59 protein-coding genes and 1 riboswitch (2 of these 60 only partly in view) are annotated in these 57549 nt (G+C 42.2%); of the genes, 14 read left to right on the forward strand and 45 right to left on the reverse strand.

Annotated features, from left to right (window positions below; translation table 11 throughout):
- Both ACOAOT_RS20515 and ACOAOT_RS20520 read right to left on the reverse strand, forming a co-directional pair.
- Positions 1–240: the 5' end (the start) of a DUF4956 domain-containing protein gene (locus ACOAOT_RS20515; RefSeq protein WP_420218658.1), read on the reverse strand. 450 nt of this gene lie to the left of the window's left edge; only the first 240 of its 690 coding nucleotides appear in the window; the start codon lies at positions 238–240; the stop codon falls past the left edge of the window.
- The gene (locus ACOAOT_RS20520) at positions 233–961 is read right to left on the reverse strand and encodes a polyphosphate polymerase domain-containing protein (RefSeq protein ID WP_420218659.1); all 729 of its coding nucleotides are present in this window, start codon (positions 959–961) and stop codon (positions 233–235) included. The genes ACOAOT_RS20515 and ACOAOT_RS20520 overlap by 8 nt, the downstream gene beginning before the upstream one ends.
- Before the next feature lie 182 nt (positions 962–1143).
- Here ACOAOT_RS20520 and ACOAOT_RS20525 point away from each other — a divergent pair, with 182 nt between their 5' ends.
- The 4 genes from ACOAOT_RS20525 to ACOAOT_RS20540 are packed head-to-tail and all read left to right on the forward strand — an operon-like array spanning position 1144 to position 5170.
- Positions 1144–1545 carry an RrF2 family transcriptional regulator gene (locus ACOAOT_RS20525; protein ID WP_420218660.1) on the forward strand — a complete coding sequence of 134 codons (402 nt, stop codon included), beginning with the start codon at positions 1144–1146 and terminating at the stop codon, positions 1543–1545.
- A 54-nt stretch (positions 1546–1599) separates the two neighbouring features.
- A complete protein-coding gene (cooS, locus tag ACOAOT_RS20530) occupies positions 1600–3483 on the forward strand; it encodes an anaerobic carbon-monoxide dehydrogenase catalytic subunit (RefSeq protein WP_420218661.1) in 1884 nt (627 codons plus the stop codon).
- A gap of 11 nt (positions 3484–3494) precedes the next feature.
- Positions 3495–3944 carry a 4Fe-4S dicluster domain-containing protein gene (locus tag ACOAOT_RS20535; RefSeq protein ID WP_349667338.1) on the forward strand — a complete coding sequence of 150 codons (450 nt, stop codon included), beginning with the start codon at positions 3495–3497 and terminating at the stop codon, positions 3942–3944.
- Positions 3944–5170 carry an NAD(P)/FAD-dependent oxidoreductase gene (locus ACOAOT_RS20540; RefSeq protein WP_420219461.1) on the forward strand — a complete coding sequence of 409 codons (1227 nt, stop codon included), beginning with the start codon at positions 3944–3946 and terminating at the stop codon, positions 5168–5170. The genes ACOAOT_RS20535 and ACOAOT_RS20540 overlap by 1 nt, the downstream gene beginning before the upstream one ends.
- Positions 5171–5223: 53 nt before the next feature.
- On the opposite strand, the gene ACOAOT_RS20545 is transcribed toward ACOAOT_RS20540, so the two are convergent.
- Entirely contained in the window at positions 5224–5856 is a 633-nt protein-coding gene (locus tag ACOAOT_RS20545) for a Crp/Fnr family transcriptional regulator (RefSeq protein WP_420218662.1), read from the reverse strand.
- A gap of 123 nt (positions 5857–5979) precedes the next feature.
- On the opposite strand from ACOAOT_RS20545, the gene ACOAOT_RS20550 reads away from it, so the two are divergent.
- From ACOAOT_RS20550 to ACOAOT_RS20565, 4 genes are all read left to right on the forward strand, one after another.
- Complete coding sequence (locus ACOAOT_RS20550; RefSeq protein WP_420218663.1) at positions 5980–6840, forward strand: Nif3-like dinuclear metal center hexameric protein; 861 nt, start codon at positions 5980–5982, stop codon at positions 6838–6840.
- An 86-nt stretch (positions 6841–6926) separates the two neighbouring features.
- A complete protein-coding gene (locus ACOAOT_RS20555; RefSeq protein WP_420218664.1) occupies positions 6927–8102 on the forward strand; it encodes a macrolide family glycosyltransferase in 1176 nt (391 codons plus the stop codon).
- Between the two features lie 16 nt (positions 8103–8118).
- Positions 8119–8658 carry a PadR family transcriptional regulator gene (locus ACOAOT_RS20560; RefSeq protein WP_420218665.1) on the forward strand — a complete coding sequence of 180 codons (540 nt, stop codon included), beginning with the start codon at positions 8119–8121 and terminating at the stop codon, positions 8656–8658.
- A gap of 81 nt (positions 8659–8739) precedes the next feature.
- Positions 8740–9702 carry a hydroxyacid dehydrogenase gene (locus tag ACOAOT_RS20565; protein ID WP_420218666.1) on the forward strand — a complete coding sequence of 321 codons (963 nt, stop codon included), beginning with the start codon at positions 8740–8742 and terminating at the stop codon, positions 9700–9702.
- Here the strand turns inward: ACOAOT_RS20565 and ACOAOT_RS20570 are convergent.
- The 4 genes from ACOAOT_RS20570 to ACOAOT_RS20585 all read right to left on the reverse strand — a co-directional run bounded on the left by ACOAOT_RS20570 (position 9680) and on the right by ACOAOT_RS20585 (position 14922).
- Positions 9680–11527, reverse strand: a complete 1848-nt coding sequence (locus tag ACOAOT_RS20570) for an alpha-amylase (RefSeq protein WP_420218667.1) — start codon at positions 11525–11527, stop codon at positions 9680–9682. The genes ACOAOT_RS20565 and ACOAOT_RS20570 overlap by 23 nt on opposite strands.
- 26 nt (positions 11528–11553) lie before the next feature.
- Positions 11554–13368: an ABC-F family ATP-binding cassette domain-containing protein gene (locus ACOAOT_RS20575; RefSeq protein ID WP_420218668.1), complete on the reverse strand. Its 1815-nt coding sequence runs from the start codon at positions 13366–13368 to the stop codon at positions 11554–11556.
- Between the two features lie 42 nt (positions 13369–13410).
- The gene (locus ACOAOT_RS20580; RefSeq protein WP_420218669.1) at positions 13411–14166 is read right to left on the reverse strand and encodes an exodeoxyribonuclease III; all 756 of its coding nucleotides are present in this window, start codon (positions 14164–14166) and stop codon (positions 13411–13413) included.
- Positions 14167–14286: 120 nt separating this feature from the next.
- Positions 14287–14922, reverse strand: a complete 636-nt coding sequence (locus ACOAOT_RS20585) for an HAD family hydrolase (RefSeq protein WP_420218670.1) — start codon at positions 14920–14922, stop codon at positions 14287–14289.
- A 139-nt stretch (positions 14923–15061) separates the two neighbouring features.
- Here ACOAOT_RS20585 and yeiL point away from each other — a divergent pair, with 139 nt between their 5' ends.
- Positions 15062–15724, forward strand: a complete 663-nt coding sequence (yeiL, locus tag ACOAOT_RS20590) for a transcriptional regulator YeiL (RefSeq protein WP_420218671.1) — start codon at positions 15062–15064, stop codon at positions 15722–15724.
- Positions 15725–15802: 78 nt separating this feature from the next.
- Here yeiL and ACOAOT_RS20595 read toward each other — a convergent pair whose 3' ends face one another.
- The 4 genes from ACOAOT_RS20595 to cbiQ all read right to left on the reverse strand — a co-directional run bounded on the left by ACOAOT_RS20595 (position 15803) and on the right by cbiQ (position 18840).
- Positions 15803–16120, reverse strand: a complete 318-nt coding sequence (locus tag ACOAOT_RS20595; RefSeq protein WP_420218672.1) for an energy-coupling factor ABC transporter substrate-binding protein — start codon at positions 16118–16120, stop codon at positions 15803–15805.
- 1 nt (position 16121) lies between these two features.
- On the reverse strand, positions 16122–16871 hold the full coding sequence (locus tag ACOAOT_RS20600) for an energy-coupling factor ABC transporter permease (protein WP_420218673.1): 750 nt from the start codon (positions 16869–16871) through the stop codon (positions 16122–16124).
- A 126-nt stretch (positions 16872–16997) separates the two neighbouring features.
- A riboswitch (cobalamin riboswitch) is annotated at positions 16998–17184 on the reverse strand.
- A 26-nt stretch (positions 17185–17210) separates the two neighbouring features.
- Positions 17211–18050 carry an energy-coupling factor ABC transporter ATP-binding protein gene (locus ACOAOT_RS20605; RefSeq protein ID WP_420219462.1) on the reverse strand — a complete coding sequence of 280 codons (840 nt, stop codon included), beginning with the start codon at positions 18048–18050 and terminating at the stop codon, positions 17211–17213.
- 19 nt (positions 18051–18069) lie between these two features.
- Positions 18070–18840, reverse strand: coding sequence for a cobalt ECF transporter T component CbiQ (cbiQ, locus tag ACOAOT_RS20610; RefSeq protein ID WP_420218674.1), 771 nt, complete (start codon positions 18838–18840; stop codon positions 18070–18072).
- 171 nt (positions 18841–19011) lie between these two features.
- Between cbiQ and ACOAOT_RS20615 the strand changes: the two genes are divergently transcribed.
- Positions 19012–20472, forward strand: a complete 1461-nt coding sequence (locus ACOAOT_RS20615; protein ID WP_420218675.1) for a glycosyl hydrolase family 18 protein — start codon at positions 19012–19014, stop codon at positions 20470–20472.
- 66 nt (positions 20473–20538) lie between these two features.
- On the opposite strand, the gene ACOAOT_RS20620 is transcribed toward ACOAOT_RS20615, so the two are convergent.
- From ACOAOT_RS20620 to ACOAOT_RS20680, 13 genes are all read right to left on the reverse strand, one after another.
- Positions 20539–22179, reverse strand: coding sequence for an ABC-F family ATP-binding cassette domain-containing protein (locus ACOAOT_RS20620; protein WP_420218676.1), 1641 nt, complete (start codon positions 22177–22179; stop codon positions 20539–20541).
- 197 nt (positions 22180–22376) lie between these two features.
- A complete protein-coding gene (locus ACOAOT_RS20625) occupies positions 22377–23021 on the reverse strand; it encodes a peptidylprolyl isomerase (protein ID WP_420218677.1) in 645 nt (214 codons plus the stop codon).
- 105 nt (positions 23022–23126) lie between these two features.
- Entirely contained in the window at positions 23127–23486 is a 360-nt protein-coding gene (locus ACOAOT_RS20630; protein WP_104433410.1) for a type II toxin-antitoxin system HicB family antitoxin, read from the reverse strand.
- Positions 23473–23727 (reverse strand): type II toxin-antitoxin system HicA family toxin, encoded by a 255-nt coding sequence (locus ACOAOT_RS20635; RefSeq protein WP_420218678.1) that lies wholly within the window; start codon positions 23725–23727, stop codon positions 23473–23475. The genes ACOAOT_RS20630 and ACOAOT_RS20635 overlap by 14 nt, the downstream gene beginning before the upstream one ends.
- Positions 23728–23874: 147 nt before the next feature.
- The gene (locus ACOAOT_RS20640; RefSeq protein WP_420218679.1) at positions 23875–24639 is read right to left on the reverse strand and encodes an amino acid ABC transporter ATP-binding protein; all 765 of its coding nucleotides are present in this window, start codon (positions 24637–24639) and stop codon (positions 23875–23877) included.
- 11 nt (positions 24640–24650) lie between these two features.
- On the reverse strand, positions 24651–25301 hold the full coding sequence (locus tag ACOAOT_RS20645; RefSeq protein WP_104433404.1) for an amino acid ABC transporter permease: 651 nt from the start codon (positions 25299–25301) through the stop codon (positions 24651–24653).
- 23 nt (positions 25302–25324) lie between these two features.
- Positions 25325–26185 (reverse strand): transporter substrate-binding domain-containing protein, encoded by an 861-nt coding sequence (locus ACOAOT_RS20650; RefSeq protein ID WP_420218680.1) that lies wholly within the window; start codon positions 26183–26185, stop codon positions 25325–25327.
- 87 nt (positions 26186–26272) lie between these two features.
- The gene (locus tag ACOAOT_RS20655; RefSeq protein WP_420218681.1) at positions 26273–27871 is read right to left on the reverse strand and encodes a hypothetical protein; all 1599 of its coding nucleotides are present in this window, start codon (positions 27869–27871) and stop codon (positions 26273–26275) included.
- 28 nt (positions 27872–27899) lie between these two features.
- Positions 27900–29189 (reverse strand): dihydroorotase, encoded by a 1290-nt coding sequence (locus tag ACOAOT_RS20660; RefSeq protein WP_420218682.1) that lies wholly within the window; start codon positions 29187–29189, stop codon positions 27900–27902.
- The gene (locus ACOAOT_RS20665) at positions 29186–29659 is read right to left on the reverse strand and encodes a threonine/serine exporter family protein (RefSeq protein ID WP_420218683.1); all 474 of its coding nucleotides are present in this window, start codon (positions 29657–29659) and stop codon (positions 29186–29188) included. The genes ACOAOT_RS20660 and ACOAOT_RS20665 overlap by 4 nt, the downstream gene beginning before the upstream one ends.
- Positions 29656–30444, reverse strand: a complete 789-nt coding sequence (locus ACOAOT_RS20670; protein ID WP_420218684.1) for a threonine/serine exporter family protein — start codon at positions 30442–30444, stop codon at positions 29656–29658. Before ACOAOT_RS20670 ends, ACOAOT_RS20665 begins: the two co-directional genes overlap by 4 nt.
- Entirely contained in the window at positions 30437–31177 is a 741-nt protein-coding gene (locus ACOAOT_RS20675) for an MBL fold metallo-hydrolase (protein ID WP_420218685.1), read from the reverse strand. Before ACOAOT_RS20675 ends, ACOAOT_RS20670 begins: the two co-directional genes overlap by 8 nt.
- A 148-nt stretch (positions 31178–31325) precedes the next feature.
- The gene (locus ACOAOT_RS20680) at positions 31326–31628 is read right to left on the reverse strand and encodes a hypothetical protein (protein WP_420218686.1); all 303 of its coding nucleotides are present in this window, start codon (positions 31626–31628) and stop codon (positions 31326–31328) included.
- 409 nt (positions 31629–32037) lie between these two features.
- Between ACOAOT_RS20680 and ACOAOT_RS20685 the strand changes: the two genes are divergently transcribed.
- On the forward strand, positions 32038–32607 hold the full coding sequence (locus ACOAOT_RS20685) for a nitroreductase family protein (protein WP_420218687.1): 570 nt from the start codon (positions 32038–32040) through the stop codon (positions 32605–32607).
- A gap of 51 nt (positions 32608–32658) precedes the next feature.
- On the opposite strand, the gene ACOAOT_RS20690 is transcribed toward ACOAOT_RS20685, so the two are convergent.
- The 9 genes from ACOAOT_RS20690 to larE all read right to left on the reverse strand — a co-directional run bounded on the left by ACOAOT_RS20690 (position 32659) and on the right by larE (position 42567).
- Positions 32659–33039 (reverse strand): zinc ribbon domain-containing protein, encoded by a 381-nt coding sequence (locus tag ACOAOT_RS20690; RefSeq protein ID WP_420218688.1) that lies wholly within the window; start codon positions 33037–33039, stop codon positions 32659–32661.
- A gap of 167 nt (positions 33040–33206) precedes the next feature.
- A complete protein-coding gene (locus ACOAOT_RS20695) occupies positions 33207–35564 on the reverse strand; it encodes a flagellin N-terminal helical domain-containing protein (RefSeq protein ID WP_420218689.1) in 2358 nt (785 codons plus the stop codon).
- A gap of 119 nt (positions 35565–35683) precedes the next feature.
- Complete coding sequence (locus tag ACOAOT_RS20700) at positions 35684–35887, reverse strand: carbon storage regulator (protein ID WP_277409670.1); 204 nt, start codon at positions 35885–35887, stop codon at positions 35684–35686.
- A gap of 398 nt (positions 35888–36285) precedes the next feature.
- Positions 36286–37119 carry a tyrosine-type recombinase/integrase gene (locus ACOAOT_RS20705; protein ID WP_420218690.1) on the reverse strand — a complete coding sequence of 278 codons (834 nt, stop codon included), beginning with the start codon at positions 37117–37119 and terminating at the stop codon, positions 36286–36288.
- Between the two features lie 114 nt (positions 37120–37233).
- Entirely contained in the window at positions 37234–37446 is a 213-nt protein-coding gene (locus ACOAOT_RS20710; RefSeq protein WP_104433382.1) for a DUF378 domain-containing protein, read from the reverse strand.
- 53 nt (positions 37447–37499) lie between these two features.
- Complete coding sequence (locus ACOAOT_RS20715; protein WP_420218691.1) at positions 37500–39014, reverse strand: ATP-binding protein; 1515 nt, start codon at positions 39012–39014, stop codon at positions 37500–37502.
- Positions 39015–39032: 18 nt separating this feature from the next.
- Positions 39033–40352: a vWA domain-containing protein gene (locus ACOAOT_RS20720; RefSeq protein WP_420218692.1), complete on the reverse strand. Its 1320-nt coding sequence runs from the start codon at positions 40350–40352 to the stop codon at positions 39033–39035.
- 351 nt (positions 40353–40703) lie between these two features.
- On the reverse strand, positions 40704–41675 hold the full coding sequence (locus tag ACOAOT_RS20725) for a leucine-rich repeat protein (protein ID WP_420218693.1): 972 nt from the start codon (positions 41673–41675) through the stop codon (positions 40704–40706).
- A 79-nt stretch (positions 41676–41754) separates the two neighbouring features.
- Positions 41755–42567: an ATP-dependent sacrificial sulfur transferase LarE gene (gene larE / locus ACOAOT_RS20730; RefSeq protein ID WP_420218694.1), complete on the reverse strand. Its 813-nt coding sequence runs from the start codon at positions 42565–42567 to the stop codon at positions 41755–41757.
- A 338-nt stretch (positions 42568–42905) separates the two neighbouring features.
- Here larE and ACOAOT_RS20735 point away from each other — a divergent pair, with 338 nt between their 5' ends.
- Positions 42906–43598: a hypothetical protein gene (locus ACOAOT_RS20735; protein WP_420218695.1), complete on the forward strand. Its 693-nt coding sequence runs from the start codon at positions 42906–42908 to the stop codon at positions 43596–43598.
- 28 nt (positions 43599–43626) lie between these two features.
- Positions 43627–44235, forward strand: a complete 609-nt coding sequence (locus ACOAOT_RS20740; RefSeq protein WP_420218696.1) for a DUF1847 domain-containing protein — start codon at positions 43627–43629, stop codon at positions 44233–44235.
- Between the two features lie 85 nt (positions 44236–44320).
- Here ACOAOT_RS20740 and ACOAOT_RS20745 read toward each other — a convergent pair whose 3' ends face one another.
- From ACOAOT_RS20745 to ACOAOT_RS20800, 12 genes are all read right to left on the reverse strand, one after another.
- Positions 44321–44710 (reverse strand): VOC family protein, encoded by a 390-nt coding sequence (locus ACOAOT_RS20745; protein WP_420218698.1) that lies wholly within the window; start codon positions 44708–44710, stop codon positions 44321–44323.
- Between the two features lie 78 nt (positions 44711–44788).
- Entirely contained in the window at positions 44789–45325 is a 537-nt protein-coding gene (locus ACOAOT_RS20750) for a GNAT family N-acetyltransferase (protein WP_420219463.1), read from the reverse strand.
- A 189-nt stretch (positions 45326–45514) separates the two neighbouring features.
- Complete coding sequence (locus ACOAOT_RS20755) at positions 45515–46666, reverse strand: nitrogenase component 1 (protein WP_420218699.1); 1152 nt, start codon at positions 46664–46666, stop codon at positions 45515–45517.
- Entirely contained in the window at positions 46653–47930 is a 1278-nt protein-coding gene (locus ACOAOT_RS20760; RefSeq protein ID WP_420218700.1) for a nitrogenase component 1, read from the reverse strand. Before ACOAOT_RS20760 ends, ACOAOT_RS20755 begins: the two co-directional genes overlap by 14 nt.
- Before the next feature lie 34 nt (positions 47931–47964).
- A complete protein-coding gene (locus ACOAOT_RS20765; RefSeq protein WP_420218702.1) occupies positions 47965–48705 on the reverse strand; it encodes a nucleotide-binding protein in 741 nt (246 codons plus the stop codon).
- Between the two features lie 21 nt (positions 48706–48726).
- Positions 48727–49554 carry an ABC transporter ATP-binding protein gene (locus ACOAOT_RS20770; RefSeq protein WP_420218703.1) on the reverse strand — a complete coding sequence of 276 codons (828 nt, stop codon included), beginning with the start codon at positions 49552–49554 and terminating at the stop codon, positions 48727–48729.
- 19 nt (positions 49555–49573) lie between these two features.
- Positions 49574–50614, reverse strand: a complete 1041-nt coding sequence (locus tag ACOAOT_RS20775; RefSeq protein WP_420218704.1) for a FecCD family ABC transporter permease — start codon at positions 50612–50614, stop codon at positions 49574–49576.
- Positions 50615–51613, reverse strand: a complete 999-nt coding sequence (locus ACOAOT_RS20780) for a FecCD family ABC transporter permease (RefSeq protein WP_420218705.1) — start codon at positions 51611–51613, stop codon at positions 50615–50617.
- Between the two features lie 2 nt (positions 51614–51615).
- Positions 51616–53361, reverse strand: a complete 1746-nt coding sequence (locus ACOAOT_RS20785; protein WP_420218706.1) for an ABC transporter ATP-binding protein — start codon at positions 53359–53361, stop codon at positions 51616–51618.
- A 99-nt stretch (positions 53362–53460) separates the two neighbouring features.
- Positions 53461–54453, reverse strand: coding sequence for an ABC transporter substrate-binding protein (locus ACOAOT_RS20790; protein WP_420218707.1), 993 nt, complete (start codon positions 54451–54453; stop codon positions 53461–53463).
- 84 nt (positions 54454–54537) lie between these two features.
- Positions 54538–55368 (reverse strand): helix-turn-helix domain-containing protein, encoded by an 831-nt coding sequence (locus ACOAOT_RS20795; RefSeq protein WP_420218708.1) that lies wholly within the window; start codon positions 55366–55368, stop codon positions 54538–54540.
- A gap of 198 nt (positions 55369–55566) precedes the next feature.
- The gene (locus ACOAOT_RS20800; RefSeq protein ID WP_420218709.1) at positions 55567–56712 is read right to left on the reverse strand and encodes a glycosyl hydrolase family 18 protein; all 1146 of its coding nucleotides are present in this window, start codon (positions 56710–56712) and stop codon (positions 55567–55569) included.
- Positions 56713–56861: 149 nt separating this feature from the next.
- Here ACOAOT_RS20800 and ACOAOT_RS20805 point away from each other — a divergent pair, with 149 nt between their 5' ends.
- On the forward strand, positions 56862–57549 hold the 5' portion of the coding sequence (locus ACOAOT_RS20805) for a response regulator transcription factor (RefSeq protein ID WP_104433342.1). 8 nt of this gene lie beyond the right edge of the window; 688 of the gene's 696 nt are visible here — the first part of the coding sequence; the start codon lies at positions 56862–56864; the stop codon falls past the right edge of the window.

Consider the following 57549-nt stretch of genomic DNA (forward strand, 5'->3'; position numbering starts at 1 on the left):
CATTACTGCAACCCCAGTGCCAAGGTTTCCGTTTACCAGTAAAATAACCATCTGCACCATAGCGGGAAGCAATGCAATTGTCACCACAAATCCCCTAGAATATGAATTCCGGTACATGTGAATACCTGCAATGATCAGCCCAAGAACCAGAGAAGCGGTTAAGCATACAAGAAATGATCTTGGTGAAAATGCAACCTCTGATTCTTCTATTAAGATTGATTGAAACCATGTATTAAGCACAGCTGATTCCTCCTTTTTTCTCTGATTTCATTATTTGCTGCTTTTCATACGCCTGACCGTATTTGGAAAAGGAAGCCGGATATATTTTCAGCTCATCCAGTATGTGCCCCAGCCAGAGGGGCATGGACCCTGGAATTTTTATCTCCATAAGGTGCCAGCCGTCTTCTAAAAGAGGGGTTCCCCAGGGACCATTTTCCAGTTTTAAGCAATCGGTTCTCCAAAGAATATTTCCGTCTAACGTCAGCCGCAGGTTCTCATCCTCCAGTCCATACAGGGCAGTTCTTTCATAGGAAATATACATAGCGGGAATGATATCTTCGTAATACTGCATAAACCAGTCAATCTCACGAAGCACCTGGGTTTGTCGCTCCGGCTTTATCCCCCTATATAAATACGCCTCTGCATCAGCTAAATTAAGTGTTTCACGGCGTTTATAGACAATACCCTGGTATTTCTTTTTTAATTCCAGAAAAACAGAACTGGTCTCTTTTGGCTGTCCATAGCTGCGGAGTCTGAATTTTTCCTTATAAACCGGTTTTTCCAAAGAGTTTCTGATCAGCCTTGCATCCGGTGTGTCAAAATAGACATTGCATATTGTGGAATTACCGTATTGATCGGTTTCCATTTTCCCCATCAGTCTCTCTTTAAGTTTTAAGTATTGTACCGGATCTATCAGATATTTCATTTCTGTCCTTTCAAATGTCATTTGATATCCACTCATAAAAACCTCCTTATCCCCTTCTTTGTGTTACTTTACGCAGATTATACAAATCAAACCTGAAATCAACTTGAAAGAATGGCAGGTTCACAGATCTTTCACAGCTTTCTGGAATGTAAAAATCTTATTGATAAAACTTGACCAATTAGGTACAGTATGTTAATCTTATAACGTGGAGGTGCGATATGCTCATAACCAGAGAATGCGATTATGCCATAAGAATCATAAGAGCCTTATCATCAGGCGATATCATGAATGTTCCTACGATCTGTGAGAAAGAATCCCTGACTTCAGCCATCACCTACAAGATGGCACGAAAGCTGGAAAAAGCGGGATTAATCAAAAGCTATCGTGGAAGCGCGGGAGGCTATGCCTTAAACTGTGATCTGGAACGCACAAGTTTATATGATATTCTCACTGTGATTGATTCCAAAATGCTGCTGATCGAATGCATGCAGTCCGGCTATGACTGCCTCGTGAACCAGCCCAAGCAGCCTTGCCTGGCTCACAGGGAGTTCTTAAGAATTCAGCTGAATCTTAATCGGGAACTGAAAGAATGTTCTTTGGCAAAGCTACTGCACGGATAATTTTTTTAATTTAATCTTTACTAAAATGGTATAGATTCAAAAGGAGGAAAAACAATGAATCAATGTTACGGGTGCAACACCTGTCAAAGCGCCGACAAACCTTTAGAAACGTTCATCTCTTCCCTGCCGATGGAGACTTCTCATCACAGAGTAGAAAAACAAAGTACCAAATGCGGATTTGGTCTCCAGGGAGTCTGCTGCAGACTCTGTGCCAACGGCCCCTGCCGTATTACGCCGGATGCGCCCCGTGGAATATGCGGAGCGGATGCAGACACGATTGTTGCCAGAAACTTTTTAAGGGCGGTGGCTTCAGGAAGCGGCTGTTACATACACATTGTTGAAAATACAGCATTAAATCTAAAAAACACAGCAAAAATAAAAGGCGAATTAAAGGGATTAAAATCTCTTGACCACCTGGCAGACATCTTCGGAATCGTAGAATCCGATGTGTACAAAAAGGCAGAGAAAGTCGCTGATGCGGTAATTGCTGATATCTATAAACCGGAATATGTGGAAATGGAGCTGACGGAAAAAGTCGCTTACGCTCCAAGAGTTGCCCGCTGGAAAGAACTTGGAATCATGCCAGGAGGAGCTAAATCCGAAGTATTTAAGGGCGTGGTAAAATGTTCCACCAACTTAAACTCCGATCCCTTAGATATGCTGGTTGACTGCTTAAGACTGGGTGTCTCCACAGGTGTATACGGACTGACTCTTACAAACCTGTTAAATGATGTGCTTCTTGGACAGCCGGAACTTCGTATGGCTCCTGTAGGTCTTCGTGTGATTGACCCGGATTATATCAACATCATGATTACCGGACATCAGCATACTATTTTTGTTGATTTACAGGAACAGCTTATTTCCCCTGAGGCAGTTGCCAAGGCAAAGGCAGTTGGAGCCAAAGGCTTTAAGCTGGTAGGCTGTACCTGCGTAGGTCAGGATCTGCAGTTACGAGGCGCTCATTACCAGGAGGTATTTGACGGCCATGCAGGAAACAACTACACCAGTGAGGCGATTCTTGCAACCGGCGCAATCGATGCTGTTCTTTCTGAATTTAACTGTACTCTTCCTGGAATTGAACCAATTTGTGAAGAGCTTAAGATCAAACAGATCTGTCTTGATGACGTGGCTAAAAAATCAAACGCAGAGTTAATGAAATTTGATTTTGACCACCGCAGAGAGCAGAGTGAAAAGATCATCGATAAAGTGGTGAAATCCTATCAGGAACGCCGTGGCACGGTACCCCTTAATCTTATGCCTGATCACGGATATGAGAACACTCTGACCGGTGTCAGCGAAGGTTCCTTAAAGGACTTCCTGGGCGGAAGCTGGAAGCCTCTTATTGATTTAATCGTATCCGGAGATATTAAAGGTATCGCAGGAGTGGTAGGCTGTTCCAACTTAACTGCAGGAGGACACGATGTTCTTACTGTGGAACTGACAAAGGAACTGATTGCCAAAGATATCATCGTACTGACTGCAGGCTGTTCATCAGGCGGCATCGAAAACTGCGGACTTATGACACCGGAAGCTGCTGAATTTGCCGGCCCTAAATTAAGAGAAGTCTGCAAAAAGCTGGGAATTCCGCCAGTTCTCAATTTCGGTCCCTGCCTTGCTATTGGACGTCTTGAAATTGTTGCTACTGAAATTGCACAGGAGCTTGGTGTGGATCTTCCCAAACTTCCACTTGTACTCTCTGCAGCTCAGTGGCTGGAAGAGCAGGCTCTTGCAGATGGCTGCTTTGGTCTTGCCCTTGGTCTTCCCCTTCATTTAGGACTTCCTCCTTTTGTAACAGGAAGCAAAGTTGCTGTTAAGGTTCTCACAGACGGTATGAAATCATTAACCGGCGGTCAGGTCATCATTAATGATGATGCTGTGGAAAGTGCCAACATACTGGAAAAAATTATTATGGAGAAGCGGACCGGTCTTAATATATAGGAGGAGGGCATATGAAACGGATATTCATTGATGAAGCCAAATGCGACGGGTGTAAGAACTGTGTTCTCGCCTGTATGCAGGCACATAGAAAAGATGGCGGAAGCATTTATGATCTGGATTTAACCAATCCGGAAAATGAATCCAGAAATCACATCGTCATGAAAGGGAACGGTCACTATGCTCCCATCTTCTGCCGCCACTGCGACCAGCCGGAATGTGTGATGTCCTGTATGAGCGGAGCTCTTGTAAAGGACGAAGAATCAGGTCACGTGTATTACGACGAAAAAAAGTGCGGTTCCTGCTTCATGTGTGTGATGAACTGCCCATACGGCGTGTTAAAAGCAGACACAACCACAAAAACCAGTGTGATCAAATGCGACTTCTGCTTTGATCACGGCAGCGAGCCAAGCTGCGTAAAAGCATGTCCTACCAAAGCAATCTATGTGAAGGAGGTGGAATGATGACTCATGTAATTATCGGCGCAGGCGCTGCCGGCATCTCGGCTGCTAAAACCATCCGAAAGCTGGAACCAAAAGCGGATATCATCATGGTGTCGGTTGACGACCAGGTTCATTCCCGTTGTATGCTCCATAAGTACTTAAGCCATGAACGGGATGAAGCAGCTCTTTCATTTGTTCCGGCAGATTTTTTTGATACACTTGGAATCAAGTGGCTGAAGAACAAAGAAGCGGTACATATTGATCCCATGAAGCAGACTGTTTTACTTGATGATGGAACAGAGCTTAACTTTGACCGCCTTCTGATCGCAACAGGTGCACACAGCGTGATACCTCCCATTGTTAATTTAAGAGAAGCCAAAAATGTATTTGGCCTGCGGGATTTAAGTGATGCAAGACAAATCCGCAAATTTGCCCAGTCCGCAGATAAAATTCTGGTAATAGGTTCCGGGCTGGTAGGAATGGACGCCGCTTATGCATTTCTGGAGCAGAAAAAGGATGTAACTGTTTTAGAGCTGGCAGACCGGATTCTTCCAAAGCAGCTGGATGAAACGGCTGGTAAAGCCTATCAGAAATTATTTGCACAGCATGGCTGCAAATTCGTTCTGGGGAGAAAAGTGGTTTTAACCACGATGCCGGAAAACGATCAGATCAACTCTGTTATGCTTGATGACGGAACTATTCTGGAATGTGATATGATTGTTGTCGCAGCCGGAGTCCGCCCGGCAACAGACTGCACAGAAAACTGTGAAATCGCCGTTGACCGTTTTATTAAGGTGAATGATTGCATGGAAACATCCTGCAAAAACATTTATGCTGCAGGAGATGTGAACGGGATCGCTGCCATCTGGCCTAATGCGATGAAGCAGGGATACACAGCTGCCTGCAATATGTGCGGAGTTAAAACCCCCTATGAAGATCCTTACGGCATGAAAAACACCATGAATTTTTATGGACTTACAACCCTCTCTTTAGGAGATGGAATCGCAAGAGACGGAGATCAGATCCTGTCACAGGAAGACTCCGGTTGTTATAAAAGGGCAATCTTACGTGATGGACGCCTTCAAAGCATTATGATTCAGGGGCCCATTGATTACACCGGTATCTATCAGTATCTGATCAAAAATCAGGTATCTCTTGATACTGTTAAGACTGATATCTTCCATCTGTCTTTTGCCGACTTTTACGGAACAGATTCCCGGGGACAGTATCGTTATACAATGAATTAATAAATAAGCAGCAGGGCAGCTGGTGATATACTCAGCTGATGCCTGCTGCTTATTTATTTCATAAAATCAGGAAGATGATTCTCTAATGCCATAGAATCCTTTACATAAAACTTGCCGTCGCTATAATAAAATAACCCCTGCTCTGCACACTGGGCAATTGCCCGGTTAATGCTGCGGACAGGTGCACCTGTCTCATTTGCCAGCAGGCTTTTGGTCAGCCGGTTAAGAATATTCTTATGCTGATACACTGCCACGCAACGCAAAACACGCTCTCTAACCGAGAGAATTGTCATCTCCTCAATCCGTTCACTGCTTCGGATCAATTTCAAAGCGATCAGTGAGATAAGCGCTTTCGTTGCTTCAAAATCTTCTTTCAGCCATTGGATAAAATCATCTTTATATAGAATGTCCACTACGCAGGGAGTAAGTGCCGTAATCGTCACAGGTTTAACGCCTTCATAAAAAGGTTCAATTTCTCCAAAAATCCCACCTGGTTCATATAGATAGACGGATGCAATCGCCCCGTTGCAATGCAAAACAGCAGCCTCTGCGCTGCCTTCTACTAAAAAAAACACATAATTATTTTCCAGTTCAGCCAAAATAATGGGACTTCCTGCCTTATAGTATTTTCTAATCAGACGTTTGCTGACGGATTCTGGCATTATATTACGAATGTCTGTAAACATTTTTCCCCCTATCGAAAAACGGGTCATTTGACCTTATTACTATGATAACAAATATGATAGCATAGCTTTCAGGAAAATACTACCGGTTAACAAGGTAGAAACATATTTCAATGGAGGTATAAAATGATTGCCCGGGATATATATAACAAACTCTATGCTGATTTTGATCTGGCAAACAGAACTGACGATTGGGGATTTATGAATTTTGATAATGAATTTATTACACCTGAGTTCAGAACTGAATATATGGGATTGGTACTTGATAATACCGAAATAATTAAGAAAGTATACACTGTCACATTTCCAGACAAAGCGCTATTAAATAAAATCTTTGACCGGAATGAATCAGACATTCTTCTGTTCTCCCATCATGCAATGGGATATGAGAATTTACTGGATGGCTTCCCCTTTTATGATATCCCGGTTGAGTATCTAAAAGAGCTGAAAAAACGCAGAATCTCGTTCTATATGCTCCATTCACCCTTAGACCAGTATGGTAAATTTTCCACTTCCGTAAGCCTGGCACGCGCTATGGGCTTAGAGATTATAGAGCCATTTTGCCAATATGATAAAAATACAAAAGTGGGGGTTATCTGCAAATCTCCATTGGAACAGATAAGAGATATACAAAAGCTTATGGAAAAAACAGTGGGTCATAAGTGTCGTCTTTATGCATATGGGGCAGATACCTTAAAAGATAGCCTGGTGGCTGTGGCAGCCGGGGGAGGCAGTTATCCGTTTGCTGCAACGGAAGTTGCTGAAAGAAGCATCAATTGTTATATTACCGGATTTACAAAACCCTTACCATATTTTGAACCTACCATGGAATTTCATAAAATTTCCAGGAAGCATTCCATTAATGTTATAGGCGGAACACACTATTCTACAGAAAAATTTGCATGTATTGTAATGGTTGATTACTTTAAGTCCTGCGGCCTGCCCGCAGAGTTTTTACCTGGAACCTGGTACCTGGAAGATTTATAATCATGATTGTCTTACAAATCCCTTGACAACTATATCACTCTGATATAAAATTCAAACTATATCAGAGTGATATAAGGAGGAAAAGGATGAATATTTTATTTGTAAATGCAAATCTGTATGGACATATCAATCCCACACTTGGACTGGTGAAGAAGCTTACAGAAAAAGGGCATAAAGTAGATTATTTCTGCTCAGTGGAATTTTCGGAGCAGGTAACAAAATCAGGTGCAGACTGGATTGACTTTGGAAGCGGCCTGAATCTTTTTTTAAAAGCTTACCGCCCCACAGACCGACATCCGTTTTACATGCTGATGGAATATATTCTTTTATACGATGAAGTAATGCTGCCTCAGATTCTGGATATTTTAAAAGAACGCACCTATGACCTCATTTTTTGTGACTCCATCTTTGGGGGCGGATGCTTTTTAAAACAACTTACTCATACACCGGTTATCTGTTCCCATTCTTCTTTTGCCATGAGCCATGCACCGGTACCACCGCGTATGCTGGTGCCTGGGACTCACCCACAGCTGGATTACTGCTATCAGATATTGAACAGAATCTGTACTTGTTATAAAATAGAAGAACCCACACTGGAAGAAGTTTTTATAAGCAAAGCTGATCACAATATTGTATATACCACCAGGGGATTTAACGGGGATGATGCAGTAACCGAACCCCAATATTTATTTGCCGGACCTTCTATGGAGCGGGCAAAAAACACTGAGTCTGTAGACTTATCCGGGATTGGAAACAGAAAACTGCTATATATTTCACTTGGCAGCCTGAACACGGATTTTATGGATTTCTATAAGATGTGCATTTGCGCATTTGAAAATACAGACTATTATGTGTGTATGTCCATTGGAACCAAGTGCGAAGTTGATCAATTGGGGGAATTACCGGACAACTTTCTGGTTAAAAATGTATTTCCCCAGCTTGAAATTTTAGATAAAGCAGATGCATTCATCACCCATGCAGGATTTAACAGTGTGAATGAGGCGTTATATTTTGGTGTGCCCATGCTTGCCTTCCCTCTGGTCAATGATCAGCATATGACTGCCAAAAGGCTTGTAACCATGAATCTGGGTTTATCAGATAACATGAAGGAACTATCAGCAGAAAAACTAAAAGGCCAGATCCAGCAACTCCTTTCAGATGATACAATAAAGGAGAACTGCCTTAGAATCTCCCATGAAATGAGAAGCTGTTCCAATTGGGAACTTACAGTTGAAAAACTGGAAAGTTACGTTAACAAATAAAAGAAAGGCACTTAAAATGGCGTTAAAAAACAAATCCTTATATGCAATATTAGGAATCTTAAATGTCTCACCCGGCACAGGCTATGACATTAAAAAATATTGCGATACCGTACTCTCCGGTTTTTGGAACGAAAACTTTGGGCATATATACCCAACATTGAAAAAAATGCTCATAGATGAACTGGTAGAGATTGTAGAAAGCGAAACAAGCGACAAAAAAATACAGTACCAGATTACTCCAAAGGGTCAGATGGAGTTGGAATCCTGGCTGATGGAAGACGCAGAAATACAACCCATGCGCTCCGAATTTATGCTGAAATTGTTATTCTCAAGCAATCAGCCAAAAGAACATATTATTAAAATGCTGGAAGATTATAAACAAATCCATGTTAGAAAACTGGAAAAATACTTAGACATGCAGCATGACCTGGAACAGGGAATTGAGGAAATAACAAAAGAACGCTCCCGCTTTTTAAAGGCTATGCTTCGCAGAGGTGTCTTATCCTGCGAGGCCACCATTGGCTGGTGTGATGAGACCATCGATTCCGGACTATAACAGATTCGCTTGAAACCCTTTCAGGCCTGTGTTACTATCATTGATAAGATTAGTGGCAATGCCTCCAGAAAGGAATCAAATATGTTTAAAGTGCTGATCCCAAGAACGATCTCTCATACAGGTACCGATTACCTGACAAAAAAAGGCTGCGAGCTTATATTATCTGCTCCTACATCAGCAGATGACCCTGTTTTTGTACAATGTCACGCCATACTTACAGGTCCCACCAGAAAATTCCGGTACGATAAACCATTGCTGGACCGGTGCAAAAACTTAAAAGTAATCTCAAGTTTCAGTGCTGGGGTTGACTATATTGATACAGTCTATGCAGAAAAACTGGGCATCCAGGTGACTAACTCTGGAAATGCCAACTCCAACGCGGTGGCAGAGCATACTGTTTTTTTCATGCTTGCCTGTGCTAAAAACCATGAGATTATGTCGGAAGCTGTAAAGAAAAGCGATTTTTCAATCCGAAAGGATGTTTTTAACATTGAACTGTCTGGTCTCACCCTGGGACTGATTGGTTTTGGTAATATAGGAAAGCTGGTGGCAAAAAAAGCTTCTATGGGATTTGATATGAAGGTTATCGTCTATGATCACCATTTGACCACTGACAATGCTCCGGCTTTCGTTACTCCGGTATCCTCTCCGGAAGAGGTCTATCGGAATGCGGACTTCATTTCTCTCCATGTTCCTTTTTCCGAAAAGAACCGGTACATGATAGCCAGAGAGCAGTTGGATATGATGAAGCCAGCCGCAGTCTTAATCAATGTCTCCAGGGGCGGATTAATACAGGAAGACGATTTAATACAGGCTGTAAAAGACAAAAAAATAAAAGGGGCTGCCCTTGATGTATTTGAAACGGAGCCCCTTCCTGCAGACAGCGCGCTGCTTAAATATAATAACATCATTGTTTCTCCCCATTGTGCCGCCAATACCAGGGAAGCTCTTGACCGTATGGAGCTTTTTGCTGCTATGGACATCTTCCGGGTCTTAAATGGAGAAAGACCGGAGTTTCCGGTCAATCATCCTTCTTTCCTATAAATACTACAATGGTTCTGGGAGGAACGGGAAAACTCTTTCCTTCCAGTACCGGTTCATTTCCTTCCTCATATTTCCCGTTCTCTTCCTGCTTATCCGTATGAAACACCACATGCCACTGATGTTTTTTCGGAAGGTTTGGAAGATCAAACGTATGGGGTTCCCAGTGCATGTTATATGCGATATAAAAATGGTTATCTGCTGCCCCATCTGCTTTTCTGGCATAATCTCCCCAATAAAGGATACCCAGCTGACGCCTGAAATTCTCATATTCCGGATACCATGGTTTTACCCCATGATAAGATACATCTGGGACTCCACAAGCAAGATAATCCATGTTCTTTGCTTCTTCTCTCCTGTGAAATACGGGGTGGGCCTTTCTAAAAGCGATGACTGTTTTCACAAATTCAAAAAGATCCCTGTTTGTTTTTAAGAGGTTCCAGTTTAACCAGGAGATATCATTGTCCTGGCAATAAGCATTGTTATTGCCCGACTGAGTATTGCCAAATTCATCCCCCGCCATAAAAAGCGGCGTACCCTGACTTAAGAGCAGCAGCAAAAAAGCGTTGCGCAGCTGTTTTTTTCTAAGCTCCACCACTTTTTTCTTCCTCGTTGGACCTTCTGTCCCGCAGTTCCACGAATAATTGTAGGGATTGCCATCCAGATTGGATTCTCCATTGGCCTCATTATGCTTTGTATCGTAGGAAACCATATCCATCATGGTGAACCCATTGGTATTCGCCATATATTGAATCATGCCCCGGTCAGACGGATTGTTTCTGGTCCGGAAGACCAGATTTTTCATCTGCTCCTCGTCCCCTTTCAGCACTCTTCTCATATCTGTCTGAAAGCTGTCATTATATTCTGCCAGATATTTAAATCCCTTTTGAGGTATGTCACCCCAGGAATCAGCCCATAGCTTTAACCCTTTTAAATAGGCATCACGTCCGATTAAATCAAGAGGCGGAAATCCCACCAGATGAATTCCATCCAGATGAAATTCTTCTGCCCAGAACCGAACCGCATCAAGAACAAGAGTCGGGGACTCCTTTCCTGAGAAATACAATTCTGTAATAAGTTCTATTCCTTCTTTATGAAGAGCCTTAACCAGATTTTTTAGCTCTAAAGCCGGTGTTTCCTTATTATCAGAGGCATAAGACGCTTTGGGAGCGAAATAGAATCCCGAGGTATATCCCCAATAATTTATTTTTCCCGTAGGTTTATCCACACCATAGGGACTGCCCTGCACAATTTCAGGAAGAATCACTTCCTGAAATTCATAAACAGGCATCAGCTCCACGGTTGTGATACCCAGCTCTTTTAAGTAGGGGATTTTCTCCTCTATTGCCCGAAAGGTTCCTTTATTCCTGGTTCCGGAAGAAGAATGCATGGTAAATCCCCGGACATGAATCCGGTAGACCACAGAATCCTCATATGGAATCAGCGGACGCTTCTCTTCTCCCCAGTCAAAAGCTTCAAACATAACCGGACTTTTGGATAATACAGCTGCTCTCTCTAAATCTCCCCAGCGATCCTTATCTGTAAAAGCTCTCCCATACGGATCAGAGAACCGTTTCCCATCAATCTCATAGCAATAGGAAATCCCGGTAAAGTCATCTCCAAGGATCGTAACAGAAAAAACTTCTCCCCGCTTTTCTTTTTCCGGAAAGAGAAAGGTACAGAAGGGCTCCGTTTCATCGCCACGAAAAAAAAGTAGTTTTAATTCCTTACCCTGAGCTGCAACGCTGAAATGAACCCCCTCCCCAGTCTTAGTCATTCCCATGGGATAATATCCTGTTTCTTTCCTGGCGATCCTGTACTGTTTCATTCCTCTTCTCCTCTGTGGCAATCCTGTTACTGGTTCTGAATCTGTTCTGCCAGATCATTTAAATACATCCAGCGCTCCATCTTCTCCTCTAATAGTCCTTCTTTTTCTGCCTTTTCTTCCATCAGCTGATTCAGTTTGCCATAATCACTGGCAGCCTCTTCAATCTTTTTATCAAGCGCCTCGATGGCTTCTTCCAAACCAGCAATGTCATCTTCAATGGTTTCCCATTCCCGCTGTTCTTTATAGGAAAACTTAAGTTTCCGCTCTAATTTGGGTTTTTCCTTCCCCTTCTTCTCGCCTGCATCGTCCTTTTTGTAAGATCCAGCTGCTTCCCCAGGAAGCCCATCCGGATATTTTGCAGCGAAAGCCGCCTGATAATCCGTAAATCCTCCCTCGTATTGAGTGACCTTTCCCTGTCCTTCAAATGCAAAAATTCTGCGCACCACCCGGTCCAGAAAATAGCGGTCATGAGATACGGTTATGACAATGCCCGGAAAGCTGTCTAAGTAATCCTCAAGGATGGTAAGTGTCTGAATATCCAGGTCATTGGTAGGCTCGTCAAGAAGGAGGACATTGGGTGCCTCCATTAGGATGCGAAGCAGATACAGCCGCCGTTTTTCCCCTCCGGAAAGCTTTTCCACAGTCGTATACTGTACACTTGGCGGAAATAAAAACCGTTCCAGCATCTGGGAGGCACTGACACTTCCATCTTTTGTCTTCACATATTCAGCCGCACTTCGGATATAATCGATGACCTTTAAGCTGCCATCCATATCTTCGCTTTCCTGAGAGAAATAACCCATCTTAACAGTCTGTCCCACTGTTAAGGTTCCCTCATCTGGCTGAAGCCATCCCACTATAATCTTCATAAGTGTGGATTTACCGGACCCGTTTGGACCAATGATTCCGATGCGGTCATTTTTCAGGAAAATATAGTTAAAATCTTTCATGAGAACCTTATCACCGAAAGCCTTTGAAATTCCCTCCAGCTCAACGGTGGTGCGTCCAAGACGGCTCTCAATAGAATCCAGTTCCACGTTTTTATCAAACTCCGGTGCCTTCTGGTCACGAAGCGTCTCGTATCGCTCAATATGGGCCTTCTGCTTGGTGGAACGCGCCCTTGCCCCTCTTTGCATCCACTGAAGCTCAATACGGAGGATTGACTGGCGTTTCCGTTCAGTAGCCTGCTCCATATCCAGCCGGTCTGCCTTTAATTTTAAATAGCCTTCATAGTTCTCCTGATAGCTGTAAAGTTTTCCCTTATCAAGCTCCACAATCCGGTTTGTCACACTATCTAAAAAATACCGGTCATGGGTAACCATCAAAAGAGCACCTTTAAACCGGCGCAGATAATCCTCCAGCCAGTCCGCCATACTGCTGTCCAGGTGGTTAGTGGGCTCATCAAGAACCAGTAAATCTGCAGTAGAAAGAAGAACACTCACAAGCGCAACCCTCTTTCTCTGTCCGCCGGATAAGGTGTCCACTTTGGTATCAAATTCCGTAAAGCCAAGTCTTGTCAGCATGTTCTTTGCCTGGCTTTCTAAATCCCATACATGTTCATGGCCCTCATTCTCCCGGATAATACTTTCCAGTATGGTTTCTCCAGCCTCAAATCTGGGATTCTGGGACAGAAAACGAATATCTAAGTTTCTTCCCTTTGCCACAGTTCCCTCATCTGGCTCTTCAAGCCCTGCCACGATACGTAAGAGCGTAGACTTTCCTGTGCCATTAATACCAATCAGACCGATCTTTTCCCCTTCATTTATGCTAAAGCTGGTATCATCGAAAAGAAGCCGTTCTGTATATGATTTTGTTAAATGCTCAATTGTTAATAAATTCATGTTTTTATTATTCTCCTGTGTAATACTCTGTCTGATCCGTTATTATTTAATTACAAGTTCCACCGGACAGTGGTCAGAGCCTGTCACCTGGGTGTGAATATATGCACTTACCAGCCTGTCCTCCAGACTTTTTGATACACAGAAATAATCAATACGCCACCCTGCATTCTTCTCCCTCGCTTTAAAGCGGTACGACCACCAGGAGTACATCTCTTCCTGCTGCGGATAGAAATACCGGTAGGTATCTATAAAGCCATTCTCTACAAGGATGGTAAACTTTTCCCTCTCCTCATCGGTAAACCCTGCATTTTTTCGGTTAGATTTGGGATTTTTTAAATCAATTTCCTTATGAGCTACATTTAAGTCTCCGCAGAAAATAACAGGCTTATTCTTCTCCAGCCCTTTTAGATAGGCCAGAAATGCCTCCTCCCAGGTCAAACGGTAGGGAAGGCGCGCCAGTTCATTCTGGGAATTTGGAGTATAGCAGGTTACTACATAATAGTCCGGAAACTCAGCCGTAATAATCCGTCCCTCTTTATCATGCTCTTCTATTCCCATTCCATAAGTTACTGATAATGGCTCCTCCCTGGTAAACAGGGCAGTGCCTGAATATCCTTTCTTTTGTGCGTAATTCCAATATTGATAATAGCCTGGAAGAGAAAGATCAATCTGACCTTCCTGCAGCTTGCTTTCCTGAATACAGAACACGTCCGCATCTACCTCATTAAAATAATCCAGAAAGCCTTTCTCCACACAGGCACGAAGTCCATTTACATTCCATGAAATCATTTTTTTCATCGCATTCACCTCCGTCAAAAAGATAGTGTTAGTATACCATTTTAAACAGCATTCGAAAAGGGCGTGTTGCAAAACTAATTGTTTGTTTCATCAGGGCCATACCTCTTTTCCTTTTGCACCTTAAAAGATTTGTTTCAATTCGCCAAAATTATTGATGAGAAAGGTTGGGTTTTGCGCTTTCAGATCTTCATAAGAATTGTTTCCATAGGTTACTCCACAGGTGTGGCAGCCTGCGCTCCGCCCCATCTGAAGGTCAAATATTGTATCCCCTACCACCAATGCCTCTTCCGGTTCACAGTTTTCCTGCTCCAATATTAATCGTGCCATGTCCGGAGCCGGCTTTTTATTTTCCACGTCCTGTTCACCGTAAATACGGGAAATAAAAGGACTTACCTCTAAATGATCCAGCAGCAGATGAAGAGCCTCTCTGCCCTTACTTGAGGCAACTGTAATAACAATTCCCTTTTGTGACAGGTACTCTATGGTACTTTTTACATCTGGAAACAATGTAACACTTTCCATGCAGATATCCTGGTATTTTCTGCGGTATATATCAATGGCATTATCTATCTCGCTGTCTGGTATTTTTAATACAGAGGTAAAGGTATCCTTTAGCGGGAGCCCTATTTTTTCCTGTATGTCCTTCTCCCTGGCAACTCCATAGCCCAGCTGTTTTCCAGTGGCCTGTATTGTATTTACAATGCTGCTCTTTGTATCTGCTATTGTTCCGTCAAAATCTAATATTAAAAGTTTCATAATTCATACCCCCTCATCATACCCGATATTATATCATTTGCTTTCTGTGAAAAATATGAGTTTTATTACATAAATCTGGAATTTAGGGAAGTTTTATAGTAAGATAAATTATAAAAAAGAGTTTGAAAGAGATTTGTCTATGAATATGAAAAAGGCGGACGAAACCATTCCCTCATATGTCACTAATATCTTTTCCTTTGATATTACTCCATATGTCAAATGGAAGGAATTTCGAAAAAATGAGTTAATATGCAGAGAAGGCGATGATTTATCTGATCTGGTATTTCTTATAAAGGGAAATGCCAAGCTTTTCCTGACTCATGAAAACGGAAAGGTTACCATTATTGATTTTTTTAAAGCTCCATCCTTATTTGGTGAGATGGAATTCATGGGTGCGCAGAAATATACCAATGGAGTCATTGCTTTGGATAATTGCGTCTGTATCCTGCTGCCTCTAAGGGAAGTCAGCCATCTTTTAAAAGATGATACCAAATTCTTAAATTATCTGTGCCTGTTTTTATGCCGGAAGGCCCTTCGCAATACCTCAAATTATGCGACTAATCAGAATTATCCTCTTGTTAACCGTCTGGCTAATTTTATACTATTATCTGCAGACGGAGAAATCTATAACAGGAAACACACAGAGGTTGCGGAATATCTGGGTGTCAGCTACCGTCACCTGCTTCATGTGTTTTCGGTCTTATGTGAGGCGGATATATTGCAGCATATGGACAAAAAAAGATACAGAATTAAGGATTTTTCATCTCTCGCCACATTGGCTGTTAATGAGAACTGTTTATGACAATTAAAAAAAGCCGATTAGATATATTATGATATCTGAACCAGCTCTTTTTCTGTGTCTAACTACACATTTTAATCATTATGAGTGTTTATCCTGCCATTTTTTCCGTTCCACCAGCCTTCCCATAAAAAATGCGATGACTCCCACTCCGATTCCCGTCTGAAGGCAGAACAAAAGACTTTCTATTTCCCCAGGAAGTTCTCCACCTATGGCAGCTTCCATAACGGGAGTAAACCATGGTTCATATTCCGCACCCCGGATTTCTGTGATCATCTGGCTTCCTGCATCATCCGATCCCCCAAACTCTGCTCCCTTTAAGGCAAACAAAGGAATGATGGCAATCAGACATACGAGAACCAGCAGCACCGCGATCGTCTGTTTTCTTTTCCTGCTCATATTATTTTACCTCCCTTGTAAATCCAATGGCTTTTAGCTCCGGAAGAGCATAAGTTTCAAGAGTCATTACAATGACTGTAGTGAGAATTCCCTCAATCACCGCAAGAGGCAGCTGGGTGGGTGCAAATACCCCAAGGAATTTAACAGCAGAGGCGCCAACGCCACCTATTTCAGAAGGATAGGCTAAGGCAAGCTGAAAACTGGTAACACAGTATGTAAATAGATCGCCTAACGTCGCAGCAAGAAAAACCGCTGCCATTTTATTCACTTTTAACGCTTTACAAAGTCTGTATATTCCATAAGACACGAAAGGACCTGCAATTGCCATGGAAAAGGTATTTGCTCCCAGTGTGGTAAGACCTCCGTGGGCCAGCAGAACCGCCTGAAAGATTAAAACAATAATCCCCAGAATACTGACTGCCGACGGTCCAAACAAAATTGCGCCGAGTCCGGTTCCAGTCATATGGGAGCAGCTTCCAGTCACAGACGGAATCTTTAATGAGGAAAGCACAAATACAAATGCTCCTGACATGGCAAGAACTGTGATCGCCTTCCTGTTCTCCCGGAGCGTCTTCTGAATGGAAAAGAAGCCCGCAATGAGAAATGGCACACAGACTGCCCCCCATGCGACACAATACCCTACTGGCAAATAGCCCTCCATAATATGCATTGCAAAGGCACTGGGAACGATTCCAAATGACAGCGCAAATGCAGTTGCAAGTTTCATGATACTTTTTTCTTTCTTACTCATTTTCATTCTCCTTCCAATAAAATAAGCACCTCACATCCGATGGTTCCCACACATCAGACTGGTGCCCTATGGGTAAATCTTTGTACTACAAAAAGACTTCCCGGCACCGGTCATCGCTCGTAACCGGATACTCCAAACAAAAAGGCAGGTCTTCTGACTCATGCTTCAAACACAGCTGCTCCCTCTTCCCGGTTTCCCAGTGACCTATGGAGCCCTGCTCTGCATATACAGCGGCGGGACCGTAAGGGACTTTCACCCTTTTCCCTATTATCCTGCGGAGAATTTCACAGGCACCTTTTAGATAATACGATTGTATTGTAACTGCAATACCAAATTCTGTCAACCTTCGTACTGCCTGTTAAGCAGCTGGTTCAATTCTTGTGTATCTCTGAAATAAGGACTCATTTCCGGCAAAATCCGGCATTTCACCAGACTGTCATAAACCTCCATTAAAACCGGCTTCTTTAAATTTCCCTGATTTAAAATATGATCAGATGTCAGGATCTCTGTTACCGGTCCATCTGCAATAATGGTTCCACCGGCAAAAACCACCGCCCGGTCTGCCCATTTATACGCGAAATCCACATCATGGGTTGAAATCAGAAGAGTTTTCCCCATTTTTGTCATTTCATCAAGAACCTGTGTGAGTATTTCCACATTAACCGGATCTAAAGATGCAGTCGGTTCATCAAATATGATTACCTCCGGTTCCATGGCAATGATGTCTGCTATGCTTACCCGTTTCTTCTCTCCGCCACTTAAGTAGTGGGGAGGCCGGTCTTTCAGCATCATTAAATTCATGGACTTTAACGCCATTTCAACCCGCTGTTTCACTTCCTCTTTGGAAAGCCTTAAATTCATAGGTCCGAAGGATACCTCAGCAGAAACGGTAGATGCAATAATCTGATTGTCTGCATCCTGAAATACGATTCCCACTTCTCTTCGAAGCTCATTTAAGTCTTTTTTTCCAATAACCTTTCCCTTATACCTGATTGTTCCCGTATCCGGGATCAGGACACCATTCAGGTTTAAAAAGCAGGTAGATTTCCCGGCTCCATTGGAACCAAGAACTGCAATTTTCTCCCCTTTTCTCACAGACAGTGACACATCATGAAGTGCTTTACTTCCTGTGCCATAAGAATACGAAAGATTTTCTGCCTGTAAAAGTATTTCTTCCATCATCTGTTCCTCCTCATTTTTACACCAGCCATAAAAGCAAAAGAAATGCAAGATAGCCAGCCGCAGCCGCAGCCTCCTTTGCTTTCACCGGTCTTTTCTCCTCCAGAAACAGAAGTTCGCCCTCATAACATCTGGCAGTCATGGCATCATAATACATACCCGCCTTCTTTAATGAAACGATAAACAGATTCGCTCCGATTCCTCCAAAGGACCTGCAGGAAGTAAGGAAATTATGGTATCCCAGCCTGGACTCCGCCGCCTGCTTCATATGGATCTGGACATCCATCATAACAAAGATGAACCGGTATATGAGATTCATCAGCTCTGATATCAGTTTGGGCACATGCAGTTTTCCAAGCAGATTAATAATCTCACTTGCCGGTGTGGAAAGTACAAGCATATACATGGCGCTTACGGCAGCCATTGCTTTTAAAATCAGCCGTGCAGCAAGAGCTGCTCCTCCGTCTGACAAATAAAGATAAAAGCCTGGCATAGTTATATAAAAGCGTCCTGCCGGCACGTGAGAGATCCCAACTACAATGGCGACAGTTCCAAGAACTAAAAAAGTTACCGGTATCTTTAATAGGGCAAAATACTTCTGAGCGGAAAGCCCTCCCATAAAAACCGTAATTAAACCCATGGACAGAAACACCGTAACAGATACCAAAACATCTCCAGTTCCAATACAAAATAATAATGCTGCCATTGCCACAACTGCTTTTAATCCTGGGTTTATTCCTTTTATGCGGGATTCATAAGCATAGGAATCTATGGTATTAATCGTTCTCACCTCCTTTTAAGGCTGATTATAAGCGATTAAGAAATCATCTGCAAGCACAGGTTTCACCGGTATTTTTTAATCATTACCAAATTTATGCAAATATACCAGTTTTTGCGCGCTATTCAAGGAAAATCCATCATGATATACTTAATTTCACAATAAGTTATGAAGGAGAACACGATGAAAAGAAGTACGAGAAAAGCAATTATGTGGACCATATCTGTTTTATTACTTTTTCTAATCAGCAACTACTGCACGAAAAATTCATTTGCGGCAAAGCCTGACAAAAGCACTTCCACTGCTCCCCAAAATCTAAATGCGACCGATATTACCAGCAACTCACTTACCCTGACCTGGTCCCCACCCACAGGTGGCCTGGGAGTAAGAGAATACCAGATTTACAAAAATAATACTTATCTTGGATCTACAACCTCAATTACATATGCCGTTAGCGGATTAACTCCGGCAACAACTTACCAGTTTTATGTAAAAGCAAAGGATACCAAAAGAAATATGTCTCCTGCCAGCAATACCGTTTCTGTCACCACTGGAACACCCGCTTTACCTCCGGCAGAACCCCAGCCACAATCCGGAAGAATTGTTGGCTACTATGCTGCCTGGCAGGCCTACAGCGGCGTCTGCCCGGATCAGATCGATGCCAGCAAGCTGACTCATATTAATTACGCCTTTGCTAACATTGGTCCGGATTTAAAGATTACTCTTGGATATCCGGATGTGGACCCAAATAATATAAGGCTTTTAAACTCATTAAAATTACAAAATCCAAATTTAAAAACATTGATTTCCGTCGGCGGCTGGAACTGGTCTGGTAGATTCTCGGATGCGGCTCTGACCGACGCATCCAGAAATGCCTTTGCAGACAGTGCCGTGGATTTTATTACAAAATATGGATTTGACGGCATCGATCTGGACTGGGAATATCCCGTAAGCGGAGGTCTGACGACCAACACCAGGCGGCCAGAGGATAAACAGAATTTCACCCTGCTTCTTCAAAAAATAAGAGAAAAGCTGGATGCCCGCGGTGCCATGGACCAGAAACACTATCTTCTAACCATTGCCGGAGGAGCAGATGCTTCTTATGTAAAAAATGTAGAAATGGCTAAACTGGCTCAATATCTGGATTTCGCAAATATTATGACTTATGATTTGCACGGAACCTGGGATCCCTATACAGATTTACTGGCACCCCTTTATAATAACAACGATTCCTCACCCCAATATAAAGCAAGCGTGGACTCGGGAGTTACTGCCTGGTTAAATGCTTCCTTCCCTGCCGATAAGCTGGTTATGGGCATCCCGTTCTATGGATACCTGTACTCTTCCGTGAATAATTCCAATAACGGCTTATACCAGACATACGGTGGGGCCAACTCCATCAGCTACAAGGACATCAAGGCAAATTATTTAAACAAAACCGGTTATACCAGATATTTTCATTCTCAGTCAATGGTTCCATGGTTATTTAACGGAACAATCTTCATCAGCTATGAAGACCCTCAGTCCATCGCTTATAAAACAGATTATATCAAATCAAAGAAGTTAGGCGGTGCCATGGTATGGGAGCTTGGTCAGGATTCCAATGGAGAACTTCTTGACACATTGTATAATGGATTAAAATAATTTTATGAATAGGAAAGCCGCTGCTTCCCAGGTATCATATCAACCTGTGAAGCAGCGGCTTTTTTATTACTGGTTTTCAGTAACCTGTTCTTCTGTCAAAGTAAATACCTGTCTCTTACGAGCCATTTCATCACTATCCAGATACTCGTCATAAGTCGTAATTTTATCAATCAGCTGTCCGCCTACGATTTCCATAATACGGTTTGCTGTAGTCTGTACGATCTGATGGTCACGGGAGGAAAAGAGAAGCACTCCCTGAAATTTCACCAGTCCGTTGTTCAATGCTGTAATGGATTCCATATCCAGGTGGTCTGTAGGCTCGTCTAAAAGCAGCACGTTGGCACCGGTTATCATCAGCTTTGAAAGCATACAGCGCACTTTCTCACCACCGGATAAAACACGGACTTTCTTCACGCCGTCTTCTCCGGCAAACAGCATACGTCCAAGGAATCCACGAACATACGTTGCCTCTTTCTCAGGAGAGTACTGGGTCAGCCAGTCCACGATGGTATCATCATTATCAAACTCTGCTGTGTTATCTTTGGGGAAATAGCTCTGGGTAGTGGTAAGACCCCATTTATAATCGCCCTCATCTGGTTCCATCTCTCCGGAAAGGATCTTAAACAGAACGGTTTTCGCAAGCTCATTAGGTCCTACAAAAGCCACCTTATCTTCTCTGGTGAGTGTAAAGGAAATATGATCAAGGATCTTCACGCCGTCAATGGTTTTGGTTAAATCATTCACGGTAAGAACCTCATTACCAATCTCCCGTGCTGGACGGAAATCGATATAAGGATATTTACGGCTGGAAGGTTTAATATCATCCAGTTCGATTTTCTCTAACGCACGTTTTCTGGAAGTAGCCTGCTTGGATTTGGAAGCATTGGCTGAGAAGCGCTGAATAAAATCCTGCAGCTCCTTAATCTTTTCTTCCTTCTTTCTGTTGGCTTCCTTCATCTGCTTAACCATAAGCTGACTTGACTCATACCAGAAATCATAGTTACCAGCATACAACTGGATCTTACTGTAGTCAATATCCGCGATATGGGTACAAACCTTGTTTAAGAAGTAACGGTCATGGGAAACCACAATTACCGTATTCTCAAAGTTAATCAGGAACTCTTCCAGCCATGCAATGGCATCCAGATCCAAATGGTTGGTCGGCTCATCTAAAAGAAGAATATCAGGATTGCCAAAAAGTGCCTGTGCAAGAAGCACTTTTACCTTCTGAGCTCCGGTTAAATCCTTCATCAGTTTATAGTGTAAGTCAGTCTCAATTCCAAGACCGTTTAATAAGTTAGCTGCATCGGATTCCGCTTCCCAACCATTCATGGTAGCGAATTCTCCCTCCAGATCTGCAGCCTTAATGCCATCTTCATCCGTGAAGTCCTCCTTCGCGTAGATCGCATCCTTTTCTTTCATGATCTCATATAATCTTACATTTCCCATGATGACTGTATCAAGAACCTGACTCTCATCATATTTAAAATGGTCCTGTTTTAAGAAAGAAAGTCTCTGGCCCGGTGTGATTACAATATCACCGCCAGTTGGCTCCAGTTCCCCGGAAAGAATTTTTAAGAACGTGGATTTTCCGGCACCGTTGGCACCGATTAAGCCATAACAGTTGCCTTCCGTAAACTTAATATTTACATCTTCAAACAATGCTTTTTTTCCAAGTCTTAATGTTACGTTATGTGCACTAATCATCTTAATTCCCTTTCTGAAATCTGGTTTTATTCCATATCGTAAGCTCTGCTTCTGATTTCAGCAAAGTCGTGGCCGAAATCATCAAAATAGGGGTCTTTTGGCCCCTTTTCTGTCATCTCTCTTATTGTACATGAAAATCCCGAATTTGCAAGCCTTTTATCAAAAAAGCCCTGCCGATCCGGGATTTACACCTGGTTTTACTTCGCCGCTTCCACCTTTAAGGGGAAGTTTGATTCACTGCCTGCATCATAGGTAACCGTAACATAGGTAACTTTTACCAAAGCTCCGCTTCCGTTGCTGTCATCTGTAGCATTTCCAAGTACACCGGAATCCAGTCCTTCGCAGTTATCTTTGATAAAACCCATCTCTTTTGCTGAACCGGTATCGATGGTAAATGTGCTCATGGCCTGATCCTTTACGGTTCCGGTGGCTTCTTTTACTTCCATCTTATCCTGGGCATCTAGGACTAAAATCACCTTTGCATTGGTCGTGTCAGACCCCGATATCTCACCTTTGTAGATGATGGAAACTTTCACATCTGGTTCCAGTGCGTAGGAGGTTTCCACTACAGCATTATCCAGATGAAAAACAGTTTTCGACTCTCCGTCTAAAACAGTCATGGATTCCATATTATCAGATACCTCGGTGACTTTACCGGTTAATATCTTAAATTCTGCTGTACTTCCGGGTGCCTGTGTACTTGCCGCCGGAGAAGTCTCATTTGAAGTTTCTGTCTGTGTAACAGTACCTGCTGCGTTTTGCGCCGGCTTTGATGATTTCCCGCAAGCCGATAATATAACTGCTGTGCAGACTGCTAATGCGATCATTAAGGTTCTTTTCATAAAGCATCCTCTTTTCTATGTTTGCCATTTCCTGATATATCGCATTTAGTATATCATCCGTTTGTGAAAAGTTTTTATCTTTTTTCTTAATTTACTTTTATCTATTTAATTACGTGCCCTATCATTTCTAGCCAGGAGATACAAACAGTACTGGTTCATGCTGATCCCCTCTTTCTTTGAGTGCTCCGCTAATTCCCGATGTAATGACTTGGGTATTCTTAATTTAAACTGTCCGGAATATTTATCCAGATTATCTGGCTCAGGGATTTCACAACCATCTTCAAGCATTGCTTCCAGCCAGGCTTTTTGGGCATCTTTGGCATTAGCAATTGCTGCTTCGATTGTCTCACCACATGTTATACAGCCCCTTAAATCTGGAAATGATACAATATATCCTCCCTCATCAGGATCTTCAATAATCTCCATTCTATAGTGCAGATTCATATAATCATCAATTGTTCTCATCATCTGATACCTCACTTTCAACAATCTCTCTAACCATCTGTACATAAACTTTTTTTATTGGTTCATGCTTTGGCAGAGTAATTGGCATACACCCTGATTTCCGAAACGTATAATGACTACTTCCCCCCTTGGGCGACTTCATTTCATATCCATAGTACTCCAAGACACGTTGCAATTCACTAAATCGCAGATCTTTTGATAAAGAGCATATTCTATTCAATAATTTATCCCATTGTGACATTTATTAATCCTCTCTTTATAATACATTATATTATGGTGTCGCATTTGGTGTCAATGATATATTAAAAATAAGACATAATATAAAACAAAACCCCTGAATCACACATAACCATGTGTTCCAGGGGCTATCATAAAATTTTTATTATTCCTACAAAATATCTCCATACCTCCCAAGAAAATTCTGTGTCCTGACATTGTTGGACGCAAACACTTCCTCCGGAGTCCCTTCCTCAACGATCACACCCTCTGCCATAAAAATCACCCGGTCAGAGATATCTCTGGCAAATGCCATCTCATGAGTGACAATTACCATGGCAATATGCAGATCCGCAAGGGATTTAATAACCTTAAGCACTTCACCTGTCAGCTCCGGATCCAGTGCAGAGGTAGGCTCATCAAAAAATAGTATCTTGGGGTTCAGAGCCAGTGCTCTTGCAATTGCCACCCTCTGGCACTGCCCGCCAGAAAGCTGGCAGGGATAGGCATCTGCTTTATCAGCAAGTCCCATTTTCTGAAGAAGCACCGTAGCCTCTTTGATAGCATCCTCCTTGCTCCGTTTCTGAACATGGATTGGTGCATCAATAATATTATTTAAAACGGTCATATGAGGAAACAAATTAAAATTTTGAAAAACAAGACCGTAATTCTTCTGGATCTCTTTCAGTTTTTCCTTTTTGGCATAGACAGTCGTTCCATCGCTTCCGTTCCACGCCGCCTTTTCTCCCAGGTAAAACAGTTCTCCTTTATCCATCTGTTCCAGCAATGTGGCACACCGAAGGAGCGTGGACTTTCCGGAACCGGAAGGCCCGATAACAGAAAGAATCTCCCCTTCTTTTACAGACAGAGAGATGTCCCGAAGGACGTTCTGTTCATTAAATGATTTTTCCACATGGTTCATTTCCAGTACGTGCATTTCGATTCCTCCTATTGGTAATAATTCATCCGTTTTTCTATGTATTCCATCAGCATAGCCACTACCAGATTAAATACATAATAGAAAAGACCTGCTGCCACAAAGGGGATCAGGCTTGTCTGTGAGGACGCCAGCGCCTTGGCTACGGCAAACATCTCCAGTACGCTGATGGTAAACGCAAGGGAGGTATCCTTTACCAGAGTTATTACCTCGTTGGTGACTGACGGAAGAATCCGTTTTACTACCTGGGGAAATATGATTCTAAAAAAGGTCTGGTTCTTTGAGTATCCTAAAAGCTTTGCTGCCTCATACTGTCCGGCCGGCATGGATTGAATGCCGCTTCTGTAGATTTCAGCAAAATAAGCCGCATAGTTGATCACGAAACCGATAAATGCAGCCCAAAGGCGGTATCCGTTCCCCACCTTTACTCCAAAAAGGTAATAGGGACCGAAATACACCACCATAAGCTGAAGCATCAGAGGGGTTCCTCTCATGACTGAAATATAGAATTTAACAATGGCCTCTATGACCCGGTTTTTTGACATCCTCCCAAAGGAGACCAGAAGTCCCAGAGGAAGAGAAAAGATGAGTGTTACCAGAAAGATCTGGATGCTGACCCACATTCCTCCTGCCAGTTGTGTAAGTATCTTTGTAAAAGCCATGATTGCCCCTCCGTCAGTATCAATTATTTTCCTATTGTTGTTACGTCTTTACCGAACCATTTTTCAGAAACGGTCTTTAAGGTTCCGTCTGCTGCCATTGCCTCCAGCTGCTCCTGCACCTTGTCTCTTAATCCATCATTTCCCTTTTTAAAGCCAACTCCGTACTCCTCTGCAGCAAGTGCTTCATCAAGAATTACGAAATCTGACTTTCTCTGCTGAATCTGATAAGCAGCTACAATCTCATCCATAGCCACGCAGTTTACTGCTCCCATCTCAAGATCCATAAATGCAGTATTATAATCTGGTGTGGTCTGAAGTGTCTTAAATGTTTTGGCTAATGTATCATTATCCTTTAATGCAGCTTCTGCAGAAGAGTCAGCCTGTACCTCCACTACTTTTCCGGAAAGATCTGCAAGTGTCTTGATACCGGAGTCCTTTGCCACAACAAAGACCTGTCTGTTTGCCATATAAGGCTTTGTCCATGTATAACCATCTTCTCTTCCAGTAATGGTAAATCCATTCCAGATACAGTCAATGTTGCCGCTTTCCAGTTCCATATCCTTTGCGTCCCAGGCGATTGGCTGAGCTACAAACTTTTTACCAAGGCGGTCTGCCACTTCTTTAGCAAGATCTAAGTCAAATCCTGTATACTCTCCATTATCTCCCACAAATCCCATGGGAGGAAAATCCTGATCAAATCCCACAGTAAACGTATCTTTTTCAGAAGCTGCAGAAGATGTTTCCTGTGCTTTTGTTGTCTCTGCAGATGAAGACTCTGCCTTTGTTGTCTCTGCCGCCGCAGGTGCTTCTTTTTTTCCTGCACAGCCGCTTAATAACGCTGCTGTTCCTAATATTGCTGCTGCCAGAATCACTATTTTTTTCATAACATAAATCCTCCTCTTTATTTTCATGTGTTACCATGGTAGCACAGTAAAGTTTTTCTGTAAAGAAGAAATTTATGTATAATGGTTCTAAAACCAGATGAAAGAAATGATTATAATCAGTATTACAAGGGCTGCGCCCCCACCAAGGAAAAAAGCAGGACTTATATTCCCATCGCTTTCCTCCCTGGAAGCTTCCGGCTCCGCCAGCATCCCCCAGGGACTGAGCACCAGAACGCCCTGAGGAATATCCATTGAATGTCCGTTGTTTAAAAATTCCGTAAATCCATTCCAATCCCGTTCTATCTGTTTCCTGCCTTCCTTAAAATCCTCTGAAGGTTCTTTCTTACCTTTTGTAAAAAAAGGTTCCGGCTCTCCCTTAATTTCTGAAACTTCTTTTTTCTTTAGAAACTGCTGATAGGCGTAGCGAATCCCTTTATTGGCCGTCTCATTTACATCTGCCTTGTTCTGGTATAGATTCATCATGTAATAAAAGATCCGGTATACATCCTTTGCTTCAAAAACTGGTTTTCTCACACCGGAATATTTTAGAGAGGACTGACTCACCATTTCCTGAATCAATTCATCGGTCATCCGGTCACAGGCTTCTCTTAAATCCATGGCGATCCCTTTTTCCGCTCCCAGACTGGATACAAAGATCTGTGTTTTTATTGACATAAGAGCGGCTAAAAATCCCAAGAGCTCTTCGCTTTTACCAGACAGTCCTGATATCCTGAATAAATTTCCTTCCCGGTTCATGTAGGACGCAAACCGCTGTGCAGCCTCCAGATCGCTTATTTCATATACCCTTCCCGTTTTCATAGGGGAAATGGTTAAGCTGGCTCCCTGGGCTTTTCCAGCTATTTTCTTGGAAGGCCCACCTTTTTCCAGAATAGTTAAAGAAGTTTCATCCATCAGATTTTTGGCATATCCGGGATTATTTTTAATCGTTCCGAAGGCTGTCGGCTGGTAAATAATCCCCATACCGGTTTCATTATCTCCTGTAGTAACCGGGGTCCTGATTCCGCCTTCCTTAGAAGCACTTAACTGCTTTCCCTCCACACTACTGCGTCCGAATATCTGATTCAGCTCTGCCTCCGTAAAATTTTTCCCCATAACGCTTCGGCAGATGGCTGCCCTCAATGCATTAATACTTAAGGCAGATCCGTAATTACTTAACAGAAGCTCCAGATCTCCAAGTCGGGACATCAAAAGCTTTTGCAGCATCACAGACAATTCCTGATTGAGCTCCCCGGCTTCCTGGCCCTCTTGTGTTCCATGGGTGAGAACCGCCAAAAGAAGTTCCTCGTATATTCTTGCCAGCTCTTTTAATTCCTCCGAAAGAGGAAGGGTTTCAGATGGAGTCCAGTCTGTTATGTCATGAAAGGCCTCCCTCCATTCTTCCTCATCCCAAATGTCAGGAGTATCACTCACGGAAGCAGTATCTCTGACAGACCTGGATTTTTCAGCATTTTCAGTTTTTTCAGATTCTGCTTTTGCCTCTTCCTTCATGAACTGAGTCTGAGCAGCCACCTGATTAAGCACAATTTCTCCTGCAGTTAATTTCTCGTTTGCTTTTAATGCTTCAACAGACAGATTCAAGTCTGCTTTACCACTCACTTTACCCTCAGCTATCCCCTCTGTTTTCAATTCCCCCGGGACAACAGAGTCCTGCGCCCTGATTTCCATCGCTTATCCTTTTCTCGTGTTTATCCGATTAATCCTGTTCATCCTGGTAGACAATTTTACCTTTGCAGATGGTATATTTCACTTTTCCAAAAAGTTTTTTTCCGGTAAATGGGGAATTGGATGATTTGGAGACATATTCACCTGCGGTCCATTCCTCGTTGGGATCAAATATTACCAGATCTGCTGCGCCTCCGGTTTTCAGCCTTCCACAGTCCAGACGATATAATTTCGCCGGATTGATACTCATCTTTTCCAACAGCTGCATCATGGTTAAATGACCCTGACGCACCAAAGTGGTTACTCCCAGCCCAAGTGCCGTTTCAAGCCCGATAATTCCACTGGGCGCCTCCAGCAAAGGCCTGGCTTTCTCTTCCGTACTATGAGGTGCGTGATCGGTGGCTATGATATCAATGCTGCCATTTTTAAGACCTTCTATTACAGCCATACGGTCTGCCTCTGTCCGAAGAGGGGGATTCATCTTAGCCAGACTTCCATAGGAAAGAACCGCCTCTTCTGTCAGTGTGAAATGGTGGGGTGTCACTTCCGCATAAACGTCTGCCCCTAAATCCTTTGCAAACTGTACCATACGTACCGATGCAGCAGAACTGATATGCTGAATATCTACTGCAGCCTTGGTATGGAGAGCGAGCATACAGTCTCTTGCCACCAGACTATCCTCCGCCTCAGCAGGAGAACCATAGATGCCAAGTTGTTCGGATACTGCCCCATGATTGATTCCGTTGTTCTCTATTAGAGCAGGATCTTCTTCGTGAAAGCTTAAAGGGAGATTTAAACTGGCCGCTTTTTCCATGGCTGTTTTTACAAGCTCCGCATCCATCAGCGGAATCCCATCATCAGTAAAGCCTGCTGCTCCATGGGCCGCCAGTGCCTCCATATCAGTCAGCTCACGACCCTTCATTCCTTTTGATACAGCTGCTGCATGAAGGACATGGATTCCGGTTTTCTCCCCTTCTTTTTTTACATATTCCAACGTTTTTATATTATCCACAGGAGGCTTTGTATTGGCCATGCATACAACTGTTGTAAAACCACCTTTGGCTGCTGCTCTTGCACCTGTCTGAATGTCTTCCTTGTAAGTAAGCCCCGGATCCCGGAAATGAACATGTACGTCCACAAGACCCGGTGCTGCGATAAGACCGGTACCATCGATCACTACATCATTTTTTGAAGTCCCTGCCCCGGGAGGATTCTGATCCGTTCCCATCCCGGATATGATTCCATCTTCTATGCAGATATCCATATCCTGCTCTGTCCGGGTTGCCGGATCAATTACGTGAACATTTTTAATCCATATCATCGTTTCTTTCTCCCTTTCTCTTTTAATGCCCGTTTATCCTTCTTTGCCGCAAAACGGAAGAATCCCTGAGGCAGTTCAAAAACAAACACAATACCTAGCACGATTGCAACAGCCACTTTCAAAGCAAGAAACCCGGTTCGGGCAGCAAGTGCTATTTCGTCGGTTACAATATAGTAAGCAGTCCAATATACCAGCGCACCTGGAACTAATGGAAAAATACCGGATATCAAAAAGATGGTTACCGGGCACTGTTTTCTGACCGCAAATATTCTGGAAAGAAGAATTACAGCAATGGTTGCAAACATTGCAGATGCCGGCTCTGAAAATCCCTGTACCAGCATGCTATATACGAACCAGCCTGTTCCCCCAATTAAACCGCAATAAGGGTAGTATATAGCAGGTACTCCAAACAGAAGAGCGAATGCAACCGTACCAAGGGCTGCAACTGCCATCTCACAGACAGCCATCATAAAAATCCACCTCCTGTAAACCGGTGAAGAAGGCTGAATACCAGCCCTACTCCCATGGCTATGCAGAAGAATACCAGCAGCGCATCCATCATACGCACAGAACCAGCGATATAATCTCCGTCTGCAATATCACGAATTGCATTGGTAAATGCAACTCCTGGTATCAAAGGCATAATTGAACCAATAATCATAAAGTTTAAATGTTCGCCCAGGCGAAGCTTGTACATGAGAGTGCACAGCGCAGTAACCAGCGCTCCCCCTCCAATATTAGCCACCAGCTTTTTAAGATGAGGACCTGCCAGAAAAATGATATATCCATATAGAACCAATCCAGAGACAAATGCAGCTGCTGCATCTTTTACATTTCCTCCGAACAGATAACAAAAGCAGGCACTTCCCACTCCCGATGCAAGAATCTGCATCATCTTTGACTTTCCAGGCATCCGCTGTATCTGATCAAGCCTTTCTCTTACTGCTTGGGGAGTTAACGATCCTGCTTCAATCTCCCTGGAGAGCTGATTCACTGCAGCAACACGGTCTAAATGTGTGCCGCTCACCGGAATGTGCTGAACCTTTGCAAATATCTCTTCTCTCTCATCTCCTGCGGTGGTAAAAATCCCATTGCTTAACACAAAGGAATTGCAGGATTTAATTCCGTAATGACGGCAGATCCGGTCCATGGTTTCTTCCACCCGGAAAATCTCAGCACCATTTTCCAGCAGAATATGACCGGCCAGCATGGCCGCATCTAAGACCTCCCGCTCTTCCTCTTTCCGCTCATTCATGAATTTGAGGCTCCTGTTCCAGAACAAACGATTCTCCGTCTCTTTCCATCATAACAATCCGGTCCCGGTAAGGAATGGAAACTTCCATTGATTTTAAACGTCCTATTACGGAATAATCATCCCAGCAGTGCATGGGAAATGCATGCACTACTTCCGCCTTTCTCATAAATTCATCAAAACCCAGATAGAAGTTTTCCTCCTGTCTTGTATCCAGAGGCAGAAAGGCTGCATCAATTTTCGTTCCTGCCAGCTTGTCCACTTCTAATGAATAGTTCTTAGCCATATTCCGGTTCCATTCCTCTGGCTCACCTTCCCATCTCCAGTTGTTTAGATCGCCAGCATGGTAAATCACGGTTCCATCCACTTTTATGAGAAATGCGACACCCTCATCTGTGGATTGAAAGGTAGTAATTTCTAATGCCAGATTACCTCCTGTACCATACGAAAAGGTGAGCGTTTCTCCCGGTTTGACAAATGAAATATGGCTTCTTTGTTCCTCACTGATCTTTTTCCTGGAGATATCATCAGACAGAATATAATGAACTTCTCTGGGTCCGTTCCCCAATTCAAAAATTTTATCCGAATAATGATCGCCATGGCGATGACTGGCGAAAACAAAAAGTGGTTTATTGGTATCCAGGTCAGGAAGTGTACCCTGGGTATAATCGAATAGCAGAGCAGCAGACCATAAGTCTGCCAGGAATGCACTGTGATGAACGTAAGTAATTTTCATAAAAAGCTGCCTCCTTCAAATGACTGTTTGGAGAAATTATATCACATACTAATCCATTCTGCATAGCAGATGCGCGCAAAAAAGGCGGAGACATCTGTCCCCGCCTGCGGAAATTTTCATTCCATCTAAGCTGTTATTTCTATAATAATTAGTTAGCAGCCTTTGTAGTTTCTGTAGCTTCAGTAGTTGCTTCTACGCTGGAAGCTTCTTCAGAAGACTCTTTTGCAGATGCTTCTTCAGTTGTTTCTTCTACAGACTCAGAAGATTCTTCTGTTGTAACTTCTTCTTTTGTAGCTGCTTCTGTTGTAACTGCTTCTGTTGTAGCTGCTTCTGTTGTAACTTCTGTTGCTGCTGTTGTTTCAGCAGTCTTTGTGCTTCCACATGCAGAAATTGCTGCCATTGTTAATACTGCTAATCCTGTAAGTACCAGTTTCTTTGTTGTTAATTTCATAATATTTCTCCTCCTTGCGGCTACCTGTGTTTATTGTTAAATATGTATGCCGCGGCTTTTTTTATTAATTTCTAAAGCCGAGACACAGTTTAACACCTTAAGAAAATAAAGTCAATGAATTCATTATGATTTTTTTCTTAATATAAAAGTGGTAAATTCTTAATTAAATTTACAAATGGGGATAATATGTCTAACAATAAATTATGGATTTATGCTCTTGAGTTTTTTTTATTCTATTTGTTTGTATTTTGTCCATTCGAAAAAAATACTAATTTTTAGGGATGTAGTGGCTTTATTTTTGTGCTATATTCCCAAATCCTTTTCCTTTTTATTCGTTGCAGATCATTTTCATACCTGCTATACTTTATAAATAAATACTGATTGAATATGATAACAGGAGGAATCTACTATGTTAAAGGATCTCGTTTCCAAATGCCGTACATACCGGCGCTTTTATCAGGAGTGCCAGATCTCCAAAGAGGATTTACTGGAGCTCATTGATATGGCGAGACTCACTGCGTCCACGGCTAACTCACAGGCATTGAAATTTAAGATCAGCAATACACCAGAAGAAAATGCTCTGATATTTGATACTTTAGGCTGGGCGGGAGCACTTCCTGACTGGGACGGACCCGAGGAAGGGGAGCGCCCATCTGCCTATATCATCATTCTCTGTGATCTGTCACTTGGTAAGAACAAGCTTACCGATGATGGCATCGTCGCTCAGACCATAATGCTTGGAGCAGTAGAAAAAGGCTACGGCGGCTGCATGCTTGGAAATGTACGTCGAAGTCAGCTGGGTGAAGCGCTTGGCATTGATACCTCTCTTTATTCTGTAGATCTTGTCCTGGCTCTTGGAAAACCAAAGGAAGAGGTGGTCATCGTTCCTGTTAAGGAAGACGGAAACGTTAAGTATTACAGAGATGAAAACCAGATTCATTATGTTCCCAAGCGGGCATTAGAGGATATTATTATCTAATAACAAAACATGAAAAAACAGCCGCTCCGGAACTATACCGGTTCGGCTGTTTTAAAATCTTTGTCCGCATTTGGGACAGTATTCAAAATCCTCTGTTGTTTCATACCCGCAGTGGGAGCATTGCCTCTTATTCCACTCTGCGCTTCTTTGTCCGGATTGAACCAGGGTTAAATCCCGCTCCTCAATTTCAACCGGCTCTCTTCTGCTTAACTTCTTTCCTTTTTCCCCATCCAGTTCATAAACGGTATTACAGCAGGACATCTGTACATAATAATGCCTGTTCCATTTTATAATGGGGATAAAAAATACACTGAAATAGCTGTAAGTCATAAAGACCTGATATCTGCCATAGCCTCCGCATAAGGAGCAAATCACTGTCCTGGTATAATCAAGCAGCTTTTTCCCCTGACTCATTCCGCATATGAAAAACATCGCATACCTCCTAATGGAGCCAACCGCAATAAACTGGTTGGCGTTGATTTTGATTAAGAGTATAGCATAAAAAGATCAAACATCATAGCCCGGTCATTTTACACGCCAAGCAGGCCGCTGCATTATGATGCAACGGCCAGTAATTGATGCTGGTGTTTTTACAATTATTATTTTAATAACTGCAGAACGCCCTGTGGAACCTGATTTGCCTGTGCCAGCATGGACTGAGATGCCTGAACCAGGATGTTGTTCTTGGTATATGCCATCATTTCTTTTGCCATATCTACATCGCGGATACGTCCTTCTGCTGCAGTCATGTTTTCCTGTGTAACTCCAAGGTTATTGATGGTGTGCTCGAGACGGTTCTGAATGGCACCCAAATCACCTCTGGTTGCAGATACTTTATTAATGGCAGCTTTAATTTTTTCAATAGAAGCCTTTGCCCCTTCCTGAGTGCTTACATCAACATCTGCAATTCCGAGACTTTTTGTGCTCATATTTCCAACAGTAACGTTAACCTGCTGATAGCTGTCCTTTGTCTCACCAACCTGGATTTTTAAGCCTCCGGATTTAACTCCCGCTTTTGCACCATCTTCAATTGTAATCTTATTTCCTGAAATAGAAGACTTTATACCGTCATTGCTGAGAGCCAGACGCAGATTAGCTGCTGTCCCATTATTATCTGCTCCAATAACAACTGCAGTAGCACCCTCTTTCAATTTACTGGCATCACCAACGCTTGCACTGTCAATAAATTGATATTCTTTACCACCCACTGTAACAGAATCGCCTTCAGCAATACCTGAATTTACCAGCTCAACAGTCTTTGATGCACGGGCAGGAGTAGCTCCGGCAGAAAGTGATCCAAGAGCACCGGTGGTCGTATCTGTTGTGGATAATGCGGTAATGGTAACACCTTCTTTACCGCCTAACGCTTCTAATGTAATTTCATTTGTGGAATCATCAACCGTTGCTTTAAATAAAGATTTTGTATCCTTATTTGTATTAATTGCATATGCAATTGCTGATGCATTGGTTGCTACTGTACCACCTGCTGTATAATCCACTTTGATGGATTTTACATTGCCGTCTGCGTCCTTATATCCAATACCAAGGGTATGATCTCCTGCTGCTCCGGCACCAGGTGTAAATTTAAAAGTACCATTAACAGCATCTGCTGCACCAAGCTTAACACCCAGAGATTCCGACTTAATATCAACCATCTCATTATATCCAACTGTTTTATCGGAGGTTTTCAGCTGATTCTTATCTCCGATCTTAATATTACCGTCCGCAGTTAAAGACGCTGAGGTGATGCCGGAATTTTTCATAGCTGCAACTAAGTTCTTTTTGGTTTCTGTATCATTGCTTCCGATTATAACACGTACATTATCACCGGTGGTTTTATAATCGTCTGCCGCCTTCATTTCAAATGTATGGTCACCAACTGTAATTTTTTTACCTGATGCCAGATCGGCTGTTTCCACTTGCAAATAATCAAATGCATCAGTTGGTGCTGTAGTTACTGTGGCTGTAACATCTGATCCTAAGGCAGTGTTAGTGGATAAATCTACTGCCGCCGTAGGTGCACCATTAGCGTTAATTGTACGCTCTTTTACAGTAATTGACGCCAAACCGACACCATTTGTTCCTAAATCTTTACTGCTTGCAGTAATTTTTAAGCCATCGGCTCCATCTGTTTCCATTTTAACATCAGCAAATACTTTCTTTAATGAATCCAGAGCATCTTTGTTATCTGCTGCAAATTGAGCATCAGAAATGCTATTAATTCCACCTGACAAAATAGCACCGACTTTTGTCGCTAAATCCCCTGTAGTAATTGCACCTGTATCATTAAATTTAAATTTCAGAATATGATCTGTTCCAGCTGTATCCTTTAAGCTAAATTCAAATTGTTTTGAAGCTCCTGCAGCTACTGCTTCAGTACTTCCATCTGTTTTCGCACTATCCAGATCGACCTTGACTTCGTACTTACCCGCAACTGCCGGCTGGGTATGAAGCGCATTATCAGTCAGTCCAGTAACTGTCTGCGCACCGGATACTAAAGCATTTTTTGCTTCGGTGTTTACAGAATTGGCACCCAATGATCCATCCAAAAGTTTAATTCCATTGTAGTTAGTCGATTCAGAGATTCTGTCAACCTCAGATTTTAATGAATTCAATTCTTTCTGCAGATTATCACGGTCAACCGCATCATCATAGGTACCACTTGAAGACTGAGTCGCGAGCTCGGTCATACGGTTTAACATGGAGTGAACCTCAGTTAAAGCACCTTCTGCACTCTGTACAAGTGAAATACCATCATTCGCATTTTTCTGGGCTGTCTCAAGACCTGTAATCTGTGCTCTCATCTTTTCGGAAATAGCAAGACCTGCGGCATCATCTCCTGCGCGGTTGATACGATAGCCAGAAGACAGTTTCTCTAAGCTCTTTGCTACAGAGTTATTATTGTTTCCTAACTGCCTGTAGGCGTTTAATGCTGCAATATTGTGTTGAATTCTCATATGTATTACCTCCTTGAATTATGACAGGGACATCCATTTCCCTCATGTTACTTTGATTTTTTATTTCTAACTTTCCCTCGGGCCCTTGAGGAAAAAGTCGAAAGCGTAGTAAACTGTTCTTACCACCGTAAGTGCTTTTCCCTTAGTTTTTTCAAACACTGGGGAATTTGGTGGCCTTTTTCATAGATCTCTCCTCTTACGATGGAAATATCTTTTGGTGCATCGATGGCAAGTCTTAAATCTCCCTCCACGGACACCACCTGTATTACTATGTTTCCATTGATTACGAGATACTCACCTGGATTCCTTCCTAACGATAACATTCGCGTCACCTCCTTGTTTTTGACGAAGCCTGCATTGTTATTTTTTTAACTACTTGACATATATTCCCAGAATGTGTATTACAACAACCTGTTTTCATCTTATTTTTCCTTTATTTTCGTAACTCTTTAAATTTTTTCAAAAAATCCTTATTAAAACTTATTTTTATCCGATATACGTTTTAGTGAGTAATTCACACGTTTTTATAGGATATAATCAGCTTTTGCCTGCGCGGCATATGTTCCTATAATACACATTATAGGAACATTAAAAGTTATTCCTTGATAACGATCGACGCCCGGAAAAGGTCAATATAAAGCAAAAAGAGCCCTAACCTGTCTGTATTCAGACGAGTTAAGACTCTTTTTAATTTTTATTTATTCTTATTAGAATAGTTCCATCACCATGTAACAATTTTATCTATCAGGCTCTGCTGCTCCGTTGCTGTCCTTCTTAAGTAGATCCTTGTGGTCTCAATGCTTTCATGCCCCATAAGATCAGCAAGAAATGCAATGTCGTTGTATTTTTCCAGAAAATTCTTTGCGTATCTATGTCGAAAGGAATGAGGATAGACCACATCGGGATCAAGTCCGTATTTTATAGCATATCGTTTTAACTGCTGACCAACTCCCCGGGTTGAGATTCGTTCGCCGTATCGGTTTTTAAATAAGTAACCACTGGTTATCTGATTTTGATCCATCCATACCTTTGCTTCCCTTTTAAGCTTTTCGGGAATATAGACTCTGCGAAGCTTTCCACCCTTGGAATAAAGATCCAGATATCCAAGATCAACGTGCTCTGCTTTTATCTGAATGAGTTCACTGACTCTGGCGCCGGTTGCTGCCAGGAACCATACGACAAAATACCATTCCATATTTCCATCCTGCTTCAATTTCTTTTTTAAATATTGATAATCTGCATTACTAATCACATTTTCAAGGAAGTTCTTCTGCTGTATCTTAACATTTTTAAGCTGCAGTGGCTGTTGCTCCATATAATAGAGATATTTATTCATGGCCTGAACTCTTAAATTCACAGTTTTGGGTTTATAACTTTCCATTAGATAGCCCTTATAAGCCAATAAATTATCTTTGCTAATATCATTATATTGGGTGAAATAAGATCTTACTGCAGATATATAAGTTATGATTGTACTTTCAGATAAATTTTCCCTGCGAAGATATGATTCAAACTGCATTTGTGCCTGCGTTCTTTCCCGCAACTGTGCCTCCATCTGCTGTCCTCCGTACGCAAATTTTAATGCATATCAATTTTAAAGCATAGATGAAGGGCATTGCTCCATAGCTTAATATCTGCTATGCTGCAACGCCCCCGCTACCATCATCAACTATCTTTCCGTACTTGTTTCTGAATGACCATAAAAGGTAAGCAGATATAATCCGCAGATTCCTACGACGGCATACACGATCCTTGTCAGCCAGGTCATGCTGCCGAAAATAAATGACACCAGGTTGAAATTGAAGAAACCTACCAGCCCCCAGTTTACTGCACCGATGATGGCAATTGTCAGAGCTGTGTAATTTAATGCTTTATTTCCCATGGCACTACCTCCTTTTCCCTTATATTATGGAGTAGCTTCTTGGTTTTTATACATTATTTTCCCAAACTCGTGATTCTTGATCTGATTTCGTCCTCCCGGTCTTTAAATAAAAGACTTTTATTATATTGATAATAGCGTTCACACTCATACTCTTTTAAAAAGTTCACACTGTAAAAACCAGTATTTAACTCTGTAATAAACAATACCATTTCCTGGCCGGCTGCAAAGGATGCTTCCAGAAAATCAAAAGCGTGTTCAAGGGATTTTCCACTTTCTGCAAAAAACATATCGTATCGGTCTGTTTCTTTCTGGAACAGCTCTCTAATCTGCTTCCAATCCTCCTCCATGTTGTTTTTTGAAGATTTTTTAAGCGTTTCTTCTATATTAATCAGCATTGCTTCTACATCACGGTATAGAAAATCTTCCCGTCTGTTCAAAAGTCCTGCTTCCCATTTTTGTTTTACGGATTCACTCCACTGGGTTCTTACATCTCGTAACCGTTCTACCATTGAAGCGTTTGAATTCCCATCTATTTCCGGATCAATTTTTTTCAGTTCTTCCATTAACAGGCCTGTACGGTCTCCCTGGTCAGCCACTTTCTTAAAATGCTGACTCAGCCTTGATAAAAGGAGTCCCATTACATTTAACTTCTCATCAAAGGGAGCACGGCTTAATTTGTTGCACAAACTTTCCCGGATTGTGCCAGACAGTATTTCGTCAATCTGATAATCATCCCGGTATTTATAGTACAGCTCCAGATAATTGGCAAAATCCTTGGCTATTTTGGGATACTGAATGTACTCACCTACTACATCACGATCTGGCTTCTTATCCAGACGTTCATAAATCTTTATGAAGCTGGATAAATCCTCCCAGCCTCTTGGCGTCGCAAAGAATTTTCCATCTACCGTAGTTTCAATCCGGCAGAAGTTTTCCGTTCTTGCATTCAGATAGGAAATAACTGCAGGATGGACTTCATGCTCATAGGCATAAGCCTTCCATACCTCGTAATCCGGCTCCACATGAATCAGCTTTATACGATCTAAGGTAACCACATCAAAATCACGGACTGATTTGTTATACTCCGGAGGATTTCCCGCAGTTACAATGATCCAGCCTTCTGGTATGCGATGATTTCCAAAAGTCTTATATTGAAGGAATTGAAGCATGGTGGGTGCCAGTGTTTCAGAAACGCAGTTTATCTCATCAATAAAGAGAATTCCCTCTGACAGTCCTGTGCTTTCTATCTTATTATAAACAGAGGCCACAATTTCACTCATGGTATATTCCGTCACACGATACTGTTTGCCTCCAAATTCCTTATCAGTGATAAATGGAAGTCCCACCGCACTCTGTCTTGTATGATGGGTGATGGTATAAGCCACCAGTCCGATCTGGCACTCTCTTGCAATCTGCTCCATAATCTGTGTTTTTCCCACTCCGGGCGGTCCCATTAAGAAAACCGGTCTCTGCCGCATTGCAGGAATTTCGTAAGTGCCGTAGATATCTTTTAGCAGATAAGCCTCTATGGTATTTTTAATTTCTTCTTTTGCTCGTTTTATATTCATTGTTTTATTGTTCTCCTGTTAATTTACTTTCAGATCTTCCCTGGTCAATATTACCTTCATTGCCCAGCCTGGCACTGATATATCCTGATACTGATCTTCCATAAACACAAATGCAGTTTCATAGGGAGGCATTTTTACTGGATAAATTCCTTTACCATCTGTAAAATACAACAGCCCCCGGAGCTTTTTAAAGACTCCTTTATTAAGCAGACCATTTACATACTCAAATGCAGGACGAAAATCAGTTCCACCAAATCCCGAAAGAGTAAAATGTTTCATATAATCTTCCATCTCTTCCCGGCTTGTAATTGTTACATCGGAACGAATCTGTTCATCACACTGTATAATATGAATGTTTATTTTACGAAAATAACTTTCCGATTCTCCAAGAACCTCATAGGTCTGCTCCAGAAAGCTTCTCACCAAATCGCCTGAGACAGACATGGAAGTATCGATCACAATTACAAAATCTTCGATCTTAAAAACTTCTCTCGTCTCAAGAGGTTCAATTAAAGGCATGTTTTTATAGAGCGTCAGGCCATACGTATAGAATATGGAATCATAAGAATCGGGATCTACCTCCGCTTCCTCTTTTAGAACTGCGAATTTTCTTAAAAACCGTTTATAATCGTAGCGTTCCCGATTTTCTATCTTTACCTGTTCCAAAAGCTGTCTGGAGGAATCATCCTCCTCTTCTCCAAAGGATTCCATCTCCGTTTCCATTTTATCCCTGATATCCTGCCATTTATTCTGACGTTCTATTTTCATACGGGGATCTTCTTCCTGTTCCCACTTATCATGGCTGTCCACATAAAATTCTGCCTGCATACGGTGAAGTGCTTCTTCTGACAGATTCATTTCCATAAGAATCTGGTAAATTCCTTCCGCTGTAAATACAGAAAGCCTGTTTTTTATCTGACCATAAATTTCACGCCGATACGGTGACTGATGCTGAAAAACAGATTTTACATAAAATCCATCCAATATTGATTCAACCACTATATCACACGCCAGATCCCAGTATTGCTTATCACGGTTTCCCATAGAACCCAGATGCCAGAATAAACAGTGAAAAAGCATATGAAGATATGCCCGGTTAATTCGTATGCGGCTGCCCCCGAACATGGAAAACAACAACTCCGGCTGATAATAAATTACATAGCCGTCTGTACTGAGCCCGGAACCGGAACGATCAGCTTCAAATCCAAAACTGCTTAACGCAACATCTAAATATCTGAAGTTTAGATAAAGTTCGTTTCTTGCATTACCAAGTATCTCATGTCCAAGTTCTACCTCGTTCAGTTCATCTATCTGACGCTGTCTCACCGGATCAATCATTCTATTTACCTTCTTTCTATACTATCCTAAATACTGTAAAACCCAAATATTATATTTATCGCCGGAAGAATCATAATGACTGCGATTTATATAACATTATTCTAACAAAATTGAAACTCTTTTTCTATTGTTTTGGTCTTACTTTTAATTGAAAGTAATAAAGAAAATAACAATAAAACAATTTTAATTCATATTAGTGCATTAAAGTAAACTAACAGTTCATCATTCTACACCCATTTATAATCTATGTCAATACCTTTAAATACTCATTTTATAAAAGGTGCATGAAACGAGCAATTTCCCATTTCATACACCTTACTATGTTAATGATAATATTAAAATTAATTCATGTTAAAGAGAAAATGTGCGTTTTTTTACAGGAAAACGCAAATGCCTTAAATCCATTAGAGAACTTAGCAGCTCCGTATTATTATTTTCCGATGCCAGATCGATCAGCCGGTCAAAATCAGTTTGCTCTTTGCAATACTCAGACGCCAGCCACAGAAATAATTCACTTTCCTTTTGAGTCGCTTCCCCTGCAGCCTGTAGATGCTCCCTTAAATAATCCTCATAAATCTTCCGGTCTTTGGGGAGGAGATTAAGGGGCGTATACAGTCTTGAGAGTGCAAGCGCTGCAGTCAAACGATCCGATTCCTGAACACGGACATGGGGGAATAATGCATCATATTTATGAAACTGAAATTCGGACTGGTCGAAGCAATATCGGTACAAATGCCCGCATCCGTGCATCTCCCGGAATACAATCCGAGCTGGCGTGTGTTCTACCGACTCTTCGTACATTTCAGGAAATATCAGTCTTGCAGTCATATTCTTTGTATGATAATTTACATAAAGTTCCTGCCTCAGTTCCGATACAATGCCCTGCATACAGGAACGATTCCCAGCTGTAATATGAATATCCAGATCTCTGATTCCAAGACATCCGGTAAACAAACCAGAGCCCAGATCCCCTATAGAGCTGAAACACTCCATATGACGAAACCCAAAACAATTATAAAAAGCATAGTTTCCAATTTTTCTAATGGAAGGAGGAAGATACAGATCCTCCAAAAGATCGCCTGTTATTTCTGGCGGCAGATCCTTTTCCTCATAGGAGGCGGGACTTCCCTCTTCATCGCACATTTGAATGCCATCTCCGATATGAGAAAGCATCTCATCCCTTCCCTCGCTGTTGGAGAATGCATACTCCGCCAACTCCGTCACCGGAAGATTCCCAATCTTCTCCGGAACACGTACTATACTCCCGTATCCTCTGCATGTCAAAATCCGCACATGATCATTTACTGTCTCATATAAAAACATTTTAGTACCTCTCCAATAGATTGTTTAACAAATCAATATAACAGAAAGAGGCAAAAAAATCAACAGATTCTCCTTATATTTATTCCTGATTCAACGTTAAGTTCATGCTCCCCATGCGGTAACCGTCTAAATCCAGTGTAACATAGGAAAAACCAATCCGATGAAACTCTGCCGTTATCACACCTTTTTTAGGTTCAGTAATAAGCTGGGCAATCTGGTTCGGGAGCACTTCGATCCTGGCTATTGTACCATGGATGCGAACTCTCACCTGGGAAAACCCTAAGTCCAGTAAAAGCTGCTCTGCTTTGTCAACCATAGAGAGCTTTTCTTTGGATATAGTCTCGCCATACACAAACCGGCTGGACAGACAGGCGAAGGACTGCTTGTTCCATGTATTTAATCCCAGCTCCCTGGATAACTCCCTTATTTCCTCCTTATTCAACTTGGCATAGCGAAGGGGGCTGTGGACCCCCAGCTCTGCAACAGCAATGAGCCCAGGGCGGTAATCGCCATTATCATCCAGATTAGAGCCTTCCGCTATCTGCTTTATCCCATGCTCTGCCGCAACTTCTGCCACTTTTTCAAACAACTCATGCTTGCATAAATAGCATCTGTTTTGGGGATTGCTGCTAAAACCTTCTATATCCAGTTCTTCGCTGTCAACAATAAAATGCCGGATTCCTTCTCTCTCACAAAACTGAATTGCCTCATTCAGCTCCCGTTCCGGAAAGGAACAGGATTTGGCTGTCACAGCAATCACCCGGTCTCCAAGAACTTCATGTGCCGTTTTTAATAAAAATGTCGAATCCACCCCTGAAGAAAAAGCAACTGCCAGACTTTCCAATTCTGAAATATAAGTCCTCAATTTCTGGTCTTTCTCTTGTATATTCATATAGTCTCCTTTTACCACACTTTATTAATATGTTTATAGGAATTATAGCAACCGGAAAGAGGAGTGTCAATTCCTCATTTTCACAAACTCTTCACAGTAGCATCATAATCTGGTCACATTTTTCCGGTATATTAATAATTACAAAGAGGCTAATAACCCTTTCATATAAATACTTTTTCATACTTCAGCCGGTAGGATCCCGCCAATCTTACCGGCTCCTCCCTTTTTCGAAGCTTATTGAGCCTGTCTGTGTTAACTCAGGCAGCGCGGCACATCTGATTGTAATCTGTACCTTTTTCCTATATAATATATAAAAACAGCTACAATAGGGGGATCATATGAAAAAAGTAAAAATTCTATTATTATCAGCATGTCTGTCATCTCTTTTCACCATTCAATCGTTTGCCGGTTGGATACAACAGGATAATGGTCAGTGGAAATACGATCAGAACGGAACACCAGTGGTCAGCCAGTGGATTGAGGACCAGGGTAACTGGTATTATTTTGATGAAAATGGTGTGATGTTAACAAATACCACACAAAACATTAATGGTGTAAATTATACTTTCGACGCTTCCGGGAAATGGCTTGATTCAAATGCCGACAATAAGAAGGCTTCTAATACATATAAAAATAAAGAATTTGGGTACTCTCTTGAGATTCCAGGGGATGTGACCACTACTGCTTTTGATGGTAATTCTCAAACATTTGATATATCCAACGACAATATGTTAATTACATTTGATAATGAAACATGTCCTGAATATCTTGATCCACAAATATATGCCAATGCCTATGAAGTGGGTTTTGTCAGTGCATTAACGGATAAGGTGACTTTTATTGATCGAACCAACACTCAGCTGGGGGAATTTGCAGCAATAAAATCCAGATATATCTACAAAGATGTTATTAATTTGGATTTTTATGCTTGTATCCGAGGAAATAAAATAATATTTGTCTTCTCATTATATACACCGGATACCCAGGGTAAAGCCCAGGAGATATTAAATACATTAAAATTACTAAAATAGAAAATACGAAAAGAAAGAAGTGAATATTATGTATTTTTGTGCTTCCTGTAAAGTTCATTCCTGCAGTTCAGGTGATTTTTCAAATGCACCCAGAGGCTGCCCAAGTCTCTCAAATGATATGGAGAATCTGTCATCTTTATATCAGGATGAGGAAAACTTAAAAATCTCCAGGGCTTCTGCGATTGTGGTAAGTGACAGATATGGTAGTAAAACCAGATTGGAAGAAACTATGGATTTTGCCAGAGAATGTGAATACAAAAATCTGGGGCTGGCATTTTGTATCGGGCTTACAGATGAAGCAGAAGTATTACGAAATGTACTTGTAAGCAATGGTTTTCAGGTGGAATCCATATTATGTAAAACCGGTCATCTCTCCAGGGAGTTAATTGGAATTCATGATAATCCGGTGGCTATGTGTAATCCTATTGCACAGGCTCATTTTCTTAACGAAGCCAAAACGGATTTAAACATCGTACTTGGTCTTTGTGTCGGACACGATTCTCTGTTTATAAAGTATTCCGAAGCCCCTGTCACCGTATTTGCAGTCAAAGACCGTGTATTGTGCCATAATCCTTTAGGCGCGATTTATCAGGCCAATGCGTATTATCACGATAAGCTTTTCCCTTCAAAGGACTAAGCATGCCATCTGAAATCCAATGTTTAATAATAGATAGGAAGGCTGCCAACGCTCATTCTAGTGGTAGCAGCCTTCCTGTTTGTATTTATTGATTAAATGAGCCAATTTCGATCAAATTTCCTTCCGGATCTGCAATATAGCAGGTACGCTGACCCCAGGGCTCTGTGGTCGGTTCCATAACCGGAGTAGCTCCCTTAGAAACCACATCCTGGAATGCCAAATCAACGGCATCAAAATTTTCCACGCCCAACGCTATTTCATAATGCCCATTGATTGCCTTTGCATAATGAAATCCCCTGTTTGTCATCTTCTCAAAATCACTTCTCCGATACAGCAAAAACAAGGTGCCGTCTTTCTCCAGGTAAACATTGGTTGTGTTTTCATCTTCCTTTATATCAAATCCCAGTACATCGCGATAAAACCGTACCATTACTGGCATATCCTCTACAAAAATGCCAAATCCATCTAATTTCATTCCTTAGTCATACCTCCTGTTTTTTATTATCATACTACTTATAACAGGACAACTGTCTGTCACCTATTAATTATGTCATCAGATAGATTTAATATCCGAGGATATGATACCATAGTAATTAACATTACGGTAATTATCATTGTGCCTGTTAAAGTGCCTTAGAATACCTTCACATTTAAAACCACATTTTTCCATGACTCTGCATGATGCTTTGTTATCTGAAAGCACTAAAGCTTCGACACGCTCAAATTTCAGATCAATAATTGCATGTATTACCAGCTTTGCGGCAATCTCAGTGGCAAATCCCTGATTCCAAAATTCAGGCAGTAGATTATAACCTATCTCACATCGATTCGCATTCCTGTTTATTGAGATAATTCCTGCCTCTCCGATATACTGGTTATTATCTCTTTGATATAAAGGCATAAAACCCCCGTTGTGCTGTTCCCTGGTAACAATTTGCTCATTTAGTAAATGTTCTGCTTCCTGTATACTTTGCACAGGAACAAATGTTGAATAAGTCCAGACAGATGTGCATGACTTCAGCTTATAATAATCATTAATACAACTCTTATCATATTCTTTTAAACAAAGACGCTCCGTTAGAATCTCCATTGCTCTCACAAATCCTCCCCTGTATTTCACAAACTCTTCACAGTTACAACAAACTCCTATCACAATTTCCCGGTATAGTAATAAATGTAAAGAGGCCAGTAACCTTTTAGAATATACTTTTTTTCATACTTTAGCCGGCAGGATCCCCCCTCTTGCCGGCTCCTTCCTTTTCTAGTGTCACATCACAAATCACTGAAATTCCCTATCCGTTATGTATTGGTGCCACAGTCCGCATAAATTTAAGGCTCCACGAAATCCCATAAATGGAAGTTCATAAGGGTTTATACTCTGAGACAGGATGCTGCGTCTGACTTCAATGGAAAACATCCCGGGATTATTCCTAAGCTCTACTCCATCGGACATATGAATCCCACCCTGAGCAAATGTAAATCCAATCTCGTCCATGGCAAATGTGCTGATACCTCTGGCTAATTCATCTTCTCCGCTAATCCATATGTTTGCCCGCTCTTTATGAAGTCTGGTATAAAGCTGGCAGATATGTTTTGCATGTGCGGCCTCTTCCTGCTCCTTTTTAAGGAAAGTTTGTTCTGCGGTTTTACCAAGAAGAGTCTCCAGTTCCTTTATCCACTGAAGAGTTCCGGCAAATCCATAGGGTGCCAGATAAAGGTAGGGAATGCCCCACTGTTTATAAAGAAGCTTAGCTGCTTTAAGGCCTTCTTTTCGAATAACCAGCGTTATTTTTGCCTTTGTCATCTGGCAGATCTGATCCATACTGCAGGATGATCCCAATATTGCGGCCGGTTCCATGTTAAAGCCTTTCTTCATCATGCGGCAGATCTCTGCTGTGTCCGCCTGAAAACGTGACCAGTCACAGGAGATACCAAATACATTAAAAGAATCCTTTTTTAATGTACCAATTTCCTCATCTTCCTTTTCTGACAGGTAACGGACGATTTTTTCATAGGCCTCCTCCATCCCCTGTTCCCTTGAAGCCTTAAAATTTCCTGCTTTAAATGAAATAATTGGGATGCCCGGATATGTCGCAGACAGCTCTTCTCCAATGGACTCCAGATCGGTTCCAATCATCTCGGGCACACTTGATGGAATCAAAAAGATCGCTTTGGCACGACCAGACTTTACCACTTCTTCTACACATTCTTCCAGCCTTTTTGTAATCCCCAATGCAATATCCTTTTCAGACAAATGAGTAGATATCAACTCCCCATATTTTACTAATCCAGTCTGACTCATCCATTTTTGGGCGTACAGCATATGTCCCATGGAACCATATTCAATGACAGCGCTGTCATAGATCGTTGCCAGCGACCATATTAGTCCCATTCTTCCCGATGGCTCCGGTACGTTCTTATAAAGCGGCATAGGTATTCTCCTCTCTTAAAAGCCCGTCAAGAAGTTTAAGAAGGGCAAAGGTTCTCTCATATCCAATGAGCCGCGGCAAAAAGCTTCTTCCTGCTTTCAGACAACCAAGCTCCTCCCCAATCTCTTTTCCAATGACAAACCGATAACTTCCCGGCTTTTCAAAACCAAGCTCCTTAAATCCGTCTTCTGTCATGCTATCTTCTACAAGAAATGCAGTCAAAGGATTAGAACCGTGGGACAATATCTTATTCTTCCATTCTTTCATCCACTGCTGGTATTCTTCCAGATGTAGAAAACAGGGAGTCATTGAAAGGGAACACAGATACTCGGTTAAAATCAGGGCATCCGGAATGTTTGCTGTAAGGAGAAAGCGGCTGCCCTCTAACCCCTCTCTCACCCTGGCTTCTAACTTAGCAGCCTCTTGGGAGTGAGAAAAGACCGGAGTCTCTCTCAACAAAAGGGCGGTTCCTATTTTCTTATATGCCTCCTGAATGCCATCTCTTCCATAAGACTCTCCCAGAAAGACATAAGCAATATCATAGACTTCTTCTAATCGCTTCGCCAAGGGAAGGAAATGAATATTCGTGACAATATTAAGGCAGGAACTGCTAATTTTAGTAAACTGACTTAATTCAAAGACATCTTCAATTGTAACGATATCATAGGAAGAAGATCCTGTATGCAACCATCCACATAGTTCCTTGCCCTCTTGTGACTGCGCTCCGCCTAAAAGGAAGACCACATTTTCCTTCTTTGATGTATCACAAAATTCTGCCAGTGCCAGATAACTCTCATAATAACCAGCCTCATAACCATTGCGCTTATAATGGGCCAGATCCATGGCAGCCGCCCTGGCCCTGTGCCCTGCACCAAAGCTTTCCGTAATTTCCTGAATGTCTTCTCCAATCAGCGCCGGGACACAAGTCATTATAACAGCAATTGCATCTGCTCCGTCTCGTTCCATTTCTTCCAGCGCTTTTAGTAATCCTTCCCGGCATCCAAATACCACTTCATTGGCATCTAACACATACGTATAGTGAAGCTCTCCACCAGGACCTTTTGGTGTCTCCATCACATATCTGCTGTAAAATCCGCACTCCGGCATTCCCACAACAAGTGTGGAAACACCCCTTACCCCCTGAAGCGTTGCCAGCGCCGTATGCATGGGACAATGATGCCCCACGCTGGGGGCTGCATGGGAAAAAGGGATTCCCTGATTGCTCTCTATCTCAGATAACCGACAGGCCTTAAGCTGTTGATTCATAAAAATCTCCTTTTCAGTTAGTTAAATAACTGGCTTAACTAAAAATCAAATTGCCAAGTTTCTCATAGTTTTTTGCCATCTCACTATCCGGAAATGCACTGACCACGGTTTTTCCCAATGCTTCTGCCTGCTGGATCAGCGGATTTCTTGGTATCCGAAAGACCACCTGGGTCTCAATCTCCCTGGCTGCCTGTTCCACCAGTGCCTCTTCATTTTCAATGTTTTTGCTGTTTAAAATAATTCCACGAAGAGAGGCATATTTTCGTTTTCCAAACATCTTAACGGCTGATGCAATGTTATTTGCTGCATACAAGGACATCATCTCACCGGAAGATACGATGTAGACTTCCTCTGCATAACCGCCCCTTATTGGCATGGCAAATCCGCCGCATACTACATCTCCCAGGACATCATAGATTACAATATCCGGCTGGTATACTGAAAATGCATCTAACTCCTCCAGCTTTTCAAATGCCGTAATGATTCCGCGCCCTGCACATCCAACTCCAGGAACCGGTCCTCCGGCTTCCACACATAGTACGCCTTCATCTCCCTCATAAACCAGATCCGTAAGCACCACATTTTCTTTATCCCGTAACAGCTCCAGAACCGTTGGAATTTTCTTCCCTCCAGTCAGATTCCTGGAGGAATCTGCTTTAGGATCACACCCGATCTGCATCACTTTATATCCTTTAGCAGCCAGTGCTGCAGACAGATTGGATACTGTAGTGGATTTTCCAATGCCGCCTTTTCCGTATATTGCTATTTTCTTCATATTTTGCTGACCTCCATTTTACTACACGACTGCTGTTTTTACCACCGCTGTGTCCGGTTCCTTGTGACGGCAAAGCCGACAGGACATGCAAACCGGCTTTTTACTGTAATCTTCTATCATAATATCCGCCTCAATCTGATAGACCTCCCGAAGTAACTCCCTGGTAATCACCTGATGGGGCGTACCTTTCCCTATTACTTTTCCTTTTTTTAATGCAATGAGATAATCCGCATACCTGGAAGCCATATTGATGTCATGAAGCACCATTACAATGGTACACCCCTGGGTTTTATTGAGATTTTCTAATAGTTCCAATATCTCAAGCTGATAGGCCACATCCAGATAAGTGGTTGGCTCATCAAGTAAAATTACATCTGCCTGCTGTGCTAATGCCATGGCAATCCACACCCTCTGCCTTTGTCCTCCCGACATATGATCAATACTTCTTTTTCCGAGTGCTGAAAGATTGGTGACTTCAAGCGCCCACCTGATTATCTCCCGGTCTTTTTCACTTTGTTTTCCAAATCCCTTTTGATGAGCATATCGTCCATAAGATACCAGTTCTTCCGCTGTGAGACCTTCGGGTGCAAGAGGGCTCTGGGGAAGAATTGCAAGTTTCCTGGCAAATTCTTTACCGGATAACTCATAGATATCTGTGCCATCCAGATACACCAATCCCTTTTTCGCCTTCATAATCCTTCCGATGGTTTTTAACAGAGTGGATTTGCCGCAACCATTGGGACCTATGATGGTGGTGATTTTACCAGAAGGTATCTCTAGGCTTAAGTTTTCGATAATAACATTTTCCCCATAAGCTACTCTTACCTGGTCCGTTCTCAATTCTCTCATCCTGGTTCCTCCCAAATGTTTATATTCCTGCGTTCTCTTTTCTTCCAGCACGGCTGTTCGTAACTAAAAGAAAGAGGAAATAAGGTGCACCTAAAATTGCAGCTACAATTCCTGCCGGAATCTCCGACGGCTCTATTATAATCCTGCCTATGGTATCCGCTGCCAGTACCAGAATTGCGCCGGTTACAGCGCAAAAAGGAAGAAGTATCCTGTGTCTGGAGCCAACAATTCTTCTTGCCATATGTGGTCCCAAAAGTCCCACAAAATGCAGGCTGCCACTTACTGATACAGAAGCAGCCGCTAGTGCTACCGCCATAAATAGCAGTATTTTTTTCTCTTTTTGAACTGAAACTCCCACTCCTGCAGAAAGTTCATCGCCAACCATCAAAATATCCAGTTCCTTTGCTCTCATACACAGGTATCCCATTGCGGTGAAAATCCAGGGAACCAGACTGACAACCATCTTCCAGTTGGAATTATGAATACTTCCCGCTTGCCAGACAGCCAGGGTATTGTACTGGGTGTCATCCAATTTAAGAACCAGTATGGTCATCAGTGCATTGATACCGGCCTGAATGGCAATTCCGTTGAGAATCAGCCGGGCTGTATTGAGTCCCCGTCCTTTTTGCACCGAGATGGCATATAACAATCCACTGGTCAGCAGTGCTCCAAGCAAGGAGAGGAAGGGAAGGCTCAGAACACCTCCCATACTAAGGGTACCGGACAATGTCATAAAAATCAGAACTACGATTCCTGCACCGGAATTAATGCCCAAAAGTCCCGGATCTGCCAACGGATTTCTTGTAATGCCCTGCAACACACAGCCTGACAGGGAAAATCCCATGCCCACCAATATTGCAACCACGATACGAGGAAGGCGAAAATCAAATACAATCATGTTTTCTCCGCCATCTCCCCCACCGCTTAATATGCGCAACATATCTCCCAATCCAATGGGAGTATAACCAGCGTTAATACTTACAAAGAAAAGGCCTCCTAAAAGCAGTAATGACATTATCAGTAAACGGATATTCCCGAACTGCTTCCATAGTTTTTTCATTTAATCTCTCCCCCTTTCTTTGCTTGCATAATAAAGAAATATCGGGACTCCAATCACCGCGATTACCGCTCCCAGGGGAATTTCAGCCGGAGCATTAATGGTCTTTGAAAACACATCTGCCACCACCACCAAAACGGCTCCCTGTAAGGCGCTGATAGGGATAATGAGCCGATAATCCGGCCCCACCAGAAATCTCACAAAATGAGGAATCATCATTCCTACAAAAGTAATACTTCCGCAAAGAGCAAAGGAGGTTCCAGAAAGCAGTACTACCAGAATCGTTCCCAGTCTCCTGGTCTGTCCGGTGTTTACTCCTAACCCCCTTGCGGTCTCCTCTCCCATATTCAAGATAGAGATTCTCTTTGATAACCCAATTCCGGCCACAATGCTGACGGCTATTACCGGGCCTCCGATCCTTAACTGGGACCAGGTGACTCCAGAAGCATTTCCCATGGTCCAGAACATAATACTTTGGGATGCGTTGGTGTAGATGGCAATTGCCTGGCTGATAGCAGAAAATAGTGTACTTACAGTAGCCCCTGCAAGCACCAGCTTCATGGATTCATTTCCCCCCGGAACTAAAATGCTGATCAGATGTACGCTCCCTGCACCAAAGGCGGCTCCAAGAAAAGTCATTCCAATAATCCCGGAATAACTCATTCCCTTTAAAAATATCAGGGAAACAGCTAAAAATAATCCCGCACCTGCGCTTAGTCCCATAAGACCGGAATCTGCCAGTGGATTTCTGGTCATTCCCTGCATCATTGCTCCTGCCACAGCAAGGGCAGCTCCGATTAAAGCGCCGGAGATTGCTCTTGGTACTCTCATATCCCGAACCAGCAGATGATTTGAGTCATCTGCATGAAACGAGAAAAATGAGTCACTCACAACTTGTAAAGTGAGATTAGCGGCACCCGTCATAATGGATATGAAAATCGCCACACAGAGCACAAAGAGGCTGCCTGAAATCACGATCATAACCCGGTTCCTGTATTTCATTCTTACTCCTTCCCACCTAAACTGTCATTAGTAAGTGCATTCTGTTGTAATTCATATAACTTTTTATAAATCCCATTGTCTTTCATAAGTTCCTCGTGAGTTCCTTCCTGAATTGTTCCGCCTGGCTCCACCACTATGATACGGCTGGCATCTTTAATGGTAGAAAAACGATGGGCGATTAAAAGTGTGGTTCTTCCTTTGGAAAGTTCTCGTAAGGAGCGGTGGATTTCCATCTCATTTTCTGCATCAAGAGCTGAGGTTGCCTCATCCAGAATCAGAATTGGAGGATTTTTTAAAAACATTCTTGCAATGGAAAGCCTTTGCTTTTGCCCACCGGAAAGCTTGATTCCCCGCTCCCCGATCATGGTTTTCATTCCATTGGGCTGTTCTATAATAAAATCATAAAGATTTGCCTGCTTTGCTGCTTTCCACAGCTCTTCCTCACTTGCATCTGGTTTCCCAACCCGGATATTTTCCTCTATTGTTCCGGAGAAAAGAAATACATCCTGTGCCACTACACCGATATGCTGCCTCAAGGATTTTAAACGGATATCCTGAATGTTCTTTCCTTCAATTTGAATGGAGCCTTTACTGATTTCATAGAATCTTGGTATTAAACCGCAGATCGTACTTTTTCCTGAGCCAGAGTTTCCTACAAAAGCCACCGTCTCTCCTTCCCTTATGGTAAGAGACAGATTCTCAAGAACCGGCTTTCCTTCTTCATAAGAAAAGTTTACATCCTTAAATACAATCTCGCCCTTTGGCTGTTCCAGTACCACTGCATTCTCACGGTCCTTAATATCTGGCTCTATCTTCATTAGTTCCACGAAATTCTGAAATCCGGCGATTCCTTTTGGGTATCGTGCAGCAAAATTACTTAGCATCTCAACCGGCTTTAGCAGCAGATTGGTAAGCAGAATAAAGCTAAAGAATTGTCCCTCACTGATTCTGCCATGAAGTGCCAGCCAGCCACCGGCCAGTATAATTAAAACCGGAAGAAGTTTTGTGACAAAATATGTAATTCCATTACAGGCTGCAATTCGAAGAAAGCCCTCCTGCTGCCGCTTGCAGTAGCGCTCTGTGGTTTTTTGAAATGTCTCTCTTTGATGTGCTTCACAGCAATAAGCCTGTACCACACGAATTCCGGCAAAATTTTCTTCCAGTTCTGCTGACATCTCTCCCACATTGCCAAACAAGCTCCGTGAAATATTGACCATGACCTTCGTAAAATTAATATTAATTGCTAAAAGTAACACTACATTCATTACAATCAGGCAGGCAAGCAGCTTACTAATGGATAACATGATGATTACTGTGGTTACTAACATAGAACCGGCAACCAGAAACTGCTCTGGCGCATAATGAGCAACCGTTCCTATCTGATGCAGATCGTTAGAAACCTTTGCAATTAGCTGTCCGGTTTTATTATTATCAAAGAACTGATAAGACATCTTCTGCAAGTGGGTAAAGAGATCATTACGGAGGTCATTTTCAATGTACATACCTAGCTTTTCACCCCAATAATCAATGACCATATATAAAAAGGTATTTAAAAAATATGCAAGGACCAGCAAAAGACTGATTTTTACCATCTCATCCCATTTTCCCAGGGGAAGCAGATCATCAACAATATGACTGATGGCATAGGGAAATAATAATTCCACTACAGCTACCGCCACTGCGCAGAGTAAATCAATTAAAAATAGAACTTTATAGGGTTTATAATACTTCATTGCCTGTTTTAACATCGTTTCTCTCATTTCTAAAAAATGAAACAGACAGATACATTCGTAACGACACCGTATCTGCCTGTTTGAAAATACCATTTTTCCTTAAGTTTCTGAAATTTAATCTGCCGTTAATTTATCAGTAATAAAATTTACGGTGTATAAGGTTGCAAGAGGACTGGCTGCATGTCCACTTCCATCAATCTGGTATATATGTTCATTCTTTACTGCCTTTAATGACTTCCACACAGAGTTATTCTCAAGTTCTTCCAATAACGGCTCATCCCCGTCAAATACATTGACAAAGATGTAATCAGGGTTCATCTTAACAAGTGCTTCCATGGAGATCTGCTCATAAGTCTCTGACTGAGTAAAGCCTTCTGGAACATTTAATCCCAGTCCTTTCTCCTTATCATATAGATCCGGGCGGTATGCAACATAATATTTATCTTTACCCATGAGTGAAAACTGAACTACGGTCTGGTCTTTATATTTTTCTGCCAGCTTTTCTCTGTCCGCCTCCAGCTTTTCATCCATATCTTTAATTACTTCTTCTGCCTTGTCCTGTTTATTCACAATTTTGGCAACTTCTCTCAGACTAAGCCGCCAATCCATCTTGGTATCATTTCCAAAGACAGCAACTGGTCCGATTTTCTCCAGATTTCCAATCTCCAGGTTTTTCATATCATAACTCTGGTTTAATATCATATCCGGTTTTAACTGGGCAAGCAATTCCAGGTTAAGCTCACTGGCGCCAAGGTCCTTCACTCCGCTTACATCGTACCCCTGAAAGGCATCCCAGGTCTTTATGTAATTATCTGCACCAGATACAGCAATTGGCTTAACCCCCAGAAGAATCAGGGTTTCCCACAAAGGCAGATAATTGGTCACCACTGCTTGAGGTTCTTTTTCAATGACAATGGTTCTTCCTGCTGCATCTGTGTATTCATATGGATAGGCTATCCCGGATTCATTAACTGATTCCACCGCTATTTCAGTCATATCTGTTGAATCCTTTGCATCTGCAGTTGTCTTTTCACTGATGCTTTGACAGCCTGAAAGCATTGACAATGATAATGCTGCAATGGTTACAATGGATATAATTTTTTTCATACATTCTCCTTTTTGCTTTATCTTTCCTTTATAAAGGAGAATATAGCATAAGAAAATGAGAAAATGAATGGACTTTTTCCAAAATTAATATGGATTTTTTCCAAAATGGCGATGAAACGCACTGGGTGCTATGCCTGTGCTCCGCTTGAACATTCGACTAAAATGAAGTGCATCCTCATAGCCAATCCGTCTGGAAACCTCTGCAATGCTTAAACTGCTTTCTGACAAAAGCTCTTTGGCTTTTTTGAGCTGGATTTGCATAATATATCTCTTTGGTGGGAATCCTGTCTTTTTCTGAAAGGAATAGGAAAATTGCTTCCCACCCATTTTAAAGTGTTCTGCAATCTCAGATACAGATAAATTATCTTCCAAATGTTCATGGATGTATAATAGCACCTCCTCAATCCAATCCTTTGGCTTTTTTGCCAGACTCTCTTCGGAAAAGGCAAAGAGTTTTTCAATCAGCTCGTATAATAAAATTTTCGTGGATAATAGATATTTGGTACCATATTGCTTCTGCTGGTCCATAATGTAATCTGTAATTTTCATAATTTCCTCACTCTGACTGGGAAATAGATTTATTATATAATGCATATTTAAAAGAGAATCTATCCTTTCTTCCTCTTGTAACACCCGGTAATGAAGCAATATGAACTCCCACTCTTCCTCTCCAATTACTTCCTTACTTAAGTTCATATCCGGGCCTGCATGGAGAATGGTTCCTCTTTTCAGTTCATAGTTTTCATTACACACCTTAAATAAAGCCTTGCCATGGATGGGAATTACAAATCCGCAGACCCCCTGCATGGTGGTCACAGCATCTACCCTGCTGCCGGGAGGAACGCATATATGGAATGCTTCGTCCATTTCTAAATTTGCTTTTGCATATTTCAACACTAAATTGTTTTGATTCATTTGTCTTTCCTCTTTAATATAAAACATTACAGCTGTTAAGTTAGTTTCTGCTAACCGCATAGTATACTATAGCATAAGTTCATGAAATAGGCAATTTTTTTACCATTATCAATCAGCTGCACACTCATTTGTATAAACAAAAATAAAAATGCAGGATAACGGAAGAATTAACATTCCCTCACCCTGCATTCACTCTAGCTAATCCCCAACCTTCCTTGCCACAAACATCTGACTCAACACCAGCCAGTTAGCCCGGAAGAACTGCATAATCTGCCAATATCCCGCTCCCGTTAATCCATATTCTTTTATAAGATCAAATTTAGCCTTATAACTCCTTACATCTTCAAACCAGACTTCGTGTTCAACTCCATATTTCCAATAACGGAAAAATGGTGACATGGCCTCTTCATCAAACTGAATTTCCGCACCATTTTCAATTGCAATCTGAACCGCTTCCAAATTGCTTACGGTTTCTGCTCTGGTGACTCCCCTTTCGTATGGGAGCGGCCAGTCATATCCGTAATTCGGGATTCCCAGACTGATCTTATATAATGGAATTTCTGTTATTGCGTAGTCTACCACTTTTCTAACCATGTTAATTGGTGCTACCGCCATGGGTGGGCCGTATGTATATCCCCACTCATAAGTCATAAGCAACACCCTGTTTGCTGCTTCCCCCAGAAGCCTGTAATCCACGCCCTCATATAACAGCCCACTCTGATCGGCCGATGTCTTGGGGGCAAGTGCTACCGTTACCTGATAGCCAAACTGATTCATAATCTGGGTGATCCGCTTTACAAAGTCCGCATAAGCCTGACGGTCATCTGCCATAATGTACTCAAAGTCAATATCCAGACCGCCAAACCGTTTCTCCTGCATGATCTTACCAAGATTCCATATCAGACGCTGCTGAATCTGTGGGTTGTGTACCAGGTTTGTCACAAGATTATTATTAAACCGGCCGTCTGGTCCAAAGGGCGTTAAAGTCAGAACCGGGCGCACTCCGGCTTCCAGTGCACGATCGATCATCCAGTCATCCGGGCTCTGAGGTGGAACTAAATCTCCCTCTAACGTAAATCCATAAGAAAAAACGTAAAGATCTGTTAGAAATGGAAGAGTTTCATCCAGATTATCCGGATTAATGAAGGGATATGCATAGCCAAACACATAAAGTGGAATCCTGTCTTCGGGAGGACTGTCACCCCTGATATAAAGTGCCTGACCGACTGCCAGGCGGTATGGAGGATAAATCTGATTGTCATATGTCAAAACTTCTACCGGAACGTTCTGGGACGCGGCAATGGAATCTACACTGTCACCCGGCTGTACTACATATATGTTCATAGCAGCACCCTTTTATCTGAATTGGTAAAGCATATGAAAAATCAGCTGGAAACATGCTAGAAACTGCTTCATTTTCCTTCTCTTCATAAAAATGTAATGTGCTTTTTTACTGCCTTCGTTGTATAATATTGAAAAAAGGAGGTTATCAAATGCAAAATATCTTAGTATGTGACGATGACAAGCAAATTGTTGAAGCGATTGATATATATCTGACCGGAGAAGGCTTCCATGTAATAAAAGCCTACGATGGCTTTGAAGCCCTGGAACTATTGGAAGAAAATGAAGTGGATCTAATGATACTGGACGTAATGATGCCCGGCCTTGACGGAATCCGCACCACCTTAAAAGTACGGGAGACAAGCAGCATCCCTATCATCATTCTTTCAGCCAAATCAGAGGACACCGATAAGATCCTCGGTTTAAATATCGGGGCTGATGACTACATTACCAAGCCATTTAACCCACTGGAACTTGTGGCAAGAGTCAAATCGCAGATGCGCCGCTATACCCAGCTTGGAAATATGAATCAGCAGCCTGCCGGACAGATTTATAAATGCGGTGGACTTGCCATTAATGATGATAATAAGGAAGTTACAGTTGATGATGAAATCATTAAGCTGACTCCTATTGAATATAACATCCTTTTACTTCTTGTAAAAAACGAAGGAAAGGTCTTCTCCATTGATGAAATCTATGAGCAGATCTGGAATGAGGAGGCAATTGGCGCCGATAACACAGTTGCTGTTCATATCCGCCATATCCGGGAAAAAATCGAGATCAATCCCAGAGAGCCCCGATATTTAAAAGTGGTCTGGGGCGTTGGGTATAAGATCGAAA

The organism is Lacrimispora struthionigena, from assembly GCF_048627165.1.
GTDB lineage: Bacteria > Bacillota > Clostridia > Lachnospirales > Lachnospiraceae > Lacrimispora.

Excerpts from the sequence above, each read along its gene's own strand:
- ACOAOT_RS20665 (WP_420218683.1), bottom strand. The coding sequence starts at position 29,659 with ATGATGGCTGTCTGTGAGATGGCAGTTGCAGCCCTTGGTACGGTTGCA.
- ACOAOT_RS20695 (WP_420218689.1), bottom strand. The coding sequence starts at position 35,564 with ATGAGAATTCAACACAATATTGCAGCATTAAACGCCTACAGGCAGTTA.
- yeiL (WP_420218671.1), top strand. The coding sequence starts at position 15,062 with ATGAATATGAAAAAGGCGGACGAAACCATTCCCTCATATGTCACTAAT.
- ACOAOT_RS20615 (WP_420218675.1), top strand. The coding sequence starts at position 19,012 with ATGAAAAGAAGTACGAGAAAAGCAATTATGTGGACCATATCTGTTTTA.
- ACOAOT_RS20555 (WP_420218664.1), top strand. The coding sequence starts at position 6,927 with ATGAATATTTTATTTGTAAATGCAAATCTGTATGGACATATCAATCCC.
- ACOAOT_RS20635 (WP_420218678.1), bottom strand. The coding sequence starts at position 23,727 with ATGTCACAATGGGATAAATTATTGAATAGAATATGCTCTTTATCAAAA.
- ACOAOT_RS20560 (WP_420218665.1), top strand. The coding sequence starts at position 8,119 with ATGGCGTTAAAAAACAAATCCTTATATGCAATATTAGGAATCTTAAAT.
- ACOAOT_RS20585 (WP_420218670.1), bottom strand. The coding sequence starts at position 14,922 with ATGAAACTTTTAATATTAGATTTTGACGGAACAATAGCAGATACAAAG.
- ACOAOT_RS20595 (WP_420218672.1), bottom strand. The coding sequence starts at position 16,120 with ATGAGCAGGAAAAGAAAACAGACGATCGCGGTGCTGCTGGTTCTCGTA.
- ACOAOT_RS20790 (WP_420218707.1), bottom strand. The coding sequence starts at position 54,453 with ATGAAAAAAATTATATCCATTGTAACCATTGCAGCATTATCATTGTCA.
- ACOAOT_RS20630 (WP_104433410.1), bottom strand. The coding sequence starts at position 23,486 with ATGAGAACAATTGATGATTATATGAATCTGCACTATAGAATGGAGATT.
- ACOAOT_RS20700 (WP_277409670.1), bottom strand. The coding sequence starts at position 35,887 with ATGTTATCGTTAGGAAGGAATCCAGGTGAGTATCTCGTAATCAATGGA.
- ACOAOT_RS20715 (WP_420218691.1), bottom strand. The coding sequence starts at position 39,014 with ATGAATATAAAACGAGCAAAAGAAGAAATTAAAAATACCATAGAGGCT.
- ACOAOT_RS20725 (WP_420218693.1), bottom strand. The coding sequence starts at position 41,675 with ATGTTTTTATATGAGACAGTAAATGATCATGTGCGGATTTTGACATGC.
- ACOAOT_RS20670 (WP_420218684.1), bottom strand. The coding sequence starts at position 30,444 with ATGAATGAGCGGAAAGAGGAAGAGCGGGAGGTCTTAGATGCGGCCATG.
- ACOAOT_RS20785 (WP_420218706.1), bottom strand. The coding sequence starts at position 53,361 with ATGTTAAAACAGGCAATGAAGTATTATAAACCCTATAAAGTTCTATTT.
- ACOAOT_RS20775 (WP_420218704.1), bottom strand. The coding sequence starts at position 50,614 with ATGAAAAAACTATGGAAGCAGTTCGGGAATATCCGTTTACTGATAATG.
- ACOAOT_RS20800 (WP_420218709.1), bottom strand. The coding sequence starts at position 56,712 with ATGAACATATATGTAGTACAGCCGGGTGACAGTGTAGATTCCATTGCC.
- ACOAOT_RS20680 (WP_420218686.1), bottom strand. The coding sequence starts at position 31,628 with ATGAAATTAACAACAAAGAAACTGGTACTTACAGGATTAGCAGTATTA.
- ACOAOT_RS20525 (WP_420218660.1), top strand. The coding sequence starts at position 1,144 with ATGCTCATAACCAGAGAATGCGATTATGCCATAAGAATCATAAGAGCC.
- ACOAOT_RS20570 (WP_420218667.1), bottom strand. The coding sequence starts at position 11,527 with ATGAAACAGTACAGGATCGCCAGGAAAGAAACAGGATATTATCCCATG.
- ACOAOT_RS20620 (WP_420218676.1), bottom strand. The coding sequence starts at position 22,179 with ATGATTAGTGCACATAACGTAACATTAAGACTTGGAAAAAAAGCATTG.
- ACOAOT_RS20535 (WP_349667338.1), top strand. The coding sequence starts at position 3,495 with ATGAAACGGATATTCATTGATGAAGCCAAATGCGACGGGTGTAAGAAC.
- ACOAOT_RS20765 (WP_420218702.1), bottom strand. The coding sequence starts at position 48,705 with ATGAAGAAAATAGCAATATACGGAAAAGGCGGCATTGGAAAATCCACT.
- ACOAOT_RS20545 (WP_420218662.1), bottom strand. The coding sequence starts at position 5,856 with ATGTTTACAGACATTCGTAATATAATGCCAGAATCCGTCAGCAAACGT.
- ACOAOT_RS20770 (WP_420218703.1), bottom strand. The coding sequence starts at position 49,554 with ATGAGAGAATTGAGAACGGACCAGGTAAGAGTAGCTTATGGGGAAAAT.
- ACOAOT_RS20565 (WP_420218666.1), top strand. The coding sequence starts at position 8,740 with ATGTTTAAAGTGCTGATCCCAAGAACGATCTCTCATACAGGTACCGAT.
- ACOAOT_RS20575 (WP_420218668.1), bottom strand. The coding sequence starts at position 13,368 with ATGAATTTATTAACAATTGAGCATTTAACAAAATCATATACAGAACGG.
- ACOAOT_RS20580 (WP_420218669.1), bottom strand. The coding sequence starts at position 14,166 with ATGAAAAAAATGATTTCATGGAATGTAAATGGACTTCGTGCCTGTGTG.
- ACOAOT_RS20600 (WP_420218673.1), bottom strand. The coding sequence starts at position 16,871 with ATGAGTAAGAAAGAAAAAAGTATCATGAAACTTGCAACTGCATTTGCG.
- ACOAOT_RS20710 (WP_104433382.1), bottom strand. The coding sequence starts at position 37,446 with ATGGGAAATAAAGCATTAAATTACACAGCTCTGACAATTGCCATCATC.
- ACOAOT_RS20685 (WP_420218687.1), top strand. The coding sequence starts at position 32,038 with ATGTTAAAGGATCTCGTTTCCAAATGCCGTACATACCGGCGCTTTTAT.
- ACOAOT_RS20735 (WP_420218695.1), top strand. The coding sequence starts at position 42,906 with ATGAAAAAAGTAAAAATTCTATTATTATCAGCATGTCTGTCATCTCTT.
- ACOAOT_RS20675 (WP_420218685.1), bottom strand. The coding sequence starts at position 31,177 with ATGAAAATTACTTACGTTCATCACAGTGCATTCCTGGCAGACTTATGG.
- ACOAOT_RS20650 (WP_420218680.1), bottom strand. The coding sequence starts at position 26,185 with ATGAAAAAAATAGTGATTCTGGCAGCAGCAATATTAGGAACAGCAGCG.
- ACOAOT_RS20625 (WP_420218677.1), bottom strand. The coding sequence starts at position 23,021 with ATGAAAAGAACCTTAATGATCGCATTAGCAGTCTGCACAGCAGTTATA.
- larE (WP_420218694.1), bottom strand. The coding sequence starts at position 42,567 with ATGAATATACAAGAGAAAGACCAGAAATTGAGGACTTATATTTCAGAA.
- ACOAOT_RS20780 (WP_420218705.1), bottom strand. The coding sequence starts at position 51,613 with ATGAAATACAGGAACCGGGTTATGATCGTGATTTCAGGCAGCCTCTTT.
- ACOAOT_RS20760 (WP_420218700.1), bottom strand. The coding sequence starts at position 47,930 with ATGAATCAACAGCTTAAGGCCTGTCGGTTATCTGAGATAGAGAGCAAT.
- ACOAOT_RS20740 (WP_420218696.1), top strand. The coding sequence starts at position 43,627 with ATGTATTTTTGTGCTTCCTGTAAAGTTCATTCCTGCAGTTCAGGTGAT.
- ACOAOT_RS20655 (WP_420218681.1), bottom strand. The coding sequence starts at position 27,871 with ATGGAAATCAGGGCGCAGGACTCTGTTGTCCCGGGGGAATTGAAAACA.
- ACOAOT_RS20540 (WP_420219461.1), top strand. The coding sequence starts at position 3,944 with ATGACTCATGTAATTATCGGCGCAGGCGCTGCCGGCATCTCGGCTGCT.
- ACOAOT_RS20750 (WP_420219463.1), bottom strand. The coding sequence starts at position 45,325 with ATGGAGATTCTAACGGAGCGTCTTTGTTTAAAAGAATATGATAAGAGT.
- ACOAOT_RS20640 (WP_420218679.1), bottom strand. The coding sequence starts at position 24,639 with ATGCACGTACTGGAAATGAACCATGTGGAAAAATCATTTAATGAACAG.
- ACOAOT_RS20550 (WP_420218663.1), top strand. The coding sequence starts at position 5,980 with ATGATTGCCCGGGATATATATAACAAACTCTATGCTGATTTTGATCTG.
- ACOAOT_RS20690 (WP_420218688.1), bottom strand. The coding sequence starts at position 33,039 with ATGTTTTTCATATGCGGAATGAGTCAGGGGAAAAAGCTGCTTGATTAT.
- ACOAOT_RS20720 (WP_420218692.1), bottom strand. The coding sequence starts at position 40,352 with ATGATTGATCCGGTGAGACAGCGTCAGATAGATGAACTGAACGAGGTA.
- ACOAOT_RS20795 (WP_420218708.1), bottom strand. The coding sequence starts at position 55,368 with ATGAATCAAAACAATTTAGTGTTGAAATATGCAAAAGCAAATTTAGAA.
- ACOAOT_RS20705 (WP_420218690.1), bottom strand. The coding sequence starts at position 37,119 with ATGGAGGCACAGTTGCGGGAAAGAACGCAGGCACAAATGCAGTTTGAA.
- ACOAOT_RS20605 (WP_420219462.1), bottom strand. The coding sequence starts at position 18,050 with ATGGAAGAAATACTTTTACAGGCAGAAAATCTTTCGTATTCTTATGGC.
- ACOAOT_RS20520 (WP_420218659.1), bottom strand. The coding sequence starts at position 961 with ATGAGTGGATATCAAATGACATTTGAAAGGACAGAAATGAAATATCTG.
- ACOAOT_RS20745 (WP_420218698.1), bottom strand. The coding sequence starts at position 44,710 with ATGAAATTAGATGGATTTGGCATTTTTGTAGAGGATATGCCAGTAATG.
- ACOAOT_RS20660 (WP_420218682.1), bottom strand. The coding sequence starts at position 29,189 with ATGATATGGATTAAAAATGTTCACGTAATTGATCCGGCAACCCGGACA.
- cooS (WP_420218661.1), top strand. The coding sequence starts at position 1,600 with ATGAATCAATGTTACGGGTGCAACACCTGTCAAAGCGCCGACAAACCT.
- ACOAOT_RS20645 (WP_104433404.1), bottom strand. The coding sequence starts at position 25,301 with ATGGCTTTTACAAAGATACTTACACAACTGGCAGGAGGAATGTGGGTC.
- ACOAOT_RS20755 (WP_420218699.1), bottom strand. The coding sequence starts at position 46,666 with ATGCCGCTTTATAAGAACGTACCGGAGCCATCGGGAAGAATGGGACTA.